The organism is Pantoea sp. X-Soil-TKNS-1280 (assembly GCF_059730475.1).
On sequence record NZ_AP035962.1, the window covers coordinates 1,373,394 to 1,429,380 of the forward strand.

Sequence of the window (55,987 nt, forward strand, 5' to 3'; positions counted from 1 at the left end):
CTGGCGCGCACCGCTTTTGGTAGCGGATTATGGAGTGCGGCGGCCCTGTCTCTGCTGCTGGCCGCCGAAGCGGTGCGTCAGCTCAGCCCGCAAACCACATGGCGCATCCTGCTCAATCTGCAAATGTGGTTGTTACCACTTGGCCTGTTGCTGAGCGGCCATCTCAATCAACTTTCCCTGTTAAAAGAGTATGCCAACCGTAGCGCGACCTTTGACGCGGCTTTCAGCCAGCATCTGACCTTGCTCGGTGGCACGCTGCTGCCGACGCTGCTGATTGGCCTGCCGCTCGGCATCCTCATTGCCCGGCGCACACGCTGGCAGCAGGCGGCGTTTAGCGTGCTGAACCTGATTCAAACCATCCCCTCGGTAGCGCTGTTTGGCCTGCTGATTGCGCCATTGGCCGGGCTGGCTGCCCATTTCCCGGTTCTCGGGCGCTGGGGCATTGCCGGTATTGGCATGGCACCGGCGCTGATTGCGCTGGTGCTGTACGCGTTGCTGCCGCTGGTGCGCAGCGTGGTGGCGGGTCTGCAGCAGGTGCCGCCAGAGGTGCGGGAAACGGCGCGCGGTATGGGGATGAGCCGCTGGCAACAGTTCTGGCATGCGGAACTGCCGCTGGCGCTGCCGGTGTGGCTGTCCGGGTTGCGGGTGGTGGTGGTACAGACGCTGGGGCTGGCGGTGGTTGCGGCGCTGATTGGCGCGGGGGGGTTTGGCGCCATTCTGTTTCAGGGGTTGCTGAGTAGCGCCCTGGATTTGGTGCTGCTGGGGGTGATCCCGGTCGTTGCGCTGGCGGTCATCGCCGATGCGCTGCTGCGTTTAGTGGCGGCACTGCTGGAGAGACAACATGATTGAATTTCATCAGGTAAATAAAATCTTCGACGGTAAAGCGGCGGTGCGCAACCTGTCGCTGCAGATTGCAAAGGGGAGCTTTACGGTGCTGATTGGCACCTCTGGTTCCGGTAAATCCACCACGCTGAAAATGATCAACCGGCTGGTAGAGCATGATAGCGGGGAAATTCGCTTCGCCGGTGAGGCGATTGAACGCATGGATGCGCGTGCGTTACGGCGGCGCATCGGCTATGCCATTCAGTCCATCGGCTTGTTTCCGCACTGGAGCGTGGCGAAAAACATCGCTACCGTGCCGTCGTTGCTGGGTTGGCCACAGGCGCGCATTCGCGAGCGCGTGGCGGAACTGCTGGCGCTGCTGAATCTGGACCCGCATCTGTCCACCCGCTATCCGCATCAGCTATCTGGCGGGCAGCAGCAGCGTGTCGGCGTGGCACGTGCGCTGGCGGCCGATCCCGAATTATTGCTGATGGATGAACCGTTCGGTGCGCTCGACCCGGTGAACCGGCAGGCGTTGCAACAGGAGATGCTGCGCATTCATCGGCTGTCCGGCCGCACTATCGTGCTGGTGACGCACGATATCGACGAGGCGCTGACGCTGGCAGATCATCTGGTGCTGATGGATGGTGGGGAGATTGTGCAGCAGGGCAAACCGATCGAACTGCTGACTCAGCCCGCCAGCGATTTTGCGCGCGAATTTTTTGGTCACAGTGAACTGGGTGTGCGTTTGCTGGCACTGGGGCGGGCCGGTAACGCGGTACGGCGCGGGGAATGGCTGGAGACGGAGCCGATCGCCGCGGCGCTCACGCTGCGCGAGGCGTTGTCGCAGTTCATTGCCCGACGTACCGACAAGCTGCCGGTGGTCGATCAGCATCAGCAACCGCTTGGGGTGCTGCATTTTAGCGATCTGCTGCACCAGCGCGAGGCGGGCTGATGCGCTGGCTCAAAGATCCGCTGAGCTGGCTGCTGGCGCTATTTCTGTTGCTGCTGTGGGGGTTGCCATACAGCGCGCCGCTGTTTAGCGCCTGGTTTCCGCAGCTGGAGCGGCCTTTATATCAGCAGGACAGTTTCTGGCGACTGGCGCTGGCGCATTTGTGGCTGGTGGTCAGCGCCAGCGTACTGGCGATGGTGGTCGGGGTGAGTTGCGCGGTGTTTGCCACGCGCCAGAGCGGACGGGCCTTTCGCCCACTGCTGGAAACACTGGCCGCCGCCGGTCAAACTTTTCCGCCAGTGGCAGTACTGGCCATCGCGGTGCCGGTGATGGGGTTTGGCGCGCTGCCTGCGGTGATCGCGTTGTTTCTGTATGGTTTGCTGCCGATTTTACAGGGTACCCTCGCCGGGCTGGATAGCGTACCCGCCAGCAATCGTGAAATCGCCATCGGTCTTGGCATGGGACCATGGCGGCGTTTATGGCAAATTGAGCTGGCCCTGGCTGCGCCGGTGATCATGGCCGGGATTCGTACTTCGGTGATGATCAACATCGGTACGGCGGCGATTGCGTCAACGGTGGGTGCGGAAAGTCTGGGATCGCCGGTGATAATCGGCCTGAGCGGATTCAACACCGCCTACATCATTCAGGGGGCGGTGCTGGTGGCGTTGCTGGCGCTGGTGTGCGATCGCGCGCTGGAGCGGTTGCAGCGCTGGCTTAGTTGGCGTGAAGGATAAGGCTGTAGCCAACCAGCATCAGGCCGCCCATACCACCGAGCGCCATCACGGCAAACAGGGTGGAGATGAAGATTTTTTGCCAGTTCATGTCGAAACCTGAAAAAAGTCATGGAGGGCGGCATGATAACGCGCACATCCGCCGAGGCAAAGGCCGATGTGTGCGTTTTTACTGCATCGGATCGTGCAGGTGGATATTAAAGCCCTGCGCCTGCCAGTGTTCCAGTTGCTCATGCTGACGGCGGGTCAGTTTTTTTCCTGTCCAGACAAACAGATTCTGGCCGGGGAACAACTCCGGGCGCGGCAGTTCCAGCGGTTCTGCCAGCACATCCATCCGCCATCCCAGCTGCGATAGCCGCCAGGCTTCCAGCCAGATACGTGTGCGATCTTCCACGCCCCAGCCGATCATCAGCGCATCTTTCCCGGCTTTTTTACGTGAGCCGGTCAGGCAAAACGTCACGTAGTCAATTAACGCGCCATCCAGCAGGCTGCACATGGTACGTGCGGTATTCTGATCCAGCCCAAGTCGTTGACGCACCGGCACAATGACGTGATCGATCAGCGCATCCACCGGATGTTCACGCCCGATGGTGGCGATTTTGGCCCGCAGCTTGGAAGGTCTGACATGGCGCAACACGCTCATCAGTTCTTCCTGTAGCGTGTTCCAGCCATCATGCACATTGACGCTTTCCCCTTCCAGCAAGGCTTTCACCTTACCCACGGGCACGCCACTTTCTATCCAGCGCTTGATCTCTTCAATGCGCTGAACATCTTCATCATCAAACTGTCGGTGACCGCCTTCGGTGCGCTGGGGCTTTAACAGACCGTAACGTCGCTGCCATGCGCGAAGTGTTACCGGATTGATTCCACAGCGTTCGGCAACGTCACCGATACTGTATAAGGCCATATCTTCCTCAATCTACTAACCTGCGATACCTCACCATAACTGTGGTTGCAAACTTGTACAATTAAATTTTTTTTGTACAAGTTGACGTGGGTCATGTTTTCAGGCTTTATCTCACATATGAGAAATTAAATCCATATATGAGAGGTTATCATGTCTGAACCGGATACCGAAGACCGTCTGGCCGCACGTCTGGCGGAATTACGCCTGCAACGCGGCTGGTCGCTGGATGAACTGGCGATGGCCACCGGCATCAGTCGGGCGACATTGTCGCGCATTGAGCGCGCGGAGACCAGCCCAACGGCAGCGTTGCTTAACCGGCTCTGTGTTGCCTACGGTCTCACCATGTCGCGTTTACTGAGTGAGGTCGAGGAGGACGCGCTGCTGCTGCTGACAGCCGAACAGCAGCCGGTATGGGTGGATGAGCAGAGCGGCTTTCAGCGCCGCAACGTTTCGCCACCTGCTTCTCATTTTAGAGCAGAAATGGTGGAAGCGGTGCTGCAACCGGGGTCGCGTATCGATTATGACGCGCCGCCGGTGCAGGGGCTGGAGCAGCATATCTGGTTACAATCCGGTGAACTGACCATCACCATGGAATCGCAAAGCTGGACCTTACAGGCCGGTGACTGCCTGCGTTTCCATCTGAACGGCAAATCTTCCTTTACCGCGCACCCGCAGGGCGGGGCACGTTACATTCTGGTGGTGTGCAAACCATGATTGAGATCGAACAGCTTAGTGCCAGCCAGGCGCAACCCTTAATTGGCGCGTTGTGTGATGTTTTGCAGGGCTGCGTGGCAGATGGGGCCAGCGTGGGTTTTATCGACGCCAGCGATAGGGCGGTGATTGAGCGTTTCTGGCAGGACAAAATTTTCAGCCTTGCCAGTGGCGATAATCAGCTGCTGGTGGCGCGTCTGCACGGTGAGATCGTGGCGACGGTGATGGTGGGCTATAGCGCGATGCCCAATGGTCGTCACCGTGCCGAGATCAGCAAATTGCTGGTACATCCGCGTGCTCGTCGTCAGGGGATTGCCCGACGCCTGATGCAGCAGGCAGAACAACTGGCGGCAGATAAAGGGAAAACCTTGCTGGTGCTGGATACGCGTAGCGGTGATGTGGCGACGGCCCTCTATCTGTCGCTTGACTGGCAGATTGCCGGTTCCATTCCGTACTATGCCGAGTCCACGGAAGGCGTACTGGATGCCACCACCGTGATGTTTAAGACGCTGCGGGCACTCGCATGATTGTGGTGGCGCAGGAGTCGATTCAACAGCCGGATGCCGACTGGCTGCTGGATCGCTTATCCACTACGCTGGCGCAGCTCACTGGCAGCAGCGGGCGCGCCAGTTTTGACCCGGACGCGATGCAGCAATCCGGCAGTTGCTTTGCCATTGCGCGCGATGCTCAGCGCAGGCCGGTGGGCTGTGGCGCGTTTCGTCCGTTGCAACCGGGTATCGCCGAACTGAAGCGGATGTATGCATTAAGCGGTGGGCAGGGCATCGGTGCGGCACTTTTACAGTTTCTGGAACAACAGGCACGGGCGCAGGGCTATCAGGCAATGTGGCTGGAAACGCGCAAAGTTAATCGGCGTGCGCTGGCGTTCTATGCCCGGCAGGGCTACCAGGCGATTGCCCCTTTTGGTCACTATGTTGGTAATGCGGCGGCGCAGTGTCTGGGGAAAGTGCTGGTTTAAACCTTACCTATTCATAATCACACCTGACGCACGGTTATCCCATCGTACTTTGTAAAAAAAATGGAAAAATCGTGCGAGGTGACTATATGTTAATTCAGTAGAGTGGAATATTGAATAAAGCGGGTAGATGGAGTCAGTTTCAACTATTCAATCGGGGTTGCAATCTGAAATGGTAATATAATAAATGCCTCATAACAGGAAAAGGTTTTCTGGCGATGTCAACGGGAAGTAAAATGATTAAAGATATGAGGCATTATGAAAATTTATACCCATCTCAACTTCAGATATGCTGAATGCCATGATCCCAATCTCCATCATGCGAAGAAAAAAAACAGGGTCTGCACATCCTATTTAATCCCAGAAATAACCGCCTCTTATAATGTCAGCCACCAAATCTCGTCAAATATCGCACGCCATGCGACCACGGATTATTTAAAGCTAAACTGGAGAGATGCCGGGCAGGTATTAACATTCGCGATGTTACTGGCAAGTATTGCACCCGCTTCAGGGAGCGATGGAACACCGGACAAGGCGGTGGCTGTACTCAGCAGTGCCGGTAAGGTTGCGCCTGTAGCCGCTCCCGCTATCATGCTGCCCTCTCAGCATCAGTCAAACAAAAGATCGCGCCGGGAGATTGTCCAGCAAAGGGAAGAGACGGACGGTAAGATTTCCCAAATGAAAGATTGCAAAAGAATACTGGATCGTATTATCGAAGATAATGAAGTGGTGATATTTAGCCAGTCTTATATGAGCATTCTTTGTCAGATGATATTTGATAACATTAGAGAGGCGAACAGCGAATTAAATATGATGTTACAAACCTACGGGGATCAAAGCTGCCTGCTGGATTGTGATGAGACGATGTTGAAAATTGCTGCCAATATCGCGTTTCTCACTGAGAAAATTAACCACCTTGATAAAATGCGCATTGAGCTGAATGATTCGCCCATCACGCCTGATGATAATGAGATAAGAAAAGGGATCAGGGAAAAAAAACGTTTCGCACAGGCTGTGATTACGGAGAATTCTGAGCTGAGCCGCACATGTGAAAATAATAAAGCGCGGGCAGAGAGGGTTCGTACTGATGCGCGGCTTAACAAAAATAACTTTATGTTTAATTGCGATGGCGTTTTCTCCCCGCACGTCGCGATACCGGATTTTGACGATCATCCGGCAGATACCGCGTTTTATAAGGTGCGCAACCATGTGAATCAGATGAAGAAGGCGCGAGGTGAGGCGGAAGTGGAAATCGTGCAGGCTGAAAACGAGCGCGGCAGACTCAGGATGGTGGCCAGTCCGAGGCTGGGCTGATAAACCTGATGCGATATTGGGTTGTGGCGTTCATCTCCGCACCAACCGTAGCGGCGCGATTTATCGCGCGGGTGTGCACCAAATTAGTGCGCCACCTCAGCCTCCGGGATCGCCAGTGCCTGCATAAACAGCCGGATAATCGGGTTTATTTTGCGGCCTTTCTTCATCATCAGGCAGAACGGATTTTCCATGCGTATCGATTCATCACCCAATTCACATAGCTGACCGCGCGTAATAAACGCAGCCGCGTAGTGTTCAGGTAAATAACCAATAAAATGTCCGGTCAGAATCAGCATGGCAACAGATTCAACCTGAACCGCCTGTACACCGCTGTCTTGTAATGGAATCAGGCGTCGTGCATCGCGCGGGGTAACATATAAATGATTAATGACTTTTTGCTCGCGTAATAATTCCAGCGATATTTTATTGTCACGACTGCCGGAATAAAGTGGGTGACCAGTGGAACAATATAATTTCGAATATTCTTTATATAACGGGAAGTAATCGAAATCACTTTTCATTTCATAAACTGGCGCGATGCCGCAATGAAATCGTCCTTCGCTAATACCGCGTTCAATATCATCTAATTGCGCCGTTTGCAGACGGATTTGCACTTTTGGTGCATTCTGGTGCAACTGCTGCACCGCGCTGGTGACCGGCGATTGTGGATCGGAAATGGTGTTATCCACCACGCAAATGGCGATGTCGCCCAGCAGCTCGTTGCGGCTGTTGTGCAGGCGTTCACGGAACAGGTTGAGGGAGACAAACAGCTCCAGCGTCGCCTGATAGACATTGATGCCGTACTGCGTCAATTCAAAGCCTTCGCGCCCGCGGCTGCACAGTGTCATACCCAGACGAATTTCCAAATCGGAAACCTGCTTACTGATCGCCGCCAGACCAATATTCAGCTCATGGCTGGCCGCGGTTAATCCACCGGCTTCCACCACACATTTAAATACGCGCAGCAATTTTAAATCGATATTACTTAATGCCAGCACCGCATTATCGCTGCGATTGATTGCATTGTTTCCAGACTGGGAAACTTTACTTTCCATCTTTGCTATTCAACTCCGGAATTATTGCGGTGAAAGTGTAGTGAACCTGAAATGTGCCACGTTTACCAGCACGGAAATAAAATAAGTTTTTATTATCGCTGGCACGCCATTCATCTCGCTATTGATTATCTGTAAGGGAAAATTGCATGTCTGATAAAGCCGAACTGTTATGGGGTGCGCGTTTTAAAGCGGCGCCTGCCGCCAGTTTAACTGCGCTGTCTCGTAGCCCGGATTACTACTTTGCCCTGGCTCCTTACGATTTAGCGGGTTGTCGCGCCCATGCTCGCGAACTGATGCGTGGTGGCCTGCTGAGCGACGCAGAACTGAGCACCATGCTGGCCGCGATTGATCAACTGGATGCTGACTTCCGCGCCGGTCAGCTGCATCCCATCGCCGCTGACGAAGATGTGCATACCTTTATCGAACGTGCGCTGACGGAGCGCCTGGGGCCGCTGGGTGGCAAGCTGCGTGCCGGTCGTTCACGTAACGATCAGACCGTCAACGATTTGCGCCTCTATCTGCGCGACAACGGGCGTAAGGTGGTGACCGCGCTGCTGGGTTTGCAACAGGCGCTGGTTGAGCAGGCGGCGCAGCACACCGAAAGTGTGGCACCGGGCTTTACCCATCTGCAACAGGCGCAGCCGATTGTGTTTGGTCATCAGTTGCTGGCCCATGCACAATCTTTCGCCCGCGATATCGAACGTATGCAGGACTGGGATCGTCGCAGCGCACGCTGCCCGCTTGGCGCTGCCGCAATGGCCGGTTCGGCGATTGCGCGCCAGCCGGAACTGGCGGCGGTGGATCTGGCCTACCTCGCACCGTGCGAGAACTCGATTGATGCCGTTGCCAGCCGTGACTACGCCGCGGAATTCCTGTTTGTCACCAGCATGATTGGCATCAACCTGTCGCGCCTGTGCGAAGAAGTGTGCATGTGGGCCTCGCGCCAGTTTCGCTGGGTCGAGCTGCACGACAGCTACGCCACCGGCAGCTCGATCATGCCGCAGAAAAAGAACCCGGATATTGCCGAGCTGACGCGTGGTCGTTCCGGTCGTCTGGTCGGTAACCTGATGGCGCTGCTCACCACCATGAAAGCCATGCCGCTTTCCTACAACCGTGATCTGAGCGATGACAAACGCAACGTGATTGATGCGGTTGATACCCTGCTGCTGGTGCTGCCAGCGATGGCGGGCATGATGGCGACACTGAAATTCAATACCGACGTGATGCGCGAGCAGGCACCGGATGGCTTTACGCTGGCGACTGAAGTGGCCGACTGGCTGGCGATGCGCGGCGTACCGTTCCGTGAAGCCCACGAAATCACCGGCCAGCTGGTACAGCTGTGCGAGCACGAAGGTTGTGGCCTGTCGGACCTCAGCGACGCACAACTTCAGGCGGTGGATAGCCGTCTCACCGCCGAAGTACGCGGCGCGTTAACGCTGGAGTCAGCGCTGGCGGTGCGTAACGGTTACGGTGGTACGGCCCCGGAACGCGTGCGCGAGCAGCTGGCGCGTCTGCACACCCTGATGCAGGCCCAGCAGCAGTGGGCTGATGATTACGCTGGCCCGCGTGCCTGAGGAGACGCTTATGTCGCAATCGACACCGACTGAACTCAACAACGCCAGCCGCCAGCCGCATTACGATCTGGATCGCTATCAGGTGGTGCCGCGTCGTTATTACGGGCGAATCACCGCTTCGGCGGTGATCCTGATCCTGCTGGCGTTGCTGGTGAACGCGTTTGCCCACGGCAATATTGAATGGTCGTTCGTTGGCCAGTTCTTTACCGCCAAAGCGATTCTCGACGGGGTGGTAAACACCCTGATCATGTCCGTGCTGGCGATGGGCTTTGGCATCCTGTTCGGGGTGATCACCGCCATCATGTATATGTCGCCCAACCCGGTGCTGCATTACATCGCGGTCGGTTACGCCTGGATCTTTCGTGGCACGCCGCTGATTCTGCAACTGCTGCTGTGGTTTAACCTCGCGCTGGTCTTTCCCACCATCAGCATACCGGGTGTGTTTAGCGTGCAGACCGTCACGGTTATGACACCATTCCTCGCGGCATTACTGGGTCTGAGTATCAACCAGGGGGCTTACACCTCCGAAGTGGTGCGCGCCGGATTGCTGTCGGTGGACACCGGCCAGTACGAAGCGGCGAAAGCCATCGGCATGCCGCGCTTGCAGGCGCTGCAACGCATCATCCTGCCGCAGGCGATGCGCGTCATCCTGCCGCCGGTCGGCAATGAATTTATCAGCATGATCAAAACCACCAGTCTGGCGAGCATGATTCAGTACTCCGAACTGCTCTACAACACCCAGAACATCTACTTCGCCAATGCGCGCGTCATGGAGCTGCTGTTCGTGGCGGGTATCTGGTACCTGATCGTGGTGACGGTGCTGTCGTTCGGCCAGAGCCAGCTGGAACGCTACTTCTCACGCGGCCACCGCCGTCATCACTAAGAGAGTCCGAGATGAGAAACATCGTGCGCGCCGTCAAGGTGAACAAATATTTCGACCAATTCCACGCGCTGAAGGATGTCAGCCTCGAAGTGAATTACGGCGAGGTGATGTGCATCCTCGGCCCATCCGGCTCCGGTAAAAGCACCTTTTTGCGCTGCATTAACCAGCTGGAGAAGGTCGATCAGGGCGGTATCTGGGTCGATAACGAACTGGCGGGGTACCGCATCAATGGCAACAAACTCTATCCGCTGAGCGACAAGCAGATTGCCCGTCAGCGTCTGCAAACCGGCATGGTGTTCCAGCGCTTCAACCTATTCCCGCATAAAACTGCGCTGGAAAACATTATCGAAGGGCCATGCCGGGTGCTGCTGCGTCCGAAGCGTGAAGCCAGCGAAGAAGCTATGGCGCTGCTGGATCGGGTTGGTCTGGCTCACAAGGCCCATGACTATCCGCAGTCGTTATCCGGTGGTCAGCAGCAGCGCGTGGCGATTGCCCGTGCGCTGGCAATGAAACCGAAATTAATGCTGTTTGATGAGCCCACCTCGGCGCTCGACCCGGAAATGGTCGGTGAAGTGCTGGCGGTGATGCGTCAACTGGCAAAAGAAGGCACCACCATGCTGGTGGTCACTCATGAGATGGGCTTTGCCCGTGAGGTGGCGAACCAGGTGGTGTTTATGGATGAGGGACGCATTATCGAGCAGGGCGCGCCAGAAGACATTCTGCTGAACCCGCAAAACCCACGGATGAAAAACTTTATCAACGCGATTCTTCTTTAACTACCGGGGTGAAATAAATGAAAAAGTTGTTACTGAGCGCCATCAGCGCCGCACTTTTGCTGCAATCGACGGCCTGGGCTGCCGACATCGCCGTACCAGCGGCAATTAAAGAGAAAGGTTTGACCGTGGCGATTATGCCGAACTACCCGCCAATGGACTTCAAAGATCCGGCCAGCAACCAGCTGACCGGCGTCGATTACGACCTCGGTATGGCGATTGGCCAGAAGCTGGGCGTGAAGATTAACTGGCAGGAAATTGCCTTTGAACAGATGGTCAACGCGGTCGTCACCAAACGCGTTGACATGGTGATGTCCGGCATGACCGACACCAAAGAACGCCAGAAGGTGGTCAACTTTATCGATTACTTCAAAACCGGTCCGCAGTTCTACACCTTATCCGCGCGTAGCGACATCAACAGCGCGATGGATCTGTGTGGCAAACGCGTCGGCACCAGCCGCCGTACCACCTTCCCGCAGGAGATTGCTAACTGGAGCAAGGCGCACTGCGAAGCCGCTGGTAAGCCTGCCATCATCGTGGTGGGTGCAGAAGGGACGGCGGATGCGCGTACCCAGCTGCGTCAGCGTCGTCTGGATGGCGCGGTGCAGGGCAGCGAAACCCTGCCGTACATCATGAACCTGGAAAAAGGCACCTTTAAGCCACTCGATAAAGCCTTCTCCTTCCAGTACACCGGCATGGCGATCGGCAAAGATGCCGGGGATTTGACCAAAGCGGTACAGGCAGCGCTGGATGCGATGATCGCCGATGGCAGCTACCAGAAGATCCTCAGCAAATGGGGTCTGAACGACAATGGCGTGGCACAGGCCACGGTGAACCAGGGCTAACAGGAGGCCTTCGATGCAACAACCGGGCGCAGTGCGCTGGCCGCAGGGTAAGCGCGGCTGTATGGCGCTGGCATTTGACCTTGACGGTCCCACCGGTGATGCCATGTTGAATGGCAGCCTGTGGTCCACGCCAGAGTATTTCACTTTTGGCGCTTACGGTCCGTACCGTGCGCTCGGGCGTTTGCTCGATATGCTGCGGGCGTTTCAACTGCCCGCCACCTTTTTTGTTCCCGCATGGGTGGTGGAGCAGTGGCCGCAGCAGTGTCAGGCGATTGTTGAGCAGGGCCATGAAGTGGCCTATCACGGCTACCGCCACGAATCTTTCTGGGCCATTTCCCCCGAGGAACAGCGGGCGGTGATGGCGCAATCGGCGGCGATTTTTAAACAATATCTCGGCATCACCGCCTGTGGCTTCCGCACGCCATCAGGCGACTGGCATGCGGAAACTCCGCAGATCCTGCGTGAAGCCGGCGTGATTTACTCCAGCAGTATGCGTGGCGACGATCGTCCCTACAGCATTGCGGTGGCAGGGCACACGCCGCTGGTGGAGATCCCGGGCAAATGGGAGATGGATGATTACGCTTCGCTGGCCTATACGCGCCAGCCTGACTTCCCGAAAGGTGGCGATCGCATCAGCAGCTATGCCCATACGCGTGATAACTGGCAGCGGGAATTTGATGGGGCGATGGATGAGGGGCTTTGCCTGACCACCTTGTTCCATCCAAAAATCTCCGGCCAGCCGGGACGTCTGCTGCTGCTGGAGCAGCTGTTTGAACATATGACGGCGCGTGATGATGTGTGGTTTGCGCGCTGTGATGCGGTGGCGCAGTGGTATTTGCAGGAGCAGCAACATGACTGAATCTTCCCGCTGGCCGCTGGGATTCCAGTCGGCGGCGATCCTCACCATCGATTTTAACGATATTCACGGCATTCTCACCCAGGCACCGGCGGTGGCCGGACGGGATAAAACCCTGTCGGTGTGGCGCTATGGCACGCTGCGCGGGGTCGATCGTCTGCTGAATTTGCTGGCGGAAAAACAGCTGAAAGCCAGCTGGTGCTTACCGGCGATAGTGGCGGAAGAGCAGCCGGAGTTGGTGCAACGTATGGTCGCCGACGGCCATGAAATCGCCTGTAGTGGCGATCGCCATGAAGATTTCTCCAGCCTGACGCTGGAACAGCAAATCGCCAGCATTACGCGCGGCTGCGACAAACTGGCGCAGGTAACCGGCCAGCCGGTTACCGGTTTTCGCACCCCGGCGGGGCAATGGAAACCCGGACTGGCACAGGCGTTGATCGAACTGGGCATCCGCTGGTCATCGAGCTGGCGCGGTGACGATCTGCCGTATTTCCACCCCGGCACCCGGCTGGTGGAACTGCCGATGCACTACACGCTGGAAGATGAACCTTACTTTGCCTTTAATCTCAGCCCGGCCATTCCGCCGGGGCAATCCCGTATCGCCCCTTATGCTGAAACCCTGGCTAACCTGACGCAGGATTTCCACGGTTTTCATCGCTTTGGCCTGTGCTACCTGCTGCGGCTGCACCCGGAAATCATCGGCACTGCCGGACGTATCGGCCTGCTGCGAACGCTGCTGGAGACGCTGCAACAACACAACGTCTGGATCGCCACCGCGCAACAGGTGGCCACGCACTGGCAAAGCCAGCCGGACAATGGACCGGATCATCCGGCGGAGGTGTTCACCCGTGTTACCGGAGAGATCAATGCTTAATCAGCTGGCGAGTTTTATCGCCGATACCCGCTTTGAGCAACTGCCGGAGGCGCTGGTGGATCAGGCCAGACGTCACTTGCTGGATACGCTCGGTGCGGCACTGGCCGGCAGCGACAGCCCGATCTGGCGTGAGTGTCTGGCACTGGTAAAGGAAGAGGGCGGATACGCGCAGGCGCAGGTGTGGGGCAGTGCCGGGCAGGTCAACGCGCGTCAGGCGGCGTGGCTGAACGGTGTGGCGGCGCATATGTATGAGCTGGATGATACCGGCGGTTGCGATCACTCCGGTGCGGTGGTGATCCCGGCGCTGCTGGCGGTGCTACCGCTGGCAGCAACGCCGGTGAGTGGCAAGGCGCTACTCACCGCAATGGTCATCGGCTATGACATTGGCCGCCGCGTGCTGGAAGCCTGTGGCGGCTATTCAGCACATAACGGCGCGGGCTGGCACTCGACAGCCAGCTGCGGGGTATTCGGTGCGGCGGCGGCGGTGTGCGCGTTATTGCAACTCAGCCCGGCGCAGTGTGCGTCGGCGCTGGGTATCGCGGCCAGTTTCAGCGGCGGGTTGTGGGGCTTTATTCACGACGGTTCCCACACCAAGAAACTGCATGCGGCGCGTGCGGCAGAAGGCGGTGTGCAGGCGGCATTGCTGGCGCAACGCGGTATCAGCGGTCCTTCGGCGGTATTTGAAGCGCGCTGGGGTGGTTTCCTGCAAACCCTGGCGGCTGAGACGCAGCAGCCAGAGGCGCTGGTCGCCGATCTTGGCGTGGTGTGGAAACTGGCTCGCTGTTCGATTAAACCCTATGCTGCCTGCCGTGGTACTCACGCGGCGGTTGATGCGCTGGGCATCATGCTGCAACAGCAGGCGGTGGCGACGGCGGATATCGCCCGCATTGTGGTGGGACTGAATCCGTTCCTGCTGGAAATGTGTGGTACCCGTGACGTTGCCAGTCTCGCTGCTGCGCAGATGAGTTTGCCTTATGCGCTGACCGCACGGGCGCTGTATGGCGCAGCGGATCTGGACAGTTATGATGATGCGAAACGCCTGCATCCGGATGCCGAAGCGCTGATGGCGCGCATCGAACTGGTGATCGATCCTGAACAGAGCCGGGATGCCGAACCCTGGGTACGGCTGGAGACGGTGCAGGGTGCGCAATGGCAGCAACATGTGCCAGTGCCGTCCGGTGCACCTGCCAATCCGCTGAGCCTGGAAGCACTGGTCGCGAAGTACCGCAGCCTGGCCGTGCGTGTGCTGCCACCTGAACAGGTGGTACTGCTGGAGACGTTGTGTCTGAGGCTGGATGAGATCATTGATGTGAGTGAGATGACGGCGTTATTAGCGACCCGGCCGTCATAAGTTGTAGGGTCGCCATTGATGGCGACCTTTTTTTATACCTGCCCGGCCAGCGCCTCAACCCGTGCGATTGCCGCCAGCAAACGTGCTTCGGTAACCGCCTCTGCCATATTCTCCATATCCGGCGCATGAACCGATTCGCGCACAATCAGCGCCAGTTCGGCCGCATCCAGCTCGGCAATGTCTGACAACCGCAGCGGTACGCCGCAATCGTGTGCCAGACGCATCTCTTCCAGCACTTCTTCATCACTGCGATGCTCCAGCGCCAGCAGACACAGGTTACCAAAGCCAACCAGCAGACCATGGCCAAACTCGCGGGTTTTATCGCAGAAGGTAAAACCTTCATAAATGGCATGGGAGGCTGCGGCATGCGCACCGTTGCTCATCAGCGAAGTTAACCCCGCCCAGGTGAAAATCGCATCCAGCACCTGATCCAGTGAGGCGCTGCTCTCGCCGCGCAGCACGGCGGCATAGGCAGCCGGGCCATGTTCAGCGATCACGTCATAACAAATCTTGCTGTGCGCCAGTGACGACAGGGCATTGCCTTCCCGTGCCGGGTGACGCGTGCTGACGGCGCGGAACTCATACCATTTCGCCAGGGTATCGCCCAGCCCGGCAGCCAGCCAGCGCGGCGGCGCTTTTGCCAGCAGGGCACTGTCGATCACCACGGCTGCCGGAGCCTGCGGCAGCGGGAAAATGTCAAAGAAATTGCCATTATCGTCGTAACGGATACTCAGCGGCGTCACCGCTGAACAGGTGGCGGCGATAGTTGGAATGGTGACGATCGGCAGGCCCAGCTGTGCGGCAACCGCTTTACAGGTATCCAGCGATTTACCACCGCCAACGCCGATAATCACATCCGCCTGCAACTCGGTCGCCAGCGTTGCCAGCCGGTTGATATGGTTGATTGAGGTCTCTCCACCAAACCACTCCTGCGCCAGCAGCGTTACTTCGGCCGCCAGCAATTGGGCGCGGACCTGGCTTTCTACCGCATGCAGCGCCTGATGACCACCGATCAACAACGCGCGTTTACCAAGACTGGCGCATACCTCACCCAGTTGATTGATGACGCCCGCGCCACGCAGTACGCGCGCCGGAAACACCAGATTCATTTGTGTCATTGCTTCTTCTCTGTATAACGGACGCCAGGCAACACGCACAGCATCTCATAAAGGATATTGGCCGCCAGCTGTGAGGTCATGCCACTGTGATCATAGGGCGGCGACACTTCCACCAAATCGCCCCCCACCAGATTTAACCCACGACAGCCGCGCACGATCTCCAGCCCCTGCATGGAGGTCAGGCCGCCCACTTCCGGGGTGCCGGTGCCGGGTGCCCAGGCGGGATCGAAGCTGTCGATATCGTAGGAAAGATAGACCGGGCCGCTGCCAATACGCTGGCGCACCTCGGCCATCAGCGGCGTCAGCGATCGGTGCCAGCACTGCTCGGCGGGGATCAGATGGAAACCCTGATCGACGCCCCACTGAAAGTCATCGGCGGCGTACCCCTGCGCGCGCTGTCCTACCTGTACCACGCGCTGACAATCCAGCAAACCTTCTTCCACTGCACGGCGGAAGGTGGTGCCATGCGCGATCTTCTCGCCAAACATGTCGTCGTTGGTATCGGTATGGGCATCGACGTGGATCAACCCCATCGGGCCATGCTTCTTCGCCAGCGCCCGCAAAATCGGCAGCGTCAGGGTATGATCGCCACCGAGGGTCAGCGGGATCAGCGGCCAGCGATTCAGCTCGCTGTAGTAATCCTCGATAATATCTACCGATTTCAGCAGGCTGTAAGTGTTGATCGGCACATCACCAAGATCGCCGACGCGCAGGGAATCGAACGGTGCGGCACCGGTCGCCATATTGTAGGGGCGAATCATCACTGAATCGGCGCGAATCGCTCGCGGCCCGTAACGGGTACCGCTGCGCTGCGAAGTGCCGATATCCAGCGGGATGCCGACAAAGGCAACATCCAGATCGGCGGGGGACTCGGCAGCCGGTAAACGCATCATGGTGCCACGTCCGGCGAAACGCGGCATCTCATTGCCGCCCTGCGGTTGGGGAAATTGGGTCATTACCGGCTCCTTAAACTGAACAGACTGACATCATTACCCGCCTCGCCTGCGGGAAAAATCCTTGACAGCAGATAATCACTTCAGAGATTACTTAACTTTAGCCAGCAATCTCTGAAGGAAAACGGTGCAACCTTTACCCAATCTCAAACTGCTACAGGTATTTGCCAGTGTGGTGGAAAATCAGGGCTATTCACGCGCCCAGCAGGCGCTGAACATGACCACTCCCGCCATCAGCGCCTATATGAGCGAGCTGGAAACTCAGCTCGGGTTTATCCTCTGCCAGCGTGGGCGTGGCGGATTTAGCCTCACCAGCAAAGGGGAACAGTTTTATCGCTACAGCCAGCAGATGCTGGCGACGCTGGCGGGCTGGCAGGAGCAGGTGGAGACGCTGAAAAGCGCGCAGGGCGGAACTTTCTCGCTGGGGGTGGTGGACGCGACCGTCACCGATAACACGCTGGATTTGCCAGCTGCCATCGCGCGTTTTAATCAGCGCTTTCCGGCGGTATTTTTTAACCTCAGCGTGCGCGATCCCAACGAATTACAACAGCAGCTGCTGGAGGATCGGCTCGACCTGGCGATTGGACACTTTCCGTTGCGCGCCAGCAATCTGGTCACCATCCCGCTGTACGAGGAGCAACACTGGCTGTATTGCAGCCCGCAGCATCCGCTGGCGCAGGGTGCGCCTGATATGCGTACTGTGCAGCAAACCGGCATGGTCACCCGCGGCTACTGGAATCAGCAGGAACTCAACAAACGGGGCTTCCGCCAGAGCAACGCCTCGGTGGAGAGTATCGAAGCGCAGTTGACGTTGATCCTCAGCGGACGCTTTATTGGATATCTGCCAGAACATTACGCGCGCAGCTGGGAACAGCAGGGGGTGCTATGTCGTCTGTTACCGCAACATTTTCAGTTCCGCGCGCCGTTTTCCTTTGCCTTCCGGCGGGGACGCGCCCGTGAAACGCTAATCCGTGCGATGCGCGAAATCCTGAATCCAGCGCGAAAAAATAGCAGCGAAAGCTGACGCTGTGGCGATACTGTGTAAAAATACAGGCCATTTTCCCGGAAACAGTAACGATAATGGCCCTGACAGCAGCGATAAAAAGCCAGATTGCGCAATGGTATAAGGCGCTGCAACAGCAGGTTCCTGACTTTATCCCACGCGCGCCGCAACGGCAGATGATCGCCGAAGTGGCGAAAAGCCTTGCCGGAGATGAAGGCCGCCATCTGGCGATCGAAGCCCCCACCGGCGTGGGGAAAACCCTGTCGTATCTGATCCCCGGCATTGCCGTCAGCCGCGCGGAAGAGAAGCGGCTGGTGATCAGTACCGCCAACGTGGCGTTACAGGATCAAATCTTCAGCAAGGACCTGCCGTTGCTGAAGAAAATCATTCCCGACCTCACCTTTACCGCTGCCTTTGGGCGCGGACGCTATGTTTGCCCGCGCAATCTCGCGGCACTGGCGGCGAGCGAAGATCAGCAGGGCGATCTGCTGCTGTATCTCGATGATGAGGCGGTGACCGGTTCCAAAGAGGAACAGAAATTATGCGCCGGGCTGGAAAAGCAGCTCAGCCGCTACCAGTGGGATGGGCTGCGCGACCACACCGATGTCGCCATCAATGACAGCCTGTGGCAGCGCCTTTCCACCGACAAAGCCAATTGCCTGGGGCATCACTGCCGCTGGTATCGTGAATGCCCGTTCTTTGTGGCGCGGCGCGAAATTGAACAGGCGGATGTAGTGGTGGCTAACCATGCGCTGGTGATGGCGGCGATGGAGAACGAATCGGTGCTACCGCCCGCCAAACACCTGATGCTGGTGCTGGATGAAGGCCATCATCTGCCGGAAGTGGCGCGCGACGCACTGGAGATGAGTGCCGAGATCACCCCAGGGTGGAGCAGCCTGCAACTCGATCTGTTTGTGCGGCTGGTGGAAACCATCATGGCACAGTTCCGTCCGAAATCACCGCCTCCGCTCACCAATCCCGAACGGCTGAAAGGCCACTGCGACGAGATGCGTGAACTGTTGCAGATACTGTGCGATGCACTCAATCCGCTGCTGCCTGCCAATAATCAGCCGGGCGAATTCCGCTTTGTTTTGGGGGAGCTGCCGGAAGAATTGCTGACGATGTGCGCGCGGCTGTTCAAACTCAGCGACGCGCTGCGAGGCCTGGCGGAAGGCTTGCTGAATGAGCTTGGCGATCAGACCGGCAAGGCCGATATCATGCGGCTGCATAAAGCGATTTTGCAGCTTAATCGCCACTTCGGCTGGTTCGAATCCATCAGTAAATTATGGCGGCTGGCAGCGCTGGAAAAAGCCTCCAACGCCCCGGTATCCAAATGGATAACGCGCGAACTGCGCGATGGTCAGGCACATTTGCTGTTTCACTGCGCGGGCATTCGCGTCAGCGATCAGCTGGAAAAATTGCTGTGGCGCAAAGTTCCCCATGTAGTGGTGACGTCCGCTACGCTGCGTTCGCTCAACAGCTTTAACCGCTTGCAGGAGATGTCGGGGCTGAATGAAAAAGCCGGCGACCGCTTCGTGGCGCTCGACTCGCCGTTCCAGCATGTCGATCAGGGCAAGCTGGTGATCCCGCAGATGCGTTATGAACCGCTGATGAACAGTGAAACGGAGCATATCGCCGAGATGGCACGTTTCTTCCGCGCGCAAATGGCGCAGGAAAAACACAAAGGGGTGCTGGTGCTGTTTGCCAGCGGGCGTGCCATGCAGCAGTTTCTCACCCATGTCACCGACCTGCGTTTGTCGATGCTGGTGCAGGGCGATCAACCGCGTTACCGGCTGGTGGAGCTGCATCGTCAGCGCGTAGAGCAGGGTAAAACCAGCATCCTGGTGGGGCTGCAATCCTTTGCCGAAGGGCTGGATTTGAAAGGGGATTTGCTGTCGCAGGTGCATATCCACAAAATTGCTTTTCCCCCGGTGGACAGTCCGGTAATTTTGACTGAAGGGGAGTGGCTGAAAAGCCTCAGACGCTACCCATTTGAAGTGCAAAGTTTACCCAGTGCCTCCTTTACCCTGATCCAGCAGGTAGGGCGTCTGATTCGCAGCCATCAATGCTTCGGTGAGATCGTTATTTATGATCGGCGCTTAATCAGCAAGCCGTATGGCAGCCGCCTGCTGGCGGCATTACCGGTGTTCCCGATTGAACAACCGCCAATGCCCGAGGCCACCACTGAACCGGCCACGCCGCGCAAACGGCGTGCCAGCAGAAGGAGTTGAGCATGTTGTACACGCCCCGGGCGTTTAACCAGCCGGATGCCGAAGCGCAACGTCAGCTGGTGTTGCGTCATCCGCTGGGATTGCTGATTTCCAATGGCGAAGCCGGCCCGCTCGCCACCCCCTTACCGTTTTTATTGCAGATTGATGCGCAGAGCGAATGGGTGTTGCAGGGGCATCTGTCGCGGGCTAATCCCCACCTGAAGGCGCTGGAACAGGACGCCCCCGTGCTGGTGGTATTCCAGGGGGAGCAGGGTTACATCACCCCGGCCTGGTATGAGGAAAAAGCGCGCAGCGGCAAAGCGGTGCCGACCTGGAACTACCTGACGCTGCACTGCCGTGGCGCGCTGACGCGCCACGATAATGCTGATTGGCTGCGGGAACAGGTCGGGCGACTGACCGCACAGCAGGAGCAGGGTATGCCGCAGCCGTGGGCGGTCAACGATGCGCCAGCGCCGTATATCGACAGCATGATCAAAGCTATTGTGGGTATTGAGATTCGCGTGACCCAACGCGAAGGTAAGTGGAAACTCAATCAAAACCGCAGCCTGACGGATCGCCAGCAGGTGGCAGACGGTTTGCAGCAACAGCAGAACACCTCTTTGGCCGCCGAGATGCGGCGCACACTGGAAGCGGAAACTCCTGATGGAACTGAATAAAATCATCAAAGAGATCGGGCGTGGTAAAAATCACGCGCGTGATATCGATTTCGACACCGCCGTGGCGCTGTACAGCGCCATACTGGCGGGTGACGTGCCAGACCTGGAACTGGGTGGTGTGCTAATTGCGCTGCGTATCAAAGGGGAAGGGGAAGCGGAGATGCTCGGCTTCTATCAGGCGATGCAGCAGCAAATGATGCGTTTGCAACCCCCGGTCGGACGTCCGATGCCGATGGTCATCCCCAGCTATAACGGCGCACGCCGTCAGGGCAACCTGACACCGCTGCTGGCGCTGTTGCTGGTAAAACTCGGTTTTCCGGTGCTGATGCACGGCGTCAGTGACGACCCGACGCGCATCACCAGCGAAGAAGTGCTGGCGGCGCTGGGTATCCAACCGGTCACCAGCGCGCAGCAGGCGCAGGCCGCGCTGGACAGCGGCGGCCTGGCGTTTATCACCATCGATAATTTGTGCCCGCCGATGGCGAAACAGCTGTCGCTGCGCTGGCGTATGGGGGTGCGGAATAGCGCCCACACGCTGGCAAAACTGGCGACACCCTTTGCCGAACGTGCGGCGCTGCGCCTTGCCAGTGTCTCTCATCCCGAATACGTCGCGCGGGTGGGTAAATTCTTTCAGGATATTGATGCCCCGGCGATTTTGCTTAACGGCACTGAGGGTGAGGTGTACGCCAGTCCACAGCGCTGCCCGGCGATTAACTATATTCAGGGCGCAGGTGGTGAGGCGGAGGTGTGGATTGATCGCCAGCCCGAGTGTGAAGTCGAGCTTCCTGCGTCAAAAAGCGCCAGTGACACCGCGGGCTGGATTCGTGCAGTGCTGGCAGGGGAACGTGCGGTGCCGCAGGCGTTGCGCCTGCAACTGGCCTGTTGCCTGGTGGCGAGCGGGGAAAGTGCCAGTCTGGCCGCGGCCGAAACGCGTCTCAGCCAGGCTGGGCTCTGAGGGCTCAGGCTTTTGTCAGCGTGCTTTCCACTAACTGCTGCCAGAAGTTGATGCCAATCGGCAGCAGCTCATCATTGAAGTCATAACCGGCGTTATGCAGCGGTGCGGAAGGCGTAGCACCATCGGCACCCAGCCAGAAATAAGCCCCCGGACAGGCTTCCAGCATACAGGCGAAGTCTTCCGAGGCCATCGACGGATTGACCTGCCAGTGTACCTGCTGCTCACCCAGTAACTGGACGGCGGCCTGGCGCACCAAATCTGCCTGTTCAGCATGATTGGCGGTGACCGGATAGCCCGGATACCAGTGAATCTCGCCGCTGACGCCGAACGGGCGCGGCAGCGTCGTGACAAAATCCTCAATCAACCCACGTACCCGATCGCGCACGTCAGTTTGCAGGCAGCGCACTGTGCCGCGTAACACGATCTGCTCCGGGATGACGTTAATCGCTTCGCCGCCGTGGATTTGCGTGACGCTCACCACCGCCGACGCGAGAGGCGATAAGCGACGTGACGGAATGGTTTGCAGCGCCAGAATCAGTTCAGCCGCCACCACCATCGGATCCGCACCACTTTCCGGCATCGCCGCATGGCAGCTTTTGCCGTTGAGGGTGATTTCAAATGAATCGAGCGAGGCCATCATCGCCCCGGCATTGACTGCCAGTGAGCCGACCGGCAAACCGGGCCAGTTATGCATGGCATAGACCGCATCCATTGGGAAACGCTGGAACAGGCCTTCTTCCACCATTTTGCGCGCGCCGCCCAGATTTTCTTCGGCGGGCTGGAAGATAAAATGCACCGTGCCGCTGAACTGACGCGTGGCGGCCAGCTGACAGGCAGCCGCCAGCAGCACTGCGGTGTGACCATCGTGTCCGCAGGCGTGCATCACGCCGGGCTGGCTGGATTTCCACTCTGGGTTGCCTTTTTCGGTAATCGGCAGCGCATCCATATCGGCGCGCAGACCAATCACCGGCCCCGGACCGTTCTCCAGCGTGCCAATCACCCCGGTGCCTGCCAGGCCGCGAAACACCTGCAAACCGGCATCGCTGAGTACCTGCGCCACCATTTCGCTGGTGCGTTGCTCCTGGTAACCCAGTTCCGGATGTTGGTGTAGCTGGCGACGCCAGCGCAGGGCGTTGTCGAGCAGGGCGGCAGGCAGGGTCATAAGGCAGAATTCTCCATCAGCAGCAGTACCTCCGTAAACCGATACCGCAGGAAATTGAGTTATCACTGTAGTGGCAAGCGCGGGGTGGCGTCTATCGCAGAACGGGAGAATTTGGCTATAGGCTATAGCGGAATGGAATAATGATGTTTTTATCGACTGCAAGCGACGTTACATCCCTGGGAATAGCTGCGCTGCACATCGCAATCCAGGATTAAATCTGATTGTTTTATCAAAATATTATGAATGGCTGAGCATGTCCTGAAATTTTTATTCCTTATCCTTCAAACAGATGGCGTCTGTGATAACGTCCGGGCACTTTCATCGGCATGGTAGTTTAACTTGTCGTTGAAATACTGATGCAAGCCAAACCACAACTCAAGGAACAGATTATGACGGTTGAACAACAGTGGCGGCAGGAGTCTCACCTGCAAGGGATTCAGGAAGGACGGCAGGAAGGTAAATTACAGGTGGCGCAGCGTATGCTGCGGGATAACATAGATGTTAAAACCATCATGAAATTTACCGGTCTGAGCGAGACAGACTTACAGCAGCTGAAAGCCTGAATAACACAAATTTTGCCTGGTCTGGCTGGCGGCGCGATAAATTGCGACATGATGGGCAGGAAAAATGGCGGGCCTGACGCCCGCCATAGTGGTTATTTCAGCATTGGCAGATTCAGTCCGTGCTCTTTCGCACAAGCCTGCGCCTGCTCGTAACCCGCATCGGCATGACGCATCACCCCGGTGGCCGGATCGTTCCACAACACGCGCGCCAGACGCACATCCGCTTCGGCGCTGCCGTCACAGACGATCACCACACCGGCATGTTGCGAGAAGCCCATACCCACGCCACCGCCGTGATGCAGGCTCACCCAGGTCGCGCCGCCTGCGGTGTTCAGCAGGGCGTTGAGCAGCGGCCAGTCGGAAACTGCATCCGAACCATCTTTCATCGCTTCGGTTTCACGGTTCGGGGAGGCCACTGAGCCGCAGTCGAGATGGTCACGGCCAATGACAATCGGGGCTTTCAGCTCACCGTTACGTACCATCTCGTTGAATGCCAGCGCGGCTTTATGACGTTCGCCCAGACCCAGCCAGCAGATACGCGCCGGTAATCCCTGGAATGCAATACGCTCCTGCGCCATATCCAGCCAGCGATGCAGGTTCTTGTGATCCGGGAACAGTTCTTTCAGTTTGGCATCGGTTTTATAGATATCTTCCGGATCGCCTGACAGCGCCACCCAGCGGAACGGACCTTTACCTTCGCAGAACAGCGGGCGGATATAAGCCGGAACAAAGCCAGGGAAATCAAAAGCATTCGTTACGCCTTCATCCAGTGCAACCTGACGGATGTTGTTGCCGTAATCCACCGTCGGAATACCCATATGGCAGAAATCGAGCATCGCCTGGACATGGGTCGCCATTGACGCGCGCGCCGCTTTTTCTACCGCTTTCGGATTGCTGATTTTCTCCGCCTGCCAGCGATCGAGATCCCAGCCAATCGGCAGATAACCGTTCACCGGATCGTGGGCTGAAGTCTGGTCAGTGACGATATCCGGCTTCATGCCGCCCGCTTTGGCGCGTTTCACCAGCTCTGGCAGAATTTCCGCCGCATTGCCCAGCAGGCCGACAGAAATGGCTTTCTTCGCTTTGGTGGCTTCGTCGATCAGCTGCAACGCTTCGTCGAGGGTATAGGCTTTGTGATCGACATAACGGGTGCGCAGACGGAAATCGATACGCGATTCCTGGCACTCAATCGCCAGTACGCAGGCACCAGCCAGCACGCCTGCCAGCGGTTGTGCGCCACCCATGCCGCCGAGACCGGCGGTGAGGATCCAGCGTCCGCTCAGATCGTTATCGTAGTGCTGACGACCCGCTTCAACGAAGGTTTCGAAGGTGCCCTGCACAATGCCCTGCGCACCGATATAGATCCAGGAACCGGCGGTCATCTGGCCGTACATCATCAGGCCGGCTTTATCCAGCTCATGGAAGTGATCCCAGGTGGCCCAGTGTGGCACCAGGTTGGAGTTTGCCAGCAGCACGCGTGGTGCGTCAGCATGGGTACGGAACACGCCAACCGGCTTGCCCGACTGAATCAATAACGTTTCTTCCGGTTGCAGGGCGCGCAGCGAACGCAGAATCTGCTCGAAGCATTCCCAGTTACGTGCCGCTTTACCGATGCCACCGTACACCACCAGATCTTCCGGGCGTTCAGCCACGTCGGGATCGAGATTGTTCTGGATCATGCGGTAAGCCGCTTCAATCAACCAGTTGGCGCAGTGGAGTTCAGAACCGTGCGGAGCACGGATTTCACGGGCAACTGCCTGGGTCAGAGTTTCGCTCATCATCAGTTCCTTTATTCAACATTGGGTGGTGCGCATGCTCGGCAGCAGCGCAGAAAGGGCTTCCGGCCAGGCATTGCTGCTGGCCCACTGGCGCATGGTGTCGATATCCGGTGCCAGTAAACGATCCTGCTCGAGGAAGGCGACCTGGGCGCGAATGCGGCTCATCTCCTGCTCGATAGTGGTGGAACTTTGCAGAGGACGGTGGAAATCGATCCCCTGGGCGGCGGCCATGGCTTCAATCCCCACCACGGCGGCGGTGTTAAAACACATACTGCCAAGACGGCGTGCGGCGTAGGTCGCCATCGATACATGGTCTTCCTGGTTGGCGGACGTCGGCAGGCTATCGACGCTGCCCGGATGCGCCAGCGATTTGTTTTCTGAGGCCAGCGCGGCGGCGGTGACCTGTGCGATCATAAAGCCGGAGTTGACGCCTCCGTCACGCACCAGGAAAGGCGGCAGGCCGGAGAGTCCGGTATCCAGCAGCAGTGCCAGACGACGTTCGGAAATCGCCCCGACTTCAGCCACAGCCAGCGCGATGATATCGGCGGCAAACGCCACCGGTTCGGCGTGGAAATTACCACCGGAAATCACGTCGCCCGTGTCGCTAAACACCAGCGGGTTGTCCGAGGCGGCGTTGGCCTCAATCTGCAACACGCGGGCGGCGTGGCTGAGGTTATCAAGACAGGCACCCATCACCTGCGGTACACAGCGGATGGAGTAGGGGTCCTGTACCCGGCCACAGTTGGCGTGCGAGCTGAGGATTTCACTGCCTTCCAGCAGCGAGCTGACCGCAGCTGCTACCGCGATTTGCCCCTGCTGACCGCGTGCCAGGTGGATACGGGCGTCAAAGGGTTTGATCGAGCCTTTGATGGCTTCCAGCGACAGCGCACCGGCCATCAGTCCGGCAGCGAACAGGTTTTCCCCTTCGAACAGGCCCCGCAGCGCCAGCGCGGTAGAAACCTGGGTGCCGTTCAGCAGCGCCAGACCTTCCTTCGGACCCAATACAAACGGTGTCAGACCAACGCGTGCCAGGCCTTCAGTGGCGGGGATCAACACACCATCAACACGGACATTGCCTTCACCCAGTAGCATCAACGAGAGATGCGCCAGCGGGGCGAGGTCGCCGGATGCGCCAACTGAACCCTTTTCAGGAATGCACGGCATCACACCGGCATTGAACAGCGCCAGCAGCGCTTCGATCAGGGAAATACGAATCCCGGAATGGCCACGCGCCAGGCTGATGATTTTGGTGGCGACCACCAGGCGAGTGACGTTATCAGGCAGCAACTCACCGAGACCGACGCTGTGCGACAGCACCAGGTTACGTTGCAGTTCGGCGAGGCGGCCAGCCGGAATCTGCGTCTGCGCCAGTTTGCCAAAGCCGGTATTGATGCCGTACACCACGTTGCCTGAAGCAACGATGGCATCAACGGTTGCGCTGGCACGATCGATGGCGGCACGTGCCTCATCAGCCAGCGTCAGTGCGACGCCACCCTGGTAAATCGCGCGCAGTGTGGCGAGGTCCACTTCACCGGGAACGAGGCGAATATTCTGAACCGAACCTGACATAGTCTACTCCTGTCTATACAAGTAAAACGGCAATCCCGGATGATGCTGGCATGTGGAAGTGCTGCGGGAGATGCCATGAATAATGCGAGTGAAGCATAAGTGTCTATTCTTGTCTATACAAGTAGCAAGCACTGTGCCAGATTGATCACATTCTTTGCAGGGCGCGGCAGAGCCTCCTGGCCTTCGGATCGCCGCTGGCATTGCACTGTAATAAGGCAAATGCTGCACAGGAAGCGGGACTGTTGCACAGCGGGATGTATATACATTTACGCGTTGAGACAGTAAACTTTGGGCACTATCAGGAAAAGGAACAGGATATGGTTGAGCAGACGGCAATAGCACAACTGGCCGCGGCCATGGGTGATGAGCCTGCGCCGATTTATCAGCGCGTGAAACAGGCGATTATCAGCCAGATCCGTGAAGGTCACTGGAAGGCCAATCAACGCGTACCTTCGGAAAGCGAACTGGTGAATGAACTCGGCGTCAGCCGCATGACCATCAACCGTGCGCTGCGTGAACTGACCAGCGAAGGCTTTCTGGTGCGTATGCAGGGTGTCGGCACCTTTGTCGCCGAGATGAAGGGCTACACCGCGATGCTGGAAGTGCACAACATTGCGGATGAAATCGCCCAGCGTGGTCATCGCCACAGCTGTAAAATTCTCTCCCTTGGGCAGATGAAGGCGGACCCGGAGCAGGCGGCGGTGCTGGGGTTATCCACCGGGCAGATGCTGTTCCATTCGCTGATCGTGCATTACGAGAATGATTTGCCGGTGCAGCTGGAAGATCGTCTGGTAAACCCGCTGGTGGCACCGGATTACCTTAGCCAGGATTACCATCAGCTGACGCCTTACACCTATCTGATGCGGGTTGCGCCGTTAACCGCCGGTGAGCATATTGTCGAAGCGGTGCTGCCAGACCTGCGCCAGCGTAAGCATCTGGCGCTGGATGAGCACGAACCCTGTCTGCTGATCCGTCGCCAGACATGGAGCGACAACAAAATCGTGACCTATGCGCGCCTGCTCTATCCCGGCTCACGCTACAAGTTGCTGGGCCGCTTCAGAGGACACGGCTAAGCGTGGTAAACAACAGGCTGGCATCGGCAGAGCGCGGTGCCAGTTGCGTCACCTCATCCAGCCACCACATCCCCTGATTTACCGTGAAGACTTCACCTTCCGCCGTTTGCCAGCTGCCAGCCAGCACCCAGGCGACGCCATGTTCGCTGCCGATCGGCTGTTTATGCACCGCGACCTGCGCCTGCCAGCTGTCGCGTCGTGTCATGATGTTGAAATCCTGACAGGCGCTGTCGCCAATTTGTGCATCGATCGCCCATTCGCCCGGAAACGGCCAGGGCTGATGCGGTTGCAGCTGCTGTTCGCCCTGCGCGTGGCGTAACAGCACGCTATCGCCATGCAGCAGGGTGATCACCCGGTCGATACCGGGGAAGGGGGAAAAGGGGCCGTCAGCGGCGATGGTGGCGATACTGGCGCGCCAGGCGAAATCCGCCGCCCCCGGCGGATAACTGACGATTTCACGGGTTTCGCCGCCACCGTTACGCCAGCGGCTGACGGGTAAAGCGTCGTAGCCGAAACGGGTTCTCATCGCAGCGCCCTCATAGCAGCGGCGAAGCGTGCCGCACAGGCTTCTTCCGCCGGATGCTGCCCTTGCTCGACCACCGCCTGACCGGCGACGTAAACATCGCGAATTTGTTCACGCTGACCGGCAAATAGCCAGCGATTGAGCAACGATGCGCTGTCCACGCTACTTAACCAGGCATCCTCCTGCAACACCAGCCAGTCAGCGCGTTTACCCACGGCCAGTTCGCCGCTCTGGATACCACAGGCCTGCGCACCACCCTGGGCTGCTTGTTGCCACAGCAGGTCACCGACGGAGGGTTGATCAGCGGTGGTGATGCGATTGCGACGGCGATCGCGCAGACGCTGTCCGTACTCCAGCCAGCGCAGCTCTTCCAGCGTGCTCAGTGAGACATGGCTGTCGGAACCGATGCCCCAGCGTCCACCACGGGCGATATATTCCACTGCCGGGAAGATGCCGTCGCCGAGATTGGCCTCGGTGGTTGGACACAATCCGGCCACGGCACCACTGGCCGCGAGACGGGCAATTTCGTCTTCATCAAGGTGGGTCGCGTGGATCAGACACCAGCGGGCATCAACATCAAAACGATTCATCAGCCAGGCCACCGGGCGCTCGCCGCTCCATGCCAGGCTATCGTTGACCTCTTTCTCCTGCTCGGCCACATGAATATGCACCGGCAAATGGTCCGGGCTGGCCGCCAGCACCTCACGCATCTGTGCCTCATTCACCGCGCGCAGCGAGTGGAAGCAAAGGCCGTGATTGAACAGCGGTTTGTCGGCCACCCAGTGGTTCAGTCGCTGCTGTTGTTGCAGGTAAGCCTCGGTCTGCTGGATAAAACGGCGCTGACCGTCACTGGCGGGTTGCGAACCGAAGCCACTGTAACTGTACAGCACCGGCAGCAGCGTCTGGCCGATCCCGGCGGTGTCCGCCGCTGCCATCAGCTGTTGCAGCATGTCATCGTGCGGATAGGCCTTGCCCTGGGGGTCATGATGCAGATAGTGGAACTCCGCCACCTGGGTATAGCCGCCTTTCAGCATCCCGATATACAACATTGCGGCGATATCACCCACCTGCTGCGGTGAGAGGCGCTGCACCATGCGGTACATCAGATCGCGCCAGGTCCAGAAACTGTCCTGGGGATCGCCTGCCACTTCGGCCAGTCCGGCCATGGCACGTTGAAAGGCATGGGAATGCAGATTGGCAATCGCCGGGATCACCGATCCTGCCAGACGAATCGCCTCGCCAGGTTCGCTGTTGGGGGTTAACGCGGTTATCACCCCGGCTGGGTTGATAGTTATCAGCACCTGGTCATGCCAGCCATCGGCCAGCAGTGCCCGTGGGGCAAAAAAAGTTGCCATGGTTGATCCTTAGCGGCGGTTAGTTGTATATACATATACATACTTTGATGAGCAGTGTAAATCGCGAAAGGTAAGGGGATTTGGGGATGGCAGAAGCGAAGCAGATCGACAGCCTGTGGCTGGGCGCGGATATCGTGACCATGCGCGAAGGCCGTTACAACCTGATTGCCGACGGCGCGCTGGCAGTCGATCAGGGCCAGCTGGTGTGGGTGGGGCCACGCAGTGAACTGCCGGAATTTCACGCGCGTGAGCAGCATCATTTCGATGGCGGCATCATCACCCCGGGGCTGGTGGATTGTCATACCCATCTGGTGTTTGGCGGCGATCGCAGCGCGGAATTTGAGCAGCGTCTGAACGGTGTCAGCTATGCCGAAATCGCTGCGCAGGGCGGTGGCATTCTTTCCACAGTACGCGCTACCCGCGCCGCCACGCAGGAGGAACTGGTGGCGTCGGCACGCTGGCGGCTGGATCGTTTGCTGGCGGAGGGGGTGACGACGGTAGAGATCAAATCCGGCTATGGCCTGGATGAAGCCAGCGAGCTGACCATGCTGCGTGCCATCCGTGAACTGGCACAAAACGTGCCTGCTGATGTACTGGCAACCTGTCTGGCGGCGCATAGCTTCCCACCTGAGTTTAAAGATAACCCACAGGGCTGGGTGGATATCATCTGTGAGCGTCTGCTGCCGCAGGTGCACGCCGCCGGGCTGGCGGATGCAGTGGATGCATTCTGTGAACATCTGGCATTCTCTCCTGATCAGGTGAGCCAGGTGTTTGATAAAGCCAAAGCGCTGGGCATGCCGATTAAGCTGCATGCTGAGCAGCTTTCCTCGCTGGGTGGCGCAGCGCTGGCGGCCAGTTATGACGCGCTGTCGGCTGACCATCTGGAATACGCCACCGAAAGCGATGCACAGGCGATGGCACAGCATGGCACCGTTGCAGTCCTGCTGCCGGGGGCGTTTTATCTGCTGCGCGAAACCCAGCGGCCGCCGGTGGCGTTGTTCCGCCAGTACGGTGTGCCGATGGCGCTTGCCAGTGATGCCAATCCGGGCACGTCACCGGCGCTGTCACTGCGTTTGATGCTGAATATGGGTTGTACGTTGTTTGGCCTGACGCCGGAAGAGGCGCTGGCGGGTGTCACCCTGTGGGGGGCGAAGGCGCTGGGTTTACAGCATACGCACGGCTCGCTGGAGCCGGGTAAAGTGGCAAATTTTGTGCATTGGCCGCTGGCACGTCCGGCGGAACTGGTTTACTGGCTGGGCGGCGAGTTGCCGTGCCAGGTTATCTATCGTGGAGAAGCGCAATGACACCGTTTCATTTTACCCAGGGGACGCTGCCGTTACTGGTCAGCATTCCGCACGCCGGAACGCAACTGACACCTGAAGTCGATGCCGGATTAAGCGATGCGGCCCGTGGTCTGCCGGATACGGACTGGCATATTCCGTTACTGTATGATTTTGTACGCGATTTAGGTGCCAGCGTGCTGATCGGACACTACTCACGTTTTGTTATCGACCTCAACCGTCCGCCGGACAACCAGCCGTTGTATACCACAGCGACCACCGGGCTGTATCCGGAAACATTGTTTGATGGCTCGCCGACCTTCGCACCCGATAAAACCCCGACGGCGGAGCAGCGTCAGGGCTATCTTGACCATATCTGGCATCCTTACCATCAGCAGATTCAGCAGGAGCTGGCGCGCCTGAAAGCACAGCATGGTTATGCACTGCTGTTTGATGCGCACTCCATCGCTTCGGTCATTCCGCGTTTGTTTGATGGCCAGCTACCGGATTTGAATATCGGCACCAATGACGGCGGCAGCTGCACGCCAGCGGTGACGGCGGCGATTCAGGCGGTCTGCGAAGCGCAGGATGATTACAGTTGGGTGATTAACGGGCGCTTTAAGGGCGGCTATATCACTCGCGCCTATGGTCAGCCACAACAGGGCGTACAGGCGGTACAGCTGGAGTTGGCACAGATTAATTATATGGACGAAACGCCGCCATTCGCGTGGCAGCAGGAACGTGCTGCGCAGTTGCAGCAGGTGCTGAAACCACTGCTCCAGGCGTATTTGCAGCAGGGTAAACCGGTCTGATAATGGCAGTGACCCGTAACGGCGCGATTTATCGCGCCATTCGGTGCAGGGCGCTGGTAAACCCTGCGCAATAAATTGTGTCGCTACAACCTGGTGCGTTAGTTGCCACCTTCTGGTGCAATCCGGCACCGCTTCCCTTGTATCCCCCTGATTCTCCCCGTCACCTCGAGCTGGCACAGCCTTTGCTAGGTTGTATGTACAAGTACAGACCGCGTGGCAATTTTAATGATTTATTCTGTCTGGCTCACAAAAAACTCAAGCCGACAATGATCTGGCGCAGGCTAACTTGTATATACATGAAATGTCATCTGCGAAAAATCGCCGAGACAGCACACAACGATTATCGACCAGGAGAAGCCGCATGACGCACCGCACCACAGTACGCCGTTTTTGCCTCACGACCCTGTTTTCCAGCCTGTTGCTTTGCGGTGTGACTGCCCAGGCTAAAGAATGGAAATCGATCACCATTGCCACCGAAGGCAGTTATGAACCCTGGAACCTGACCCTGCCGGGCGGCAAACTGGGCGGTTTTGAACCTGAGCTGATGGCCGATTTGTGCAAACGCATGGGCATCCAGTGCAAGCTGGTGGTGCAGAACTGGGATGGAATGATCGCCGGACTGAATGCCGGAAAATATGATGTGATCATGGATGCCATCGTCATCACCCCGGATCGCAAAAAAGTGGTCAACTTCACCACGCCGTATGCATCCACCCCTGCCACCTTTATCACCGTGAAAGATTCGCTGCTGCCGCCGGATAGCAAGATCATCAAGCTGCACGATGATGCCAAAGAGATCGAACCGGCGATTGCGCAGCTGAAGGCCGCGCTGAAAGGTAAAACCATCGGCATCGCCTCCGGCACCGTCTATACCCCGTTTATCGATAAATACTTCAAAGATGTCGCCGATGTGCGTGAGTACACCACCTCTGCCGATGCGATCCTCGATTTGCAGGCCGGTCGTATCGATGCGGTGTTTGATGACGTCACCTTCGCGCAATCGATGCTGGCACGGAAAGAGAACAGCAACCTGACCTTCAGCGGCCCGCAGCTTGGCGGCCCGATCTGGGGTGAAGGGGAAGCGCTGGGCGTGCGCATGGCCGATAGCGATCTGAAAGCCAAACTCGACGCCGCCATTCAGGCTGCGCTGGCTGACGGCACGGTGAAAACCCTGAGTGAGAAGTGGTTTAAAACTGACGTAACCCCGTAAGTGAGGTCAACCATGATGAGCCTGCTGAGTTTTGGTGCAGACGGCTGGGGCCGCCTGATCCTGAGCGCCACGTTAACCACGTTGCTGCTCTCGCTGGCGGCATTGATGATCGGCGCGCTGGTCGGTGCGGGTGTCGCGGTGGCTAAACTCTCCACGCAACGCTGGCTGCGCTGGCTGGGAGAGGCGTATTCCACGGTGTTTCGTGGCATCCCGGAACTGCTGGTGATCTACCTGTTTTACTTCGGCGGCTCCGGTTTGATCACCCTCGTCGGTCAGATGTTCGGAGCGGATGGTTTTATCGAAGCGCCGCCGTTTCTGATTGGGGCACTGGCTATCGGGCTTATCTCAGGTTCTTACCAGGGGGAAGTGTATCGGGCGGCGCGGCTGGCGCTGGCGAAAGGCGAGATCGAAGCTGCGGTTGCCATCGGGATGCCTCGGCTTCGCATCGCCCAGCGCATTCTGCTGCCGCAGGTGGTGCGCTATGCGCTGCCCGGCATGTCGAATGTCTGGCAGATGAGCCTGAAGGACTCGGCGCTGGTGTCCGTCACCGGCATCGTCGAGCTGATGCGAGCCAGCCAGGTGGCCGCCGGATCTACCCGTGACTACTTCACCTTCTATATGGTGGGCGGTGCATGTTATCTGGTACTGACCCTGCTTTCCAACCATGCATTTCGTCGCGCGGAATCGCGCCTCGGCCGTGCCTGGCAAAGTCGCACTGCGGCACAGCATTAAGGAGCAGCGCGATGATCGATTTTGCCTTTCTCACTGACACCTTTCTCAAGCTGAGCGCCGCGCTGCCGGTTACGCTCGGCCTGTTTATCAGTTCATTCCTGTGCGGCGGGGTGCTGGCGCTGGGCATTCTGACGCTGCGTATGAGCCGCTGGCGGCTACTGAGTGGTTTTGCGCGCGGCTACATCCTGGTGTTTCGCGGCTCACCGCTGCTGATCCAGCTGTTTTTGATTTATTACGGGCTCGGCCAGTTTGGCGTGATTCGCCACAGTTTTGTCTGGCCGTTTCTGCGCGAACCCTTTACCTGCGCGGTGCTGGCGTTGTCGTTGTGTACTGCCGCGTACACCGCTGAGATTCTGCGTGGTGCGTTGCTGGCGGTACCGCCGGGCCAGGTTGAAGCCGGGCTGGCCTGTGGTATGTCTCGCGGCCTGTTACTGCGGCGCATTATCGCACCCATCATGCTGCGCTATGCCTTACCGGCGTACTCCACCGAAGCGATTCTGCTGGTGAAATCCACCGCGCTCGCCAGCCTGGTGACGGTGTGGGATGTCACCGGCGTGGCGCAGCAGATTATTCAGCGTACGTATCGCACCATGGAAGTGTTTCTGTGTGCAGCGGCTATCTATCTGATTCTGAACTTTATTATCGTCCAGTTGTATGCGCTGCTTGAGCGCCGTCTGACCCCGGTGCATCGCGTCGAAAAAAAGCCGTTGCCCGCCGTTAAACCGATTGCCGGAGAGTGATATGCACGATTTACCCCCGATTACCTTATCCGCCACCGACATCCATAAATCCTTTGGGGCGATGGAGGTGCTGAAAGGCATCAATTTACAGGCACGCAAAGGCGATGTGATTTCGATTCTCGGGGCCAGCGGTTCCGGCAAAAGTACGCTGCTGCGCTGCATCAACCTGCTGGAAACGCCGGATGCCGGCGTGGTCAGCGTGGGCGGTGAAACCATAGAAATGAAGCGTCATGCCCACGGGCATCAACTGGCGGCGAATCCGAAACAGATTGAACGCCTGCGCTCCCGGCTCGGCATGGTGTTCCAGAGTTTCAACCTGTGGTCGCATATGACGGTGCTACAGAACGTGATTGAAGGGCCGCATTATGTCCTGAAGCGCGATAAAAAAAGCTGTATTGCCCAGGCGGAACAGCTGCTGGATCGGGTTGGACTGCTGAATCGCAAAGATTTCTATCCGGCGCAGCTATCGGGTGGTCAGCAGCAGCGCGTTGCCATTGCCCGCGCACTGGCGATGGACCCGGAAGTGATGCTGTTTGATGAACCCACCTCCGCGCTTGACCCGGAGCTGGTGGGGGAAGTGCTGAAGGTGATGCGCAGCCTCGCGGAGGAAGGGCGCACCATGCTGGTGGTTACCCACGAAATGGGGTTTGCCCGCAACGTATCGAACCGCGTGGTGTTTATGCACCAGGGCACCATTGATTGCGAAGGTTCCCCGGAGGCGATGTTTGGCGAGCAAGGCTCGCTGCGCTTTAAACAATTTATCTCCAGCCATCAACGCACGGAGCAACCGGCATGAGCGGAACGGTGATTTGGGGCGACAGCCCCCTTAGCTGGCAGGATGTGGTACAGGTGGCGCGCCACGGCGCTGAGCTCGGCCTGAGCGCCACTGCCTGGCAGCGTATCGCGCGCGGACGTGAAATCGTCGATGAGATTGTCGCCAGCGGCCATATCGCCTACGGCATCAACACCGGTCTGGGCGCTTTGTGCAACATCACCTTGCCGGAGGAGCAACTCAGCCAGCTCTCGCGCAATACGCTGCTGAGCCACGCCTGTGGGGTCGGGCCGTTGCTGCCAGCGGATGACGTGCGCGCCATTATCTGTGCCGCCATCGCCAACTACAGCCACGGTAAATCTGGCGTATCGGTAGCGCTGGTGCAGCAACTGCTGGCGCTACTGAATCAACAGATTATTCCTCAGGTCCCGTCACAGGGATCGGTCGGTTATCTCACCCATATGGCGCATATCGGTCTGGCGTTGATTGGTATCGGTGAGGTGACGTATCAGCAGCAAACGATGCCTGCCGAACAGGCACTGGCGCTGGCCGGTCTGACCCCGTTCCGCCCAGGAGCAAAAGAAGGGTTGAGCCTGGTGAATGGCACTCCCTGCATGACCGGCATGGCCTCGCTGGCGCTGGACGATGCGGCACGCCTGCTGGATTGTGCCGATATGACCGGAGCGATGAGTTTTGAAGCCTTGCGTGGGCAACTGGCGGCGTTCGATGCAGAGATCATCGCGCTGAAAGCCAGCCCAGGTATGCAGCGCAGCGGCGAACGGCTGCGTCAGCTCCTGTGCGACAGTCCTTTGTTGCAGAGCAGCCTCGGCGTGCGCACCCAGGATGCTCTCAGCCTGCGTTCGATGCCACAGGTGCACGGTGCCTGCCGGGATCAGTTCGAACATGCACAGCGCCAGGTGAATACCGAACTCAACGCCTGTACGGATAACCCGCTGGTACTCGGTACGCCGGATAACTGGCGCGTGGTGTCACAGGCTAATCCCCACGGTGAATCCGTAGCGATGGCCTGCGATCTGCTGGCGATTGCCATGGCGGAGCTGGGCAGCATTGCCGAGCGTCGGCTGGATCGGCTGGTCAATCCGCTGGTCAGCGGACTTCCGGCGTTTCTGGTGGCCCAGCCGGGGGTGAATTCCGGCATGATGATTGCGCAATATGTCGCGGCTGCGCTGTGTGCGGAAAACCGCCAGCTGGCGCAACCGGCGGTGCTGGATAACTTTGTCACTTCCGGTTTGCAGGAAGATCATCTCAGCCTGGGCACTGGCGCGGCATTGAAGCTGCTGAAGCTTACGGGCAATGTGTGGCAGATTCTGGCAATTGAGTATCTGCTGGCGGCGCAGGCGCTGGATTTCCACGGGGAAAACCAGCTGGCAGACGGCACAAAGCAGGCATTGCGTCGCCTGCGGGCGGTAGTCGCCAACTGGCAGGAGGACCGCTGGCTGGCACCGGAAATGGCGCGAGCCGTGCAGGTCCTCAAAGCGACCCGTTTTTAACCACGACGCGCATCCGGTCGCACCAGATCAAAACGCGACTCTTCACTGATGCCGTAATAGGCCGACGGGCCACCGGCACGCAGGATGGGTTGCGCTTTGGCGGTTTGATAGATGCCGTTCTCCAGCAGATGCTCATCAATATGAATCGCCACCACTTCCCCCAGCACCAGCCAGCTCTCCAGTTCACTGCCGTGTACATCCTGCAGGCGGATCAGCTGCGTCAGGCGGCATTCGAAATTGACCGGACTTTCCGCCACCATGCTGACCTTTACCTGTGAGGCCGGGATCGGGGTTAACCCCGCCAGCGCGAATTCGTCCTGCTCCGGCGGTATTGAGGCGGAGCTTTCGTTCATCGCTTCCGCCAGTGGACGGGTCGCCAGGTTCCAGACAAACTCTTTGCTCTCGCTGATATTTTGCACGCTGTCTTTCCAGCCGCTGCTGGCAAAGCCGATAATCGGCGGATGATAGTTGAAGCAGTTAAAAAAACTGTAAGGCGCAAGGTTGCGCAGGCCGCTGGTGCTTTGCGAACTGATCCAGCCAATCGGGCGTGGGCCGACGATGGCATTGAGGGGATCGTGCGGCAAACCGTGACCGGCACGCGGTTGATAAGAATAGCGTTGACGCGTCATAACCTCTCCTGGCGTGGGTAAGTGCGCAATAAATTGCGCAGCGACAAATTTAACATCCTGACTCTACATCAGCAGAGATTTTCTTTTTTGTCCGGCAAAGGGTATCTTACGCCGCGTTATTTATCGGAGATCCTATGAACAAGCCAGCCGCCAATCCCTTTCATCCCCGCAATCGCCATCAGGGCCGTTATGATTTTGCTGCCCTCACCGCAGCGCATCCGCCGCTGGCGGGCAAAGTGCGCCCGAACGGTTATGGCGAGCTGTCGGTAGATTTTGCCGATCCGCAGGCGGTGATGTTGCTCAATCAGGCGCTGCTGAAGCTGTTCTACAACCTGAACTGGCAGCTGCCGGAAGGCTATCTTACGCCGCCGGTGCCGGGGCGAGCGGATTATATCCATGCGCTGGCTGATTTGCTGGCCACCGATAATGGCGGCGTGATCCCGCGCGATGTGGATGTGATGGATATAGGTTGCGGTGCTAACTGCATCTATCCGCTGATTGGGCACGCGGAATATGGCTGGCGCTTTACCGGTACCGAGATCACGGCGGAAGCCATCACGGCGGCTAATCATATCGTTGCCAGCAATCCGGGTTTGCAGCGCGGGATTCGTCTGCGTCGGCAGAAGCAGCCCGAGGCGATCTTCGCCGGTGTGGTGCACAAAAATGAACGCTACCAGGCGGTGCTGTGCAATCCGCCGTTCCATGCGTCGGCAGAAGAAGCGGCAGCGGGCAGCCAGCGTAAAGTGCGCAACCTCGGTTTAAAGAAAAATACGCCGCTGAACTTCGGTGGTCAGCATAACGAATTGTGGTGTGACGGCGGCGAACGTCGGTTTATTGGCCGGATGATCGATGAAAGCGTGGCTTTTGCTGACCGCATTGTGTGGTTCACCTCGCTGGTGTCACGCAAAGAGAATCTGCCTGCGTTGCGCGACCAGCTGCGTGATGCAGAAGCGTACGAGGTCCGCATCATCGAAATGGCGCAGGGCCAGAAACAAAGCCGTTTTCTCGCCTGGACCTTCCTGCCGGAAGCCGGACGCGCCCAGCGGCTGAAACGCTAAACTCACGGCGTCGGTGGCAGAGCCGGAAAGCTGGCGGCGGATGCTACGTCGCTGCCGGTTTGCATCACCTCCACCGTCTGATGCGGCGCTTTAATTCCCGCTGCGTCAAAATGTTTTTTCACTTTGTCGTCCAGCGCAAACCTCACCGACCACTGCTTTAGAGGCTGAGTGGTAAAGGAGACGCGGACGGTAAAAGATTGGCTGGTGAGTCCGACCAGTCCGGCAAAGCTTGGCTCGCCAATTACCATGCCGCGAATTTCCGGGTTTTCCAGCAACTCCTTCACCGCGGCCTGCAAGGTAGCGTTCACTCTCGCCGTGTCTTCGCTGCGATCGACATCATAGTTGGCAACAAACGAGCCGATACCGCGCACAAAGTTGGCGAAGGTGGTGATGGATGACCACGGAATAATATTCAGCGCACCGGTATCCTGACGCACCCCGACCGATCGAATCGACATTCGCTCCACGGTGCCGGTGATGCTGCCAATGGTCACCAGATCGCCAGTATTCATGCCGTTCTCAAACTGGATAAAGATGCCGGTGATGATGTCTTTTACCAGCGTTTGCGAACCAAACGACACCGCCAGCCCCAGCGCCCCGGCACCAGCCAGTAACGGGGCAATATTCACCCCCACTTCAGACAGTAAAATCATGATGGTAATGGTGCTGATCACCACCGCCAGCGCATTACGGAATAGCGTCAGCAGCGTACGGGTACGGGCGCTGGGCATCGGACGGCCATGAGAATCGGAAGCCAGACGGCTTTCAATCAGGCTGGCGAGCAGCGTCCAGCCAATCGCCGAAAGCAGCACGATCATCACGATGCGGATCATGACATCGACCATCTTCTGTCCGGCACCGAACGTCAGCCAGTGCCAGAGATCAAACAGGTTCCACGCATTGAGTAGCATTAGCAGAGTGGCAAATACGGTGATCACCCGCGCCAGCTTCAGCAGCGCCTTGACCCAATCGTTGACGCGTTTTTGCAGTTCAGGATAGTTGCGCCGCATGTCGGGTGACAGGGTCAGGGTTTTGCCAATCCAGCGCGTTAGCATGCCGGAAATCAACGCGGCAATACCGATGATCGCCAGGCTGCGCACCGTGGCGGACATCATAAATTTCAGGCTGTCGCCGGGATTGAAAATGGAGAACAGGAACAGCGCGATAAAATACGCGCTCGCCAGCCAGTGCCATACCATGCCAAAGGCGCGGATAAACAGCGCGAAGAAGCTCAGGCTGCGGTCAGCCAGCCGTGATAATTCTTCATGGATATTGCGCTTGTTACGAAAAATCAGCCACAGCGCCCACACCGTCATGATCCCCATCACCAGCACGTTAACCAGCGCGGCGACCTGCATATTCACCTGATTGGACACAATCGGTACCACCACCAGCAAACCATAACCAATGATGCCGCTCAGCCAGCTCAGGCGGGTGTTCCAGTAGCGGGCGCGCGCATCGGACAAATGAAAAAAGCGCAGGGCAGGGAAGCGTGGGCAAAAAATCAGGCGCAGTACCGCTTTGAAGAACTCAATCAGCGCGAAGGCATTCAGGAACAGGCCCTGCTGATAGGCGATGGTGCGATTATCACCGTGGTAATTGTCGCTGATGATCTGGCCGAGAAACAGCGTCAACGCCAGCAGCAGTAAATCAATGATAAAAGCCAGCACAATGGTGGCGGGCAGATGCAGCCATTTGCTGCGTTCCAGATTGTGGTTACGGCCCCAGCGCCCCATGCGTTGCCAGATGGGCCCCATCAGGCGTCGCGCCAGCCAGTAAAAAGCAAACACTGCGGCAGCCAGACCAGCAAAGTGTTGCAGGGCATTGAGGAAAGTTTGCTGGTTGAAGGCCTTGTGTGGTGCGTTGGCAATGCTGTCGTGCAGCCGGACAAACTGGGATGCGACGGCTCCGCCATATTCACGGGTGACACTGGTGACGCTTTCCAGCACCGTCGGATCTTCTGCTTCCACCTGCGGCGGGGCCAGTACCGGTTGCTGGCTGGTGGAGGGACTATTGGCTGCCTGACGCAGCTGATCAATCAGCTCCTGACGGGAATCGTTATTTTCCAGAATATTAGCCAACGCGGCATAGGCGGCTTTTTTATCCTCCAGCGTTGGCGCGGTGCTGGTGGTTGCGGCGGGTGACGGTGACTGCTGCGCGGCAACAGCGGCCTGTGGCAGGGTGACGGCCTGGGCAGCCGGGATCAGCAACAGGAAAATAACACCCAGACCCCAGCTGATGGCTCGACGCCATGGTGGGCTGGCAAACGACATGGCTTTCTCCCTGATTTTGGCACAAGGGAAAAGTATAGACAGCGCAGGAGGGAGATGAATCTGAAAGGGGGGATGTATACCCGCGCGTAGCGGCGCGATTTATCGCGCCGCTACGATAATTGCCGGTTTAAGACACGTGCTGCAAAAACTCGCGCAGACGATCGCTCGGCGGGTTGCTAATCAACTCGTCCGGGTTGCCATCTTCGGCGATGGTGCCTTTGTCGATGAAGATCAGGCGTGAAGCCACTTTCTGGGCGAAGCCCACTTCGTGTGTCACGATCACCATGGTCATGCCTTCTTCGGCCAGATCCTGCATCACTTTCAGCACTTCATGACGCAGTTCCGGGTCAAGTGCTGAGGTTGGCTCATCGAACAGCATCATTTTTGGCTTCACTGCCAGTGCACGGGCAATCGCCACGCGCTGCTGCTGACCACCGGACAATTCTGACGGAAAGTGGTGCGCGCGTTCCGCCAGCCCCACTTTACCCAGCAGTTCACGCGCCAGTTTTTGCGCGTCTTCTTTCTTTGCACCGCGCACGCGGATCGGACCAAAGGCCACGTTATCCAGCGCGCTCATTTGCGGGAACAGATGGAACTGCTGGAACACCATGCCTGCTTCCTGACGAATCAGGCGTTCATCGACTTTCGGGTCGTTAACTTTCATGCCATCCACGATCAGATCGCCAGTGGTGATCTCTTCCAGCTTGTTAATACAACGCAGCAGCGTCGATTTGCCGGAGCCCGAAGGGCCGATAATCACTACCACTTCACCCTGATTAATCTTCAGGTTGATATCGTGCAGTACCTGCGTCTGGCCGAAGTTCTTAGAGACGTTTTTAAATTCAATCACAGGATTTTCACCCTTTTCTCAATACGGCGCAGCACAAAGCTCAACACCAGCGTAATAATCAGATAGATAACGGCAACGGCGCTCCAGATTTCCAGCGCGCGGAAGTTACCGGCGATGATCTCCTGGCCCTGACGGGTCAGTTCTGCCACGCCAATGACGATAAACAGCGAGGTGTCTTTAATGCTGACAATCCACTGGTTACCCAGCGGCGGCAGCATACGGCGCAATGCCAGCGGCATGATCACATAGCGCAGCGTTTCGCGGCGCGACAGACCCAGTGCCAGACCGGCCTCACGGAAGCCTTTGTTGATCGACAGCACCGCACCACGGGTGATTTCCGCGATATAGGCACCGGAGTTGATCATGATGGTCACCACCGCAGCAGTGAACGGATCAATACGTAAATCCGGGAAAGCCATCGGCAGGGCGAAGTAGATAAACATCACCTGCACCACAATCGGCGTGCCGCGAATTAATTCAATGAAAACCAGTGCGATGTTGTTAGCGATCCAGCCGCCGTAAGCGCGGGCGAAACCGGCGACCAGGCCGATAATCAAACCGCCGATCAAGCCGAGGACCGAAATAATCAGGGTCATTTTGGCGCCTTCCAGCAAAATCGGGATGGCAGGCCAAATGACGCTCCAGTCAAACTCCATGGTGGAACTCCAGAATCTGTTGCGATGGAAAAAGCAGGGCGGAATCAGCCCTGCTTCAAAGATAAAAATAGAACAAAATGCGAATTATTTAGGCTCGCTGCCGAACCATTTTTTATAGATGGTGTTGTAAGTGCCGTTTTCACGCAGGGTTTTCAGCGCGCCGTTCACTTTTTCACGCAGGTCGTCGCTGCCTTTCGGGAAAGCGATGCCGTACTGCTGAGCTTCGATAGATTCGCCAACCGCTTTGAAGCGACCTTTGCCCGCAGTGTGGATGAAGTACAGGATGTTCGGGGTATCGTGCAGCACAGCGTCAGCACGGTTGGTGCCTAACTCCATGTAAGCATTGTCAATGTTCGGGAACTGACGCAGATCTTTCGATTTGATGTGCGCTTTCGCGTAATCAACAGAACCGGTACCGCTTTTCACTGCCACGACTTTGCCGTTCAGATCATCGATACTTTTGATGTTGTTTTCGTTTTCACGCACCATCACCAGCAGACCACTTTTGTAGTAGCCGTCTGAAAATTCAATGGCTTTCTTACGCTCATCGGTAATGGTGATACCCGCCAGCGCCAGATCCACGTTACGGGTTTGCAGTGCCGGGATGATGCCGCTGAAATCCATTGGCTTCAGGGTGTAATCCAGTTTCAGCTCTTTAGCGATAGCTGCCCACAGATCGATATCAAAGCCGACGTACTGGTCGCCCTGCTTAAATTCGAACGGAACGAAAGCGGTGTCAGTGGCGACAACCAGTTTTTTGTCTGCTGCGGTGGATGAAAGGGAGAAGGCCAGCGCCAGGGCTGCCACGGAGACTTTAATCAGTGACTTCATCATTTTTCCTTATTACCTTCCAGACCAGCTGGCCTGATTTGCGGCTAATCATATGAAAAAACTATGCCAACTTTTCATTTGTCGCGAAATCAGCAGCTTGCATAGCATGGCTGACACGATTTTGCTTGTATAGAAGAATTTGCACCAATATGAAGCACCAAAATAGTGCGCGGTGCTGTTGTGGTGCAGATCTCAGTTTGCACCAGAGCGCAGGGCAGGGAAAGCAAGGATGAAGAAATTGTTAACGGTGTCAAAAAAAGCACCAGAATGTTACACAGACATAAAAAAAGGCGGGAGAACCCGCCTTATTAGGAATTTGCTGATTATTCGATATTGGATTCGATAAACCACAGGAACTTATCGAGATCACGTGAAGCCGCAGTGAAAATATCCGCACTGTCTTCGTCACTCACTTCGCTGATCGCCTTGCGTACGTCGTTGGCGACGATGGCATAACGGTCGGCTAACGCTTTTAGGTGATCCTGCACGCTGTGAATGTTAAGCGGGTAGCTTTTCAGCGGTGTTTTGTCATTGACAACCTGGGTCGTACCCAGGGCAACGCCACCCAGCTGTACCACGCGCTCTGCGATGGTGTCCTGATGATCGGTAATTGCGGTACGGAAGCCATCCAGCATTTCATGCACCGCAATAAAGTTCGCTCCGCGCATGTTCCAGTGCGCCTGTTTGGTGATCAGCGACAGGTCAATAAACTCCACGACCAGACGGTTGAGAACCTCAATGGTGGCTTTCTTCTCACTATCAGCCACGTCGTTGCGGGTGTAAATCAGATCGGAAGATTTTGTTTTAACCAGTTTTGCGGTACTCATCATTAAAGTCCTCTCGTTGATGGGTTGTCCTAATCAAGCACGGGACTAAGTATAGCAGCACTTCTCTGTGATGCAGGATTGATTCAGTCAATATCAGGAATAGGTAAACACAAATTGATCATCGGCAATGGATAAAACGCTGGCGAGAAGGTTTTGTGGGAAAATTCAATTTTATCAGTCAGATAAAATATGGCTGTTAATTATCGTTCATCAATGTTGCAAAATAATAACAGAATGGTCGAAGTAACAATTAAAAAGTGATAATGAGAACGGTTTATATATTCAGCTGACCCGTCGGCCAGCTGAATATAGCGCCGATCACTGTGGCGGATTTAAATCGACTTCATTAATTTGCGCTGCTTTTTGTTTCATGGTCAGAGTGGAACCGGCTGAGGCGATAATGATCGCCAGCAAAGCAACCCACTGTTTTAGCGTCAGCAATTCGCCAAGGAACAACATGCCGGATAACGCCGCCATGGCGGGTTCCAGACTCATCAGCGTGCCAAAAATGCGCGCAGGGAGGCGGGTTAACGCCATCATCTCCAGCGAATAGGGAATAGCGCTGGAGAGCAGGGCAATCACCAGCGCCAGCGGTAAAATTTCCCAATGCCAGATGCCACTATGCGCAAAGGTCAATCCGAGCGGGACAAAAATGATCGAGGCGACGAGTGAACCCATCGCTACTGTAGCCGGGCCATGCTCGGCCCCGGCGCGTTGTCCTGCCAGAATATAAATCGCCCAGCAGGCCCCGGCACCGACGGCCAGCAACGCACCGAGCGGATCAATGTGGCTCATCCCTTCGCCTATCGGCAACAGAAACCACAGACCGGTAACCGCCAGCAGTACCCAGAGGAAATCCAGCGGACGGCGTGACCCCAGCAGCGCCAGCGTCAGCGGGCCGGTAAATTCCAGCCCAACCGCCACGCCAAGCGGCACGGTGCGGATAGAGAGATAGAACAGATAGTTCATACAGCCGAGCGCCAGTCCATACATCAGCAGCGGCATGCGCTGCTCACGCGTGAAGCGCAAACGCCAGGGTTTAAAGATGGCGCAGAGGATCAGGGTGCCAAGCCCGAGACGCAGCGCGGTGATACCCGGTGCGCCTACAGTGGGGAACAGCGATTTTGCCAGAGATGCGCCGCCTTGCAGGGAGAGCATAGCAATCAGCAACACCGCGATGGGGAAAAACACCGGCGTCAGTTTTTTGGCAGTCAGAGGTGCGGACATCCTGGAATCAATTCCTGTTGTTATTAACATCAAAGTAACAGCCAGCAGTGTAAAGGAATTGAGGGCAAATAAGGAGGCGCACAGCAGGTAAAAATAAGCGAAACGACTGATGCGAAAATAGCCAAATCCAGGGCCAGTTAAGTAAAGAAATGTCAGATTAGTTTAGGAATTTACTTAAAGGTGTAACTGGGGGACAGAAAATTCATTGCAAAAAGATGACGTTTTTTATAAGAAAAATGAATGACATAGGAAACTTCATTAACTTTCTGTTACACCAAACAATCTGTTAGACAACAAAATAGCGGCAGAGTTTCGCGCTATTTTTTGTTATATTTTCAGCGTTGTCAGGAGAGAAGTTTTATCACATTTGAGGTGGTTATGAAAAAAATTGCATGTCTTTCAGCACTGGCTTGTGTACTGGCAGTATCCGCAGGTTCTGCCATGGCTCAGAGCACCGTTACCGGTGGTTACGCTCAGAGCGATATGCAGGGTGTTGCCAACAAAGCTAACGGCTTCAACCTGAAATACCGTTACGAAGATGGTACTAACCCGCTGGGTTGGATCGGTTCTTTCACCTATACCGAGAAAGACCGTACTGACGCTGGCGTGTACAACAAAGGCCAGTACTACGGCATTACCGGTGGTCCGGCTTACCGTCTGAATGACTGGGCGAGCATCTACGGTGTTGTCGGTATCGGCTACGGTAAATTCCAGTCTAACGGTGTTGACCGTCAGAAATCTGACACCAGCGACGTAGGTTTCTCTTACGGTGCCGGTCTGCAGTTCAACCCGATTCAGAACGTTGCACTGGACGTGGGCTACGAGCAGAGCCGCATCCGCAGCGTCGATGTAGGCACCTGGATTGCTGGCGTAGGTTACAGCTTCTAAGTTTTTGCTTAGACCAGAGTTGCAAACAAAAACGGCCCGATGGGCCGTTTTTTTATGCTTGTCGCGGTGCGATTAATTCGGCATTTTTCAGCCGATAAGCAAAAACGGCGCGATAATCGCGCCGTCGGAAAATGTACGTCAGAGAGAGCGCTTAACCGCGCCAGATCAGATTCGGGCAGGGACGTTCCGCGATTTTTTTGCCGGTGAGCTTTTCGATCAGCATCAGACGCAGCGCAAATGGTGAGCGGCTCAACAGGCACAGCAGTGACTTCAGCTCGAAAGCCGATGTGCTTTTTTCCGCCTGGAAGCATTTGCCACAGTCGAGGCAGCTTTTCATGGTGGTCATGTTCACCTCCCGATTATTGACGACGTAACAGTAAGCACAGCCCTGCGATGAACAGCAGGAAAAGGAGCAACAGCAAATAGGGTTCATGCATTTTTGCCTCCTTTGTGAGCATTGCTGCTTACATTATCAGCGAATATAGCATCGGCTATACCCTTTAGCCAATGCTATTTAGGAAAATTTTGTGCTTATTTGTGCCTGGTTTACAATGAGCGCAGCCAGCCCGTACCGCAGTTCTGTTACGGCAAATAATAAAGAGGAAGCTGAATGAGTCGTCGTGCCAAGAGCGCCATCACCCCGCCACAGGGACCGCTTAAAGATATTGAGGAGCATGTCGAAGGATTTCGCCAGGTGCGCGAAGCGCATCGTCGTGAATTAATTGATGACTACGTTGAGTTAATCTCTGATTTAATTCGTGAATTTGGCGAAGCTCGTCAGGTCGATATGGCTGCCCGTCTCGGTGTTTCACAACCCACCGTGGCGAAAATGCTGAAACGTCTTGGCAGTGCCGGCCTGGTGGAACAGGTGCCGTACCGGGGGGTTTTCCTGACGCGTGAAGGCGAAAAACTGGCAGAAGAGAGCCGTGCGCGCCATCACATTGTGGAAACTTTCCTGCTGGCGCTGGGCATCAGCCCGGAAACGGCGCGTCGTGATTCGGAAGGTATTGAACATCATGTCAGTGATGAAACCCTCGCTGTTTTCCAGAAGTTTTACGAGAGTCGCTAACTTTTTTTAAGGCCTTCCGCCACCATGCCCATCGTGCTTCGCTCGTTAATGCGTGATCGCATTTTGCATTTGCTGTTGTTGCTGGGCGTGATTTTGCTGCCAATGGCGGATTTCCGCTGGCAGCAGTTACCCGGTGCCGTTGACTGGCATACCATCATGACGCTCACCGGGCTATTGATGTTGACCAAAGGCCTGGAAAACAGCGGTTATTTTGATGTGTTAGGCGCGCGTCTGATCCAGCGCTTTTCCCATGAACGTGCGCTGGCGTTGTTTATGGTGTGCGCTGCTGCATTGCTCTCCACCTTTCTCACCAATGATGTCGCGCTGTTTATTCTGGTGCCACTGACGCTAACTTTACGTAAGTTCTCCCGCCTGCCGATTTCGCGCCTGATCATCTTTGAAGCGCTGGCGGTGAATGCCGGATCGCTGCTGACTCCGGTGGGCAACCCGCAAAATATTTTGCTGTGGAGCCACGGTACGCTGAGTGTGTCGGGGTTTATTCTGCAAATGCTGCCACTTGCGGCCTGGCTGATGCTGACGCTGATGGCGCTGACATGGTGGAGTTTTTCCGCGCGGACTATCCAGAAACATGCCCAGACTGAGGCACATCAGTGGCAAAAGCCGCTGTTTATCCTCAGCGTGGTGCTGTATCTGGTGTTTGTGGTGGCGCTGGAACTCAAACTCACCGGCTGGGCATTGCTGCTGGTGGCGGGATGTTTCCTGCTGCTGGCACGCCAGGTACTGGTCAGCATCGACTGGAGCCTGCTGCTGGTGTTTGTCGCCATGTTTATCGATGTCTTTCTGCTGATGCACCTGCCGTGGTTACAGTCGTATTTCGCGGAAATTGGTCAACTGGGCGAAGGCGGGTTATACCTGCTGGCGATTGGTCTGTCGCAAATCATCAGCAATGTCCCTTCAACCATTTTGCTGCTACAGAAAGTGCCGCCCTCTGACATTCTGGCCTGGGCGGTGAACATCGGTGGCTTTGGTTTATTGCCTGGCTCGCTGGCAAATCTGATCGCGCTGCGTATGGCGCAGGATAGCCGCGTCTGGTGGCGCTTCCATCTGTTCTCACTGCCCATGCTGGCGTGGTCGATGCTGAGTGGCTGGTTGTTGCTCCAGTGGCTACGCTAACCCAGCGAATTCTCTCCCCATAGCGCGGTTAGCCATCGCATATTCAGTATGTTATCGCGCATTTTTGCCGAAAATGCGCGCGTTCGCCGTTTTGTAAAGAAACACTGGAATTTGTCAATTTCTTATCTAAGGTTAACTTGACCGTTTACGCCCGGGGATCGGGGCCAGGATTAAGATGACAACTTATGAGTGATAACGAAAATCAGCCGGCAGTGCACAACACGCAGGATCCGCATCAGGCAGCAGAAACCAACTCCCAATCGTCAGAAAACAATGAGTCGGAACGTAAACGCCCCGGCAAAAAGCCACTGATCATCCTCGCGATTGTCGCGGTAATCATGCTGCTGGTGATTTTCTGGTTCTGGTTCAGCAACCGCAATATTGAAACCACCGATGATGCCTTTACCGAAGGCAATGCGGTCACGATCGCGCCCAAAGCCGCCGGTTATGTGGTGAAACTGCTGGTACGGGATAACCAGCGAGTGAAGCAGGGGGATTTGCTGGTGGAAATCGACCCACGGGATAACATCGCGCAGCGCGATCAGGCTAAGGCGCAGCTCGGACTGGCGCAGGCGCAACTGCATCAGGCCCAGGCGCAGCTGGCGCTGTCACGCGTGCAGTACCCGGCGCAACGCGACCAGGCGTTGGCCGACCAGGCCAAAGCTCAGGCGAATTTGCTCAATGCGCAGGCTGATTATCGTCGCCAGCGCGGCGTTGATCCGCGTGCTACCTCACAGCGCAACATCGATACCGCCACGGTGCAATTACGTTCTGCTGAGGCACAGCTGCAGAGCGCAAAAGCGCAGGTAGAAGTGGCGTCACAGGTGGCTTTGCAGATCCGAGCACAGGAAACCAACGTCGAAGCGCGTCAGCAGCAGGTGGAACAGGCGCAGGCGCAGCTGAACACCGCAGAGTTGAATCTTTCCTATACCCAGGTGCGTGCGCCCTATGACGGGTTCGTCACCAAACGTAACGTCCATATTGGCTCGCTGGTGCAGGCAGGGACGGCGTTGTTCTCGCTGGTGTCACCGGATATCTGGATTACCGCCAACTTTAAAGAGTCGCAGCTGGAACGCATGAATCCGGGCGATAAAGTGGCTATCAGTGTCGATGCCTGGCCGAGCCTGAAGCTGGAGGGGCATGTGGACAGCATTCAAATGGGCACCGGCTCACGTTTCTCGACCTTCCCGGCTGAGAACGCGACCGGGAATTACGTCAAGATTGTCCAGCGCGTCCCGGTGAAAATTGTCATCGATAAAGGTCTTGATGCCAATCATCCGCTGCCGCTTGGTCTGTCGGTTGAACCCAGGGTGACGGTGGAATGAGTGCCAGCCAGAGCTGGAAACCGGCCAGTAATCCCTGGCTGGTCGCAATCATGGTCACGCTGGCGGTGTTTATGGAGATCCTCGACACCACCATCGTTAACGTCGCGTTGCCGCATATCGCGGGATCGCTCTCCTCCAGTTATGACGAATCCACCTGGGTATTGACCTCGTACCTGGTGGCGAATGGTATCGTACTGCCGATCTCGGCCTTCTTTACTCGCTTGTTTGGCCGCAAGCAGTTTTTCATGATCTGCATCGTGATGTTCACCGTCTGTTCATTCCTGTGCGGTATCGCCACTGAACTGTGGCAAATCATTCTGTTCCGGGTGCTACAGGGCTTCTTCGGCGGGGGCTTGCAGCCGACGCAGCAATCGGTGTTGCTCGACTATTTCAAACCATCCGATCGCGGCAAGGCGTTTGGCCTCTCCTCCATTGCGATCATCGTGGCACCGGTGATTGGCCCGACGCTGGGCGGCTGGATCACCGACAACTACAGCTGGCGCTGGGTGTTCTTTATCAATATTCCGGTGGGGATTCTGACGGTGCTGGCGATTTACCAGCTGCTGGAAGATCCACCGTGGGAAAGCAAGTGGAGCAAAGGTCGCCTGAAGATCGATTATATCGGTATCGGGTTAATCACCATCGGGCTGGGCTGTTTGCAGGTGATGCTGGATCGTGGCGAAGATGAAGACTGGTTCGCTTCCCACTTTATCCGGTTGTTCGCCGGGCTGGCGGTGGTCGGCATTGTCGGGGCGGTGTACTGGCTGTTGTACGTGCGCAAACCGGTGGTGGATTTGACGGTGATGAAGGATCGCAACTTCTGGGTTGCCGGGCTGCTGATGGCGGGTATGGCGATGATTCTGTACGGCAGTTCGGTGGTGTTGCCACAACTGGCACAGCAGGATCTGGGATATACCGCCACCTGGTCGGGATTAGTACTGTCGCCCGGGGCGGTGTTAATTGTGCTCACCATCCCGCTGGTGCTGAAGCTGATGCCAATCGTGCAGACGCGTTACATCATCGCCTTTGGCTTCACCTGTCTGACGCTGGCGTTTCTCTATTCCACCCGACTGACTCCGAATGTGGACTTCACCACCCTGGTAATGATGCGCAGCGCACAGTCGATTGGCCTCGGCTTCCTGTTTGTGCCGCTGACCACCATCGCTTTTGTCACCATACCGCAGCGTCTCAATGCTGATGCGGCGGCGTTGTTTACCATGTTCCGTAACGTCGCGGGATCGATTGGCATTTCGCTCTCGACCGCCGCAATCACCGAGCGTATGCAGACGCAGTCGGCCAATATGGTGCATAACATGACGCCACTGAACGAACCCTTTAACCTGACGCTGCAACACTGGGCGCAGGCCATCCGTGATTACACCACTGCGGTGGGTGATCCGCTGCAACTTGCCAGCGGCCAGCTTTACCAGGAGATGATTGCTCAGGCGCGCATTCTTGCCTATATCGACGTGTTTATGGGGCTGAGTATCGTGGCGTTGCTGTTGATTCCTTTTTGTTGGTTGCTTTCGCCGATCAAGAGCGAAGGCAGCGCAGGAGCACATTAAAATGAACAAGCCGTTGCGCTTCGCACCGTCACTGACTGCTCTGGCGCTGCTGCTGGCGGGATGTGCGGTCGGTCCCGATTATCAGCCACCCCATGCGCAAACGCCGGGCAGTTACCACGATTTAGCGTCACAGGAAGCCTCAAAACCGCTATCCGCCGCCACCAATCCGCTGTGGTGGAAAACCTTTAATGACCCGCAGCTCGACAGTCTGATTACGCGTGCCATCGCCGATAACCTGACGCTACAACAGGCGGTACTGCGCATTGCCGGGGCGCGTGAACAGCTGGCGCAGGCACGTGGAGGATTATTTCCCAGTTTAAGCGGTTCCGCGAAGGTGACGCGTCAGCAGCTTGGGCTGAAAGGGTTGCTGGAATCGAACGGAGTTTACAATCAGGTAGACAGCGATGTGGCGGATCAGCTTAATGGCCTGACTCACTCGGTGAATTTGTATCAGGGCAGTTTCGATGCCAGCTGGGAACTGGATCTGTGGGGCAAAGTACGGCGGCAGATGGAAATGGCCAATGCGCAGCAGCAGGCGGCGATTGAGCAACGCAATGATGCGCTGGTGTCGCTACAGGCGGAAGTGGCGCGGGCTTATCTGCAGCTGCGCGGCGCGCAGGCGGTGCTGCAAACGCTGCAACAGCAAATCGCTATCGCACAGCAAACCTCTGAGCTGACGCAAAGCCAGCAGCGCAATGGTATGGCTCCGCTCACCGATGTGGAGAATGCCCGTGCGCAACTGGCTTCGCTTAATGCGCAGCTGCCGCAATATCAGGCGCAGGAACATCAGGCGATGAATGGTCTGGCGGTGTTACTGGGTAAAACGCCGGGATCGCTGGATAACGAACTGGCGAACGATAAGCCGCTGCCGGTGCTGCCCAAACTGGTATCGGTCGGCATTCCTTCCACCCTGGCGCGCCGTCGCCCGGATATCCGCCAGGCTGAAGCCACCTTACACGCGCAAACGGCCAACATTGGCGTCTCGGTGGCCGATCTGTTCCCCAGTCTGTCTCTCACCGGACAACTCGGGGTACGCAACACCGATGCCAGCTATCTCGATAACTGGAGCAGCCACTTTTACAGCATCGGCCCCTCGTTATCGATACCGATTTTCCAGGGCGGACAACTAGTGGCGAACGTGAAACTGGCGCGTGCAGAGCAGGCCAATGCGGCGCTGGCGTATCGTCAGACGGTGCTTACCGCATTGCAGGACGTGGAAAATGCGCTGGTCAGTTACCGCGCCGATCAGCAGCAGGTCACCGCGCTGACTGAAACCGCCGATGCGTTGCAACATGCTTTTGACCTTGCCACCGACAGCTATCGTCAGGGCATTTCGACTTTCCTTGACGTGCTGGATGCGCAACGTCAGCTGGCGCAGGCGCAGGCACAATTAACCCAGGCGCGGATGCAAACGGCACTGGATCTGGTGGCGCTGTATAAAGCTCTCGGCGGCGGCTGGGAGCCTTATCAGAACGTCAACTTGCCGGACTATTCAGTGTTTGGTCCGGCAACCACGGTGAAATAACCCCTGCTGACCGCAGATTTTTATCTGCGGTCTTCTCTCCGATGAAATAACATCACTGACATTGTCCTGGCAAATTAACCGGAGGTGACTGGGGCGACGTTACCATTACATAAATAAAAAAATGCCGCCGTAAAACATGTTTTTGTCAGGCTATTAATCTTTGTTTACCTTTGTGTTCACTTCTGCAGCAGACAAAGTGCTGGCTTAAAATCGATGCAAGTTCCAGCAGGTGGTACAAGTTATCGGGTTAATTCAGGTTTAATAAAAGCGACTTCACAGATTTAATCAACCGCGTGATCAATATTGTCATCACTTAAGAATTATCTGCGATGTAAAATTAATTTGTTTTTTTATTTGAATTGGGTAGTCTTGCCGCTACAGTTTATTTAAACCCCTTAAGCAAGGACATTGTGATGAGTGACGCATTTAAAGTTCTGAACAACATTCGTACATTACGTGCGCAGGCTCGTGAACTGCCGCTGACCGATCTGGAAGAGATTCTGGAAAAATTAACCGTGGTAGTGACTGAGCGTCGTGACGAAGTTGAAGCTGAAGAAGCACAGAATCGCGAAAAAGAAGAGAAACTGTCTAAATACCGCGAAATGCTGCTGGCTGATGGTATCGATCCGAACGAATTACTGGGTGCGCTGGATACCGGTAAAAAACGCGCTAAGCGCGCACCGCGTCCGGCAAAATATTCTTACACTGATGAGAACGGTGAAGAGAAATCCTGGACAGGTCAGGGTCGTACTCCGGCAGCGATTAAAAAGGCGCTGGATGCTGGCAAAAGCCTCGACAGCTTCCTGATCAAATAATCTGCACAATCCTTGTAGACGGGAGCCGAAGGTGACATGCACCTTCGGCTTTTTTATTTCTGTCGTAGCAACAATACGCTACCGGCCAACCGCACAAGCTGACAGGCTCAGTGGTGGCGTCCTGGGGCCTGCTTCTGGCATAATGCCCGCTGTTTTTTCCTCCACTGCGTAACAAAGGTCAATGCCGTGTTAGTTTCCAGCAATATCACCATGCAGTTCGGCAGTAAGCCGCTGTTTGAGAATATCTCCGTTAAGTTTGGCGGCGGTAATCGTTACGGTTTAATCGGTGCAAACGGCAGCGGTAAATCGACCTTCATGAAAATACTGGGCGGCGACCTGGTGCCATCGGCGGGAAATGTTTCCCTCGATCCAAACGAACGTATCGGTAAGCTGCGTCAGGACCAGTTTGCGTTTGAGCAATATAGCGTGCTCGATACCGTGATTATGGGTCACCAGGAATTATGGACCGTCAAACAGGAGCGTGATCGGATATATGCTCTGCCGGAAATGAGCGAAGAGGAGGGCTATAAAGTGGCCGACCTCGAAGTGCTATACGGTGAAATGGATGGTTACAGTGCCGAATCCCGCGCAGGGGAATTATTACTGGGTGTCGGTATTCCGGTGGAGCAGCATTACGGACCGATGAGTGAAATTGCTCCCGGCTGGAAATTACGTGTGCTGCTGGCGCAGGCGCTGTTTGCTAATCCGGATATTCTGTTGCTTGATGAACCGACCAACAACCTGGATATTGATACGATTCGCTGGCTGGAGCAGGTACTGAACGAACGCAACAGTACCATGATCATCATTTCGCATGACCGTCATTTTCTGAATATGGTTTGCACCCATATGGCAGATCTGGATTACGGTGAGCTACGGGTTTATCCGGGTAATTACGACGAATATATGACCGCAGCGACCCAGGTGCGTGAACGTTTATTATCGGATAACGCGAAAAAGAAAGCGCAAATTGCCGAGCTGCAATCTTTTGTCAGTCGTTTTAGCGCTAACGCCTCAAAATCACGTCAGGCAACTTCACGCGCGAAACAGATTGATAAAATCAAACTGGATGAAGTGAAAGCCTCCAGCCGTCAGAATCCCTATATCCGTTTTGACCAGGATAAGAAGCTGTTCCGTAATGCGCTGGAAGTGGAAGCCATCACCAAAGGTTTTGATAACGGTCCGTTATTTAAAAATCTCAACCTGCTGTTAGAAGTGGGAGAGAAAATGGCGGTGCTGGGTGCCAACGGTATCGGTAAAACCACCTTGCTGAAAACGCTGGTGGGTGAACTGACGCCGGAAAGCGGTACGGTGAAGTGGTCAGAAAATGCGCGCATCGGTTATTACGCGCAGGATCACGCTGCCGATTTTGCCGACGATCTGACGGTGTTTGACTGGATGAGTCAGTGGAAACAGGAAAGCGACGATGAGCAGGCGGTGCGCAGCATTCTGGGTCGTCTGCTCTTCAGCCAGGACGATATCAAAAAGCCAGCCAAAGTGCTTTCCGGTGGTGAGAAGGGGCGCATGCTGTTTGGTAAGCTGATGATGCAGAAGCCGAACATCCTGATTATGGACGAACCGACTAACCACCTCGATATGGAATCGATCGAATCGCTCAATATGGCGCTGGAAATGTATGAAGGCACACTGATTTTTGTGTCGCATGACCGTGAGTTTGTTAGCTCGCTGGCGACCCGCGTGCTGGAATTTAAAGGCGATCGCGTGGTGGACTTCACCGGCAACTACGAAGATTATCTGCGTAGTCAGGGTATTGTATAAAACCAGGTGCGCATTTTGCGCACCCGGCCTTGAGTGTAGCGGCGCGATTTATCGCGCTGTTTTTTTACCCGCAGCAAAGGATAAATCACGCCGCGACGTTGATGTGCCCATTATCCCTTACCGCACACCTCACAATGCGCGTCCTGCGCCACTTTCATACTGCGAAACTCAGCGCTTAACGCATCGTACATCAGCAACCGTGAGCTGGCCGGTGTACCAAAAGCCGTCAATACTTTCAGCGTTTCCATCGCCTGCATGGCACCCATCACCCCAACCAGCGGTGACATCACCCCGGCTTCGACGCAGCTTAGCGCCTGCTCGCCAAACAAACGGCTGATACAGCGATAGCAGGGCGTACCGGGCTGCCAGGTAAAGACGCTGAGCTGGCCTTCCATGCGAATGGCGGCAGCGGAAATCAGCGGCACCTGGTGCTGCCAGCACAAGCGATTGACCTGTTCCCGGGTGCCAACATTATCGCTGCAATCCAGCACTGCATCATGGCGCGCAATCAGCGCTGACAACGCATCGTCATCGAGCTGCGCATTGAGGGGTTCCAGCAAACAATGCGGGTTGATGGCCGCCAACTGAAGCGCGGCGGAATCCACTTTTGCCATGCCGATGGTGCTGTCGCGATGCAGAATCTGACGTTGCAGATTACTGAGCGCCACGGTATCGAAGTCGAGCAGGGTGAGATGTCCCACACCCGACGCGGCCAGATAAGGGGTGGCGGCACAACCCAGACCACCCAGACCGATGACCAGCACGCGCGCGGCTTTCAGCTTTTCCTGGCCGTCAAAATCGAAGCCACGCAGCACGATCTGCCGGTTGTAACGCAGCATCTCCTCATCGCTCAGCTCAGCGTGCATTTATCCCTCCAGCAGGCTGTTAAAGGGTTCAACCTCCACCCATTCACCCGCCT

At 56.7% G+C, this 55,987-nt stretch carries 56 protein-coding genes (2 of these 56 only partly in view); 36 read left to right on the plus strand and 20 right to left on the minus strand.

Annotated features, from left to right (window positions below; all coding sequences use genetic code 11):
- The 3 genes in view from AC6I8X_RS06435 to AC6I8X_RS06445 are tightly spaced (each overlapping or abutting the next) and all read left to right on the plus strand, a layout consistent with a single transcriptional unit that may run on beyond the window.
- A protein-coding gene (locus tag AC6I8X_RS06435; RefSeq protein WP_497840752.1) for an ABC transporter permease crosses the window boundary here: on the plus strand, positions 1–849 show its 3' portion. It extends 312 nt beyond the left edge of the window; 849 of the gene's 1,161 nt are visible here — the last part of the coding sequence; the start codon falls outside the window, past its left edge; it ends in the stop codon at positions 847–849.
- Complete coding sequence (locus AC6I8X_RS06440) at positions 842–1,777, plus strand: ABC transporter ATP-binding protein (protein ID WP_497840753.1); 936 nt, start codon at positions 842–844, stop codon at positions 1,775–1,777. The genes AC6I8X_RS06435 and AC6I8X_RS06440 overlap by 8 nt, the downstream gene beginning before the upstream one ends.
- Positions 1,777–2,508 (plus strand): ABC transporter permease, encoded by a 732-nt coding sequence (locus AC6I8X_RS06445; protein WP_497840754.1) that lies wholly within the window; start codon positions 1,777–1,779, stop codon positions 2,506–2,508. The genes AC6I8X_RS06440 and AC6I8X_RS06445 overlap by 1 nt, the downstream gene beginning before the upstream one ends.
- Here the strand turns inward: AC6I8X_RS06445 and AC6I8X_RS06450 are convergent.
- Both AC6I8X_RS06450 and AC6I8X_RS06455 read right to left on the minus strand, forming a co-directional pair.
- Positions 2,489–2,596 carry a YohO family small membrane protein gene (locus AC6I8X_RS06450; RefSeq protein WP_013508398.1) on the minus strand — a complete coding sequence of 36 codons (108 nt, stop codon included), beginning with the start codon at positions 2,594–2,596 and terminating at the stop codon, positions 2,489–2,491. The genes AC6I8X_RS06445 and AC6I8X_RS06450 overlap by 20 nt on opposite strands.
- A 78-nt stretch (positions 2,597–2,674) precedes the next feature.
- A complete protein-coding gene (locus AC6I8X_RS06455) occupies positions 2,675–3,412 on the minus strand; it encodes a MerR family transcriptional regulator (RefSeq protein WP_313685905.1) in 738 nt (245 codons plus the stop codon).
- A 150-nt stretch (positions 3,413–3,562) separates the two neighbouring features.
- Here AC6I8X_RS06455 and AC6I8X_RS06460 point away from each other — a divergent pair, with 150 nt between their 5' ends.
- The 4 genes from AC6I8X_RS06460 (at position 3,563) to AC6I8X_RS06475 (ending at position 6,410) form a co-directional block, all read left to right on the plus strand.
- Complete coding sequence (locus tag AC6I8X_RS06460; RefSeq protein WP_299446630.1) at positions 3,563–4,126, plus strand: helix-turn-helix domain-containing protein; 564 nt, start codon at positions 3,563–3,565, stop codon at positions 4,124–4,126.
- On the plus strand, positions 4,123–4,650 hold the full coding sequence (locus AC6I8X_RS06465) for a GNAT family N-acetyltransferase (protein ID WP_313685908.1): 528 nt from the start codon (positions 4,123–4,125) through the stop codon (positions 4,648–4,650). The genes AC6I8X_RS06460 and AC6I8X_RS06465 overlap by 4 nt, the downstream gene beginning before the upstream one ends.
- Positions 4,647–5,099, plus strand: a complete 453-nt coding sequence (locus AC6I8X_RS06470) for a GNAT family N-acetyltransferase (protein WP_313685910.1) — start codon at positions 4,647–4,649, stop codon at positions 5,097–5,099. Before AC6I8X_RS06465 ends, AC6I8X_RS06470 begins: the two co-directional genes overlap by 4 nt.
- A 255-nt stretch (positions 5,100–5,354) precedes the next feature.
- Complete coding sequence (locus AC6I8X_RS06475; RefSeq protein ID WP_497840755.1) at positions 5,355–6,410, plus strand: hypothetical protein; 1,056 nt, start codon at positions 5,355–5,357, stop codon at positions 6,408–6,410.
- 83 nt (positions 6,411–6,493) lie between these two features.
- Here AC6I8X_RS06475 and AC6I8X_RS06480 read toward each other — a convergent pair whose 3' ends face one another.
- Positions 6,494–7,465, minus strand: coding sequence for a LysR family transcriptional regulator (locus AC6I8X_RS06480; RefSeq protein ID WP_497840756.1), 972 nt, complete (start codon positions 7,463–7,465; stop codon positions 6,494–6,496).
- A gap of 146 nt (positions 7,466–7,611) precedes the next feature.
- Here AC6I8X_RS06480 and argH point away from each other — a divergent pair, with 146 nt between their 5' ends.
- Genes argH through AC6I8X_RS06515 form a run of 7 tightly spaced genes read left to right on the plus strand, consistent with a single transcriptional unit; the run spans position 7,612 to position 14,621 of the window.
- A complete protein-coding gene (argH, locus tag AC6I8X_RS06485; RefSeq protein WP_497840757.1) occupies positions 7,612–9,039 on the plus strand; it encodes an argininosuccinate lyase in 1,428 nt (475 codons plus the stop codon).
- A 10-nt stretch (positions 9,040–9,049) separates the two neighbouring features.
- Positions 9,050–9,922 (plus strand): amino acid ABC transporter permease, encoded by an 873-nt coding sequence (locus AC6I8X_RS06490; RefSeq protein ID WP_313685918.1) that lies wholly within the window; start codon positions 9,050–9,052, stop codon positions 9,920–9,922.
- Positions 9,923–9,933: 11 nt separating this feature from the next.
- Positions 9,934–10,698 (plus strand): amino acid ABC transporter ATP-binding protein, encoded by a 765-nt coding sequence (locus AC6I8X_RS06495; protein WP_013508406.1) that lies wholly within the window; start codon positions 9,934–9,936, stop codon positions 10,696–10,698.
- A 17-nt stretch (positions 10,699–10,715) separates the two neighbouring features.
- Positions 10,716–11,540 (plus strand): ABC transporter substrate-binding protein, encoded by an 825-nt coding sequence (locus AC6I8X_RS06500; protein WP_313685923.1) that lies wholly within the window; start codon positions 10,716–10,718, stop codon positions 11,538–11,540.
- Between the two features lie 13 nt (positions 11,541–11,553).
- Complete coding sequence (locus AC6I8X_RS06505) at positions 11,554–12,399, plus strand: polysaccharide deacetylase family protein (RefSeq protein ID WP_313685925.1); 846 nt, start codon at positions 11,554–11,556, stop codon at positions 12,397–12,399.
- Complete coding sequence (locus tag AC6I8X_RS06510; protein ID WP_497840758.1) at positions 12,392–13,270, plus strand: polysaccharide deacetylase family protein; 879 nt, start codon at positions 12,392–12,394, stop codon at positions 13,268–13,270. The genes AC6I8X_RS06505 and AC6I8X_RS06510 overlap by 8 nt, the downstream gene beginning before the upstream one ends.
- A complete protein-coding gene (locus AC6I8X_RS06515) occupies positions 13,263–14,621 on the plus strand; it encodes an MmgE/PrpD family protein (protein ID WP_497840759.1) in 1,359 nt (452 codons plus the stop codon). Before AC6I8X_RS06510 ends, AC6I8X_RS06515 begins: the two co-directional genes overlap by 8 nt.
- 32 nt (positions 14,622–14,653) lie before the next feature.
- Here AC6I8X_RS06515 and AC6I8X_RS06520 read toward each other — a convergent pair whose 3' ends face one another.
- Positions 14,654–15,739 carry an iron-containing alcohol dehydrogenase family protein gene (locus AC6I8X_RS06520; RefSeq protein ID WP_497840760.1) on the minus strand — a complete coding sequence of 362 codons (1,086 nt, stop codon included), beginning with the start codon at positions 15,737–15,739 and terminating at the stop codon, positions 14,654–14,656.
- Positions 15,736–16,695, minus strand: a complete 960-nt coding sequence (gene speB, locus AC6I8X_RS06525) for an agmatinase (RefSeq protein WP_299446595.1) — start codon at positions 16,693–16,695, stop codon at positions 15,736–15,738. The genes AC6I8X_RS06520 and speB overlap by 4 nt, the downstream gene beginning before the upstream one ends.
- Positions 16,696–16,819: 124 nt before the next feature.
- Here speB and AC6I8X_RS06530 point away from each other — a divergent pair, with 124 nt between their 5' ends.
- The 4 genes from AC6I8X_RS06530 to ybiB are packed head-to-tail and all read left to right on the plus strand — an operon-like array spanning position 16,820 to position 21,537.
- Positions 16,820–17,716, plus strand: a complete 897-nt coding sequence (locus tag AC6I8X_RS06530) for a LysR family transcriptional regulator (RefSeq protein WP_313686615.1) — start codon at positions 16,820–16,822, stop codon at positions 17,714–17,716.
- A gap of 56 nt (positions 17,717–17,772) precedes the next feature.
- On the plus strand, positions 17,773–19,926 hold the full coding sequence (gene dinG / locus AC6I8X_RS06535) for an ATP-dependent DNA helicase DinG (protein WP_497840761.1): 2,154 nt from the start codon (positions 17,773–17,775) through the stop codon (positions 19,924–19,926).
- A gap of 2 nt (positions 19,927–19,928) precedes the next feature.
- Positions 19,929–20,582, plus strand: a complete 654-nt coding sequence (locus AC6I8X_RS06540) for an FMN-binding negative transcriptional regulator (protein ID WP_497840762.1) — start codon at positions 19,929–19,931, stop codon at positions 20,580–20,582.
- Complete coding sequence (gene ybiB, locus AC6I8X_RS06545; RefSeq protein WP_497840763.1) at positions 20,569–21,537, plus strand: DNA-binding protein YbiB; 969 nt, start codon at positions 20,569–20,571, stop codon at positions 21,535–21,537. The genes AC6I8X_RS06540 and ybiB overlap by 14 nt, the downstream gene beginning before the upstream one ends.
- 4 nt (positions 21,538–21,541) lie before the next feature.
- On the opposite strand, the gene AC6I8X_RS06550 is transcribed toward ybiB, so the two are convergent.
- Positions 21,542–22,699, minus strand: coding sequence for a M20 aminoacylase family protein (locus tag AC6I8X_RS06550; protein ID WP_497840764.1), 1,158 nt, complete (start codon positions 22,697–22,699; stop codon positions 21,542–21,544).
- 389 nt (positions 22,700–23,088) lie between these two features.
- Between AC6I8X_RS06550 and AC6I8X_RS06555 the strand changes: the two genes are divergently transcribed.
- On the plus strand, positions 23,089–23,262 hold the full coding sequence (locus AC6I8X_RS06555; RefSeq protein WP_313686608.1) for an Rpn/YhgA-type helix-turn-helix domain-containing protein: 174 nt from the start codon (positions 23,089–23,091) through the stop codon (positions 23,260–23,262).
- 92 nt (positions 23,263–23,354) lie between these two features.
- Here the strand turns inward: AC6I8X_RS06555 and hutU are convergent, their stop codons facing one another.
- Entirely contained in the window at positions 23,355–25,040 is a 1,686-nt protein-coding gene (gene hutU / locus AC6I8X_RS06560; RefSeq protein WP_313686619.1) for a urocanate hydratase, read from the minus strand.
- 15 nt (positions 25,041–25,055) lie between these two features.
- The gene (gene hutH / locus AC6I8X_RS06565) at positions 25,056–26,609 is read right to left on the minus strand and encodes a histidine ammonia-lyase (protein ID WP_497840765.1); all 1,554 of its coding nucleotides are present in this window, start codon (positions 26,607–26,609) and stop codon (positions 25,056–25,058) included.
- A 317-nt stretch (positions 26,610–26,926) separates the two neighbouring features.
- Between hutH and hutC the strand changes: the two genes are divergently transcribed.
- The gene (gene hutC, locus AC6I8X_RS06570; RefSeq protein ID WP_208714432.1) at positions 26,927–27,682 is read left to right on the plus strand and encodes a histidine utilization transcriptional repressor HutC; all 756 of its coding nucleotides are present in this window, start codon (positions 26,927–26,929) and stop codon (positions 27,680–27,682) included.
- Here the strand turns inward: hutC and AC6I8X_RS06575 are convergent.
- Together AC6I8X_RS06575 and AC6I8X_RS06580 are read right to left on the minus strand one after the other, a co-directional pair.
- Positions 27,666–28,208, minus strand: a complete 543-nt coding sequence (locus AC6I8X_RS06575; protein WP_313686603.1) for a HutD/Ves family protein — start codon at positions 28,206–28,208, stop codon at positions 27,666–27,668. The two genes, hutC and AC6I8X_RS06575, sit on opposite strands and share 17 nt — an antisense overlap.
- Positions 28,205–29,560 (minus strand): formimidoylglutamate deiminase, encoded by a 1,356-nt coding sequence (locus tag AC6I8X_RS06580; RefSeq protein ID WP_313686601.1) that lies wholly within the window; start codon positions 29,558–29,560, stop codon positions 28,205–28,207. Before AC6I8X_RS06580 ends, AC6I8X_RS06575 begins: the two co-directional genes overlap by 4 nt.
- A gap of 86 nt (positions 29,561–29,646) precedes the next feature.
- Here AC6I8X_RS06580 and hutI point away from each other — a divergent pair, with 86 nt between their 5' ends.
- From hutI to AC6I8X_RS06615, 7 genes are all read left to right on the plus strand, one after another.
- Positions 29,647–30,864 carry an imidazolonepropionase gene (gene hutI, locus AC6I8X_RS06585; RefSeq protein ID WP_313686599.1) on the plus strand — a complete coding sequence of 406 codons (1,218 nt, stop codon included), beginning with the start codon at positions 29,647–29,649 and terminating at the stop codon, positions 30,862–30,864.
- A complete protein-coding gene (hutG, locus tag AC6I8X_RS06590; RefSeq protein WP_313686597.1) occupies positions 30,861–31,652 on the plus strand; it encodes an N-formylglutamate deformylase in 792 nt (263 codons plus the stop codon). Before hutI ends, hutG begins: the two co-directional genes overlap by 4 nt.
- A gap of 361 nt (positions 31,653–32,013) precedes the next feature.
- Positions 32,014–32,862: a transporter substrate-binding domain-containing protein gene (locus AC6I8X_RS06595; protein WP_497840766.1), complete on the plus strand. Its 849-nt coding sequence runs from the start codon at positions 32,014–32,016 to the stop codon at positions 32,860–32,862.
- A gap of 12 nt (positions 32,863–32,874) precedes the next feature.
- A complete protein-coding gene (locus AC6I8X_RS06600) occupies positions 32,875–33,594 on the plus strand; it encodes an ABC transporter permease (RefSeq protein WP_497840767.1) in 720 nt (239 codons plus the stop codon).
- A gap of 11 nt (positions 33,595–33,605) precedes the next feature.
- Positions 33,606–34,334, plus strand: a complete 729-nt coding sequence (locus AC6I8X_RS06605) for an ABC transporter permease (protein WP_497840768.1) — start codon at positions 33,606–33,608, stop codon at positions 34,332–34,334.
- A gap of 1 nt (position 34,335) precedes the next feature.
- Positions 34,336–35,130 (plus strand): ABC transporter ATP-binding protein, encoded by a 795-nt coding sequence (locus tag AC6I8X_RS06610; protein ID WP_313689875.1) that lies wholly within the window; start codon positions 34,336–34,338, stop codon positions 35,128–35,130.
- The gene (locus AC6I8X_RS06615) at positions 35,127–36,617 is read left to right on the plus strand and encodes an HAL/PAL/TAL family ammonia-lyase (RefSeq protein ID WP_497840769.1); all 1,491 of its coding nucleotides are present in this window, start codon (positions 35,127–35,129) and stop codon (positions 36,615–36,617) included. The genes AC6I8X_RS06610 and AC6I8X_RS06615 overlap by 4 nt, the downstream gene beginning before the upstream one ends.
- Here AC6I8X_RS06615 and AC6I8X_RS06620 read toward each other — a convergent pair.
- Positions 36,614–37,246: a flavin reductase family protein gene (locus tag AC6I8X_RS06620; protein WP_313689870.1), complete on the minus strand. Its 633-nt coding sequence runs from the start codon at positions 37,244–37,246 to the stop codon at positions 36,614–36,616. The genes AC6I8X_RS06615 and AC6I8X_RS06620 overlap by 4 nt on opposite strands.
- A 134-nt stretch (positions 37,247–37,380) precedes the next feature.
- Between AC6I8X_RS06620 and rlmF the strand changes: the two genes are divergently transcribed.
- The gene (gene rlmF, locus AC6I8X_RS06625) at positions 37,381–38,304 is read left to right on the plus strand and encodes a 23S rRNA (adenine(1618)-N(6))-methyltransferase RlmF (protein WP_497840770.1); all 924 of its coding nucleotides are present in this window, start codon (positions 37,381–37,383) and stop codon (positions 38,302–38,304) included.
- A gap of 2 nt (positions 38,305–38,306) precedes the next feature.
- Here the strand turns inward: rlmF and ybiO are convergent, their stop codons facing one another.
- From ybiO to rhtA, 6 genes are all read right to left on the minus strand, one after another.
- The gene (gene ybiO / locus AC6I8X_RS06630; protein ID WP_497840771.1) at positions 38,307–40,577 is read right to left on the minus strand and encodes a mechanosensitive channel protein; all 2,271 of its coding nucleotides are present in this window, start codon (positions 40,575–40,577) and stop codon (positions 38,307–38,309) included.
- A 127-nt stretch (positions 40,578–40,704) separates the two neighbouring features.
- Positions 40,705–41,427, minus strand: a complete 723-nt coding sequence (gene glnQ / locus AC6I8X_RS06635; protein ID WP_497840772.1) for a glutamine ABC transporter ATP-binding protein GlnQ — start codon at positions 41,425–41,427, stop codon at positions 40,705–40,707.
- Complete coding sequence (gene glnP / locus AC6I8X_RS06640) at positions 41,424–42,083, minus strand: glutamine ABC transporter permease GlnP (protein WP_084873634.1); 660 nt, start codon at positions 42,081–42,083, stop codon at positions 41,424–41,426. Before glnP ends, glnQ begins: the two co-directional genes overlap by 4 nt.
- An 84-nt stretch (positions 42,084–42,167) precedes the next feature.
- On the minus strand, positions 42,168–42,914 hold the full coding sequence (glnH, locus tag AC6I8X_RS06645) for a glutamine ABC transporter substrate-binding protein GlnH (RefSeq protein WP_084873635.1): 747 nt from the start codon (positions 42,912–42,914) through the stop codon (positions 42,168–42,170).
- Between the two features lie 323 nt (positions 42,915–43,237).
- Positions 43,238–43,741 (minus strand): DNA starvation/stationary phase protection protein Dps, encoded by a 504-nt coding sequence (dps, locus tag AC6I8X_RS06650; RefSeq protein WP_036624544.1) that lies wholly within the window; start codon positions 43,739–43,741, stop codon positions 43,238–43,240.
- A gap of 318 nt (positions 43,742–44,059) precedes the next feature.
- On the minus strand, positions 44,060–44,968 hold the full coding sequence (gene rhtA / locus AC6I8X_RS06655; RefSeq protein WP_299446532.1) for a threonine/homoserine exporter RhtA: 909 nt from the start codon (positions 44,966–44,968) through the stop codon (positions 44,060–44,062).
- Positions 44,969–45,346: 378 nt separating this feature from the next.
- Between rhtA and ompX the strand changes: the two genes are divergently transcribed.
- Positions 45,347–45,856: an outer membrane protein OmpX gene (gene ompX, locus AC6I8X_RS06660; protein ID WP_313685372.1), complete on the plus strand. Its 510-nt coding sequence runs from the start codon at positions 45,347–45,349 to the stop codon at positions 45,854–45,856.
- Positions 45,857–46,007: 151 nt separating this feature from the next.
- Here ompX and AC6I8X_RS06665 read toward each other — a convergent pair whose 3' ends face one another.
- Positions 46,008–46,202 carry a hypothetical protein gene (locus AC6I8X_RS06665; protein WP_299446526.1) on the minus strand — a complete coding sequence of 65 codons (195 nt, stop codon included), beginning with the start codon at positions 46,200–46,202 and terminating at the stop codon, positions 46,008–46,010.
- A gap of 264 nt (positions 46,203–46,466) precedes the next feature.
- On the opposite strand from AC6I8X_RS06665, the gene mntR reads away from it, so the two are divergent.
- The 7 genes from mntR (at position 46,467) to AC6I8X_RS06700 (ending at position 55,068) form a co-directional block, all read left to right on the plus strand.
- Complete coding sequence (mntR, locus tag AC6I8X_RS06670) at positions 46,467–46,925, plus strand: manganese-binding transcriptional regulator MntR (RefSeq protein WP_299446524.1); 459 nt, start codon at positions 46,467–46,469, stop codon at positions 46,923–46,925.
- A 24-nt stretch (positions 46,926–46,949) separates the two neighbouring features.
- Positions 46,950–48,059: an SLC13 family permease gene (locus tag AC6I8X_RS06675; protein ID WP_313685375.1), complete on the plus strand. Its 1,110-nt coding sequence runs from the start codon at positions 46,950–46,952 to the stop codon at positions 48,057–48,059.
- Between the two features lie 185 nt (positions 48,060–48,244).
- Positions 48,245–49,384, plus strand: coding sequence for an HlyD family secretion protein (locus AC6I8X_RS06680; RefSeq protein ID WP_313685377.1), 1,140 nt, complete (start codon positions 48,245–48,247; stop codon positions 49,382–49,384).
- A complete protein-coding gene (locus tag AC6I8X_RS06685) occupies positions 49,381–50,949 on the plus strand; it encodes a DHA2 family efflux MFS transporter permease subunit (protein WP_299446517.1) in 1,569 nt (522 codons plus the stop codon). The genes AC6I8X_RS06680 and AC6I8X_RS06685 overlap by 4 nt, the downstream gene beginning before the upstream one ends.
- Position 50,950: 1 nt before the next feature.
- Positions 50,951–52,474, plus strand: a complete 1,524-nt coding sequence (locus tag AC6I8X_RS06690; RefSeq protein WP_313685380.1) for an efflux transporter outer membrane subunit — start codon at positions 50,951–50,953, stop codon at positions 52,472–52,474.
- Positions 52,475–52,887: 413 nt separating this feature from the next.
- Entirely contained in the window at positions 52,888–53,289 is a 402-nt protein-coding gene (locus AC6I8X_RS06695; protein WP_299446511.1) for an H-NS family histone-like protein, read from the plus strand.
- 186 nt (positions 53,290–53,475) lie between these two features.
- Complete coding sequence (locus AC6I8X_RS06700) at positions 53,476–55,068, plus strand: ABC-F family ATPase (RefSeq protein WP_313685384.1); 1,593 nt, start codon at positions 53,476–53,478, stop codon at positions 55,066–55,068.
- A gap of 110 nt (positions 55,069–55,178) precedes the next feature.
- On the opposite strand, the gene moeB is transcribed toward AC6I8X_RS06700, so the two are convergent.
- Positions 55,179–55,934 (minus strand): molybdopterin-synthase adenylyltransferase MoeB, encoded by a 756-nt coding sequence (gene moeB, locus AC6I8X_RS06705; RefSeq protein ID WP_313685386.1) that lies wholly within the window; start codon positions 55,932–55,934, stop codon positions 55,179–55,181.
- Positions 55,935–55,987, minus strand: partial view of a molybdopterin molybdotransferase MoeA gene (gene moeA, locus AC6I8X_RS06710; protein WP_313685401.1) — the 3' end only. The gene runs 1,183 nt beyond the window's last position; only the last 53 of its 1,236 coding nucleotides appear in the window; its start codon lies off the right edge, out of view; the stop codon is at positions 55,935–55,937. It lies immediately after the preceding gene.

Excerpts from the sequence above, each read along its gene's own strand:
- hutG (WP_313686597.1), top strand. The coding sequence starts at position 30,861 with ATGACACCGTTTCATTTTACCCAGGGGACGCTGCCGTTACTGGTCAGC.
- AC6I8X_RS06515 (WP_497840759.1), top strand. The coding sequence starts at position 13,263 with ATGCTTAATCAGCTGGCGAGTTTTATCGCCGATACCCGCTTTGAGCAA.
- AC6I8X_RS06555 (WP_313686608.1), top strand. The coding sequence starts at position 23,089 with ATGACGGTTGAACAACAGTGGCGGCAGGAGTCTCACCTGCAAGGGATT.
- hutC (WP_208714432.1), top strand. The coding sequence starts at position 26,927 with ATGGTTGAGCAGACGGCAATAGCACAACTGGCCGCGGCCATGGGTGAT.
- AC6I8X_RS06480 (WP_497840756.1), bottom strand. The coding sequence starts at position 7,465 with ATGGAAAGTAAAGTTTCCCAGTCTGGAAACAATGCAATCAATCGCAGC.
- AC6I8X_RS06455 (WP_313685905.1), bottom strand. The coding sequence starts at position 3,412 with ATGGCCTTATACAGTATCGGTGACGTTGCCGAACGCTGTGGAATCAAT.
- AC6I8X_RS06495 (WP_013508406.1), top strand. The coding sequence starts at position 9,934 with ATGAGAAACATCGTGCGCGCCGTCAAGGTGAACAAATATTTCGACCAA.
- AC6I8X_RS06665 (WP_299446526.1), bottom strand. The coding sequence starts at position 46,202 with ATGACCACCATGAAAAGCTGCCTCGACTGTGGCAAATGCTTCCAGGCG.
- dinG (WP_497840761.1), top strand. The coding sequence starts at position 17,773 with ATGGCCCTGACAGCAGCGATAAAAAGCCAGATTGCGCAATGGTATAAG.
- ompX (WP_313685372.1), top strand. The coding sequence starts at position 45,347 with ATGAAAAAAATTGCATGTCTTTCAGCACTGGCTTGTGTACTGGCAGTA.
- AC6I8X_RS06610 (WP_313689875.1), top strand. The coding sequence starts at position 34,336 with ATGCACGATTTACCCCCGATTACCTTATCCGCCACCGACATCCATAAA.
- hutU (WP_313686619.1), bottom strand. The coding sequence starts at position 25,040 with ATGAGCGAAACTCTGACCCAGGCAGTTGCCCGTGAAATCCGTGCTCCG.
- dps (WP_036624544.1), bottom strand. The coding sequence starts at position 43,741 with ATGAGTACCGCAAAACTGGTTAAAACAAAATCTTCCGATCTGATTTAC.
- AC6I8X_RS06475 (WP_497840755.1), top strand. The coding sequence starts at position 5,355 with ATGAAAATTTATACCCATCTCAACTTCAGATATGCTGAATGCCATGAT.
- speB (WP_299446595.1), bottom strand. The coding sequence starts at position 16,695 with ATGACCCAATTTCCCCAACCGCAGGGCGGCAATGAGATGCCGCGTTTC.
- AC6I8X_RS06580 (WP_313686601.1), bottom strand. The coding sequence starts at position 29,560 with ATGGCAACTTTTTTTGCCCCACGGGCACTGCTGGCCGATGGCTGGCAT.
- AC6I8X_RS06680 (WP_313685377.1), top strand. The coding sequence starts at position 48,245 with ATGAGTGATAACGAAAATCAGCCGGCAGTGCACAACACGCAGGATCCG.
- AC6I8X_RS06500 (WP_313685923.1), top strand. The coding sequence starts at position 10,716 with ATGAAAAAGTTGTTACTGAGCGCCATCAGCGCCGCACTTTTGCTGCAA.
- hutH (WP_497840765.1), bottom strand. The coding sequence starts at position 26,609 with ATGTCAGGTTCGGTTCAGAATATTCGCCTCGTTCCCGGTGAAGTGGAC.
- AC6I8X_RS06575 (WP_313686603.1), bottom strand. The coding sequence starts at position 28,208 with ATGAGAACCCGTTTCGGCTACGACGCTTTACCCGTCAGCCGCTGGCGT.
- glnP (WP_084873634.1), bottom strand. The coding sequence starts at position 42,083 with ATGGAGTTTGACTGGAGCGTCATTTGGCCTGCCATCCCGATTTTGCTG.
- AC6I8X_RS06460 (WP_299446630.1), top strand. The coding sequence starts at position 3,563 with ATGTCTGAACCGGATACCGAAGACCGTCTGGCCGCACGTCTGGCGGAA.
- AC6I8X_RS06675 (WP_313685375.1), top strand. The coding sequence starts at position 46,950 with ATGCCCATCGTGCTTCGCTCGTTAATGCGTGATCGCATTTTGCATTTG.
- AC6I8X_RS06540 (WP_497840762.1), top strand. The coding sequence starts at position 19,929 with ATGTTGTACACGCCCCGGGCGTTTAACCAGCCGGATGCCGAAGCGCAA.
- AC6I8X_RS06620 (WP_313689870.1), bottom strand. The coding sequence starts at position 37,246 with ATGACGCGTCAACGCTATTCTTATCAACCGCGTGCCGGTCACGGTTTG.
- AC6I8X_RS06505 (WP_313685925.1), top strand. The coding sequence starts at position 11,554 with ATGCAACAACCGGGCGCAGTGCGCTGGCCGCAGGGTAAGCGCGGCTGT.
- mntR (WP_299446524.1), top strand. The coding sequence starts at position 46,467 with ATGAGTCGTCGTGCCAAGAGCGCCATCACCCCGCCACAGGGACCGCTT.
- AC6I8X_RS06510 (WP_497840758.1), top strand. The coding sequence starts at position 12,392 with ATGACTGAATCTTCCCGCTGGCCGCTGGGATTCCAGTCGGCGGCGATC.
- AC6I8X_RS06600 (WP_497840767.1), top strand. The coding sequence starts at position 32,875 with ATGATGAGCCTGCTGAGTTTTGGTGCAGACGGCTGGGGCCGCCTGATC.
- AC6I8X_RS06490 (WP_313685918.1), top strand. The coding sequence starts at position 9,050 with ATGTCGCAATCGACACCGACTGAACTCAACAACGCCAGCCGCCAGCCG.
- rlmF (WP_497840770.1), top strand. The coding sequence starts at position 37,381 with ATGAACAAGCCAGCCGCCAATCCCTTTCATCCCCGCAATCGCCATCAG.
- rhtA (WP_299446532.1), bottom strand. The coding sequence starts at position 44,968 with ATGTCCGCACCTCTGACTGCCAAAAAACTGACGCCGGTGTTTTTCCCC.
- AC6I8X_RS06450 (WP_013508398.1), bottom strand. The coding sequence starts at position 2,596 with ATGAACTGGCAAAAAATCTTCATCTCCACCCTGTTTGCCGTGATGGCG.
- moeB (WP_313685386.1), bottom strand. The coding sequence starts at position 55,934 with ATGCACGCTGAGCTGAGCGATGAGGAGATGCTGCGTTACAACCGGCAG.
- AC6I8X_RS06465 (WP_313685908.1), top strand. The coding sequence starts at position 4,123 with ATGATTGAGATCGAACAGCTTAGTGCCAGCCAGGCGCAACCCTTAATT.
- hutI (WP_313686599.1), top strand. The coding sequence starts at position 29,647 with ATGGCAGAAGCGAAGCAGATCGACAGCCTGTGGCTGGGCGCGGATATC.
- AC6I8X_RS06685 (WP_299446517.1), top strand. The coding sequence starts at position 49,381 with ATGAGTGCCAGCCAGAGCTGGAAACCGGCCAGTAATCCCTGGCTGGTC.
- AC6I8X_RS06440 (WP_497840753.1), top strand. The coding sequence starts at position 842 with ATGATTGAATTTCATCAGGTAAATAAAATCTTCGACGGTAAAGCGGCG.
- AC6I8X_RS06605 (WP_497840768.1), top strand. The coding sequence starts at position 33,606 with ATGATCGATTTTGCCTTTCTCACTGACACCTTTCTCAAGCTGAGCGCC.
- argH (WP_497840757.1), top strand. The coding sequence starts at position 7,612 with ATGTCTGATAAAGCCGAACTGTTATGGGGTGCGCGTTTTAAAGCGGCG.
- glnH (WP_084873635.1), bottom strand. The coding sequence starts at position 42,914 with ATGAAGTCACTGATTAAAGTCTCCGTGGCAGCCCTGGCGCTGGCCTTC.
- AC6I8X_RS06550 (WP_497840764.1), bottom strand. The coding sequence starts at position 22,699 with ATGACCCTGCCTGCCGCCCTGCTCGACAACGCCCTGCGCTGGCGTCGC.
- AC6I8X_RS06445 (WP_497840754.1), top strand. The coding sequence starts at position 1,777 with ATGCGCTGGCTCAAAGATCCGCTGAGCTGGCTGCTGGCGCTATTTCTG.
- AC6I8X_RS06615 (WP_497840769.1), top strand. The coding sequence starts at position 35,127 with ATGAGCGGAACGGTGATTTGGGGCGACAGCCCCCTTAGCTGGCAGGAT.
- ybiO (WP_497840771.1), bottom strand. The coding sequence starts at position 40,577 with ATGTCGTTTGCCAGCCCACCATGGCGTCGAGCCATCAGCTGGGGTCTG.
- AC6I8X_RS06690 (WP_313685380.1), top strand. The coding sequence starts at position 50,951 with ATGAACAAGCCGTTGCGCTTCGCACCGTCACTGACTGCTCTGGCGCTG.
- AC6I8X_RS06595 (WP_497840766.1), top strand. The coding sequence starts at position 32,014 with ATGACGCACCGCACCACAGTACGCCGTTTTTGCCTCACGACCCTGTTT.
- AC6I8X_RS06520 (WP_497840760.1), bottom strand. The coding sequence starts at position 15,739 with ATGACACAAATGAATCTGGTGTTTCCGGCGCGCGTACTGCGTGGCGCG.
- AC6I8X_RS06695 (WP_299446511.1), top strand. The coding sequence starts at position 52,888 with ATGAGTGACGCATTTAAAGTTCTGAACAACATTCGTACATTACGTGCG.
- AC6I8X_RS06470 (WP_313685910.1), top strand. The coding sequence starts at position 4,647 with ATGATTGTGGTGGCGCAGGAGTCGATTCAACAGCCGGATGCCGACTGG.
- ybiB (WP_497840763.1), top strand. The coding sequence starts at position 20,569 with ATGGAACTGAATAAAATCATCAAAGAGATCGGGCGTGGTAAAAATCAC.